The 45,308-nt window shown below is 70.4% G+C and carries 43 protein-coding genes and 3 pseudogenes; 30 read left to right on the top strand and 16 right to left on the bottom strand.

Features of this window, described 5'->3' with window-relative positions:
• Positions 1 to 830: 830 nt before the first annotated feature.
• The 17 genes from ABEB07_RS20210 (at position 831) to ABEB07_RS20130 (ending at position 16,879) form a co-directional block, all read left to right on the top strand.
• Positions 831 to 1,400: a hypothetical protein gene (locus ABEB07_RS20210; RefSeq protein ID WP_345669631.1), complete on the top strand. Its 570-nt coding sequence runs from the start codon at positions 831 to 833 to the stop codon at positions 1,398 to 1,400.
• A gap of 72 nt (positions 1,401 to 1,472) precedes the next feature.
• On the top strand, positions 1,473 to 1,757 hold the full coding sequence (locus tag ABEB07_RS20205; protein WP_345669630.1) for a hypothetical protein: 285 nt from the start codon (positions 1,473 to 1,475) through the stop codon (positions 1,755 to 1,757).
• Between the two features lie 28 nt (positions 1,758 to 1,785).
• The gene (locus ABEB07_RS20200) at positions 1,786 to 2,523 is read left to right on the top strand and encodes a hypothetical protein (protein ID WP_345669628.1); all 738 of its coding nucleotides are present in this window, start codon (positions 1,786 to 1,788) and stop codon (positions 2,521 to 2,523) included.
• 252 nt (positions 2,524 to 2,775) lie between these two features.
• A complete protein-coding gene (locus ABEB07_RS20195) occupies positions 2,776 to 4,779 on the top strand; it encodes a hypothetical protein (protein ID WP_345669627.1) in 2,004 nt (667 codons plus the stop codon).
• Between the two features lie 159 nt (positions 4,780 to 4,938).
• Complete coding sequence (locus tag ABEB07_RS20190; protein WP_345669626.1) at positions 4,939 to 6,111, top strand: hypothetical protein; 1,173 nt, start codon at positions 4,939 to 4,941, stop codon at positions 6,109 to 6,111.
• Positions 6,112 to 6,242: 131 nt separating this feature from the next.
• Positions 6,243 to 7,151 (top strand): class I SAM-dependent methyltransferase, encoded by a 909-nt coding sequence (locus ABEB07_RS20185; RefSeq protein ID WP_345669624.1) that lies wholly within the window; start codon positions 6,243 to 6,245, stop codon positions 7,149 to 7,151.
• A 93-nt stretch (positions 7,152 to 7,244) separates the two neighbouring features.
• Entirely contained in the window at positions 7,245 to 7,856 is a 612-nt protein-coding gene (locus tag ABEB07_RS20180) for a hypothetical protein (RefSeq protein ID WP_345669623.1), read from the top strand.
• A 91-nt stretch (positions 7,857 to 7,947) separates the two neighbouring features.
• Positions 7,948 to 9,168: a DUF6573 family protein gene (locus tag ABEB07_RS20175; RefSeq protein ID WP_345669622.1), complete on the top strand. Its 1,221-nt coding sequence runs from the start codon at positions 7,948 to 7,950 to the stop codon at positions 9,166 to 9,168.
• Positions 9,169 to 9,220: 52 nt separating this feature from the next.
• Complete coding sequence (locus ABEB07_RS20170; RefSeq protein ID WP_345669620.1) at positions 9,221 to 9,508, top strand: hypothetical protein; 288 nt, start codon at positions 9,221 to 9,223, stop codon at positions 9,506 to 9,508.
• A gap of 92 nt (positions 9,509 to 9,600) precedes the next feature.
• Positions 9,601 to 11,148, top strand: coding sequence for a ParB/RepB/Spo0J family partition protein (locus ABEB07_RS20165; RefSeq protein ID WP_345669619.1), 1,548 nt, complete (start codon positions 9,601 to 9,603; stop codon positions 11,146 to 11,148).
• An 86-nt stretch (positions 11,149 to 11,234) separates the two neighbouring features.
• Positions 11,235 to 11,858 (top strand): hypothetical protein, encoded by a 624-nt coding sequence (locus ABEB07_RS20160; protein ID WP_345669618.1) that lies wholly within the window; start codon positions 11,235 to 11,237, stop codon positions 11,856 to 11,858.
• 46 nt (positions 11,859 to 11,904) lie between these two features.
• A complete protein-coding gene (locus ABEB07_RS20155) occupies positions 11,905 to 13,245 on the top strand; it encodes a hypothetical protein (protein WP_345669616.1) in 1,341 nt (446 codons plus the stop codon).
• Positions 13,242 to 13,418, top strand: a complete 177-nt coding sequence (locus tag ABEB07_RS20150) for a hypothetical protein (RefSeq protein WP_345669614.1) — start codon at positions 13,242 to 13,244, stop codon at positions 13,416 to 13,418. The genes ABEB07_RS20155 and ABEB07_RS20150 overlap by 4 nt, the downstream gene beginning before the upstream one ends.
• Positions 13,419 to 13,525: 107 nt before the next feature.
• The gene (locus tag ABEB07_RS20145) at positions 13,526 to 14,518 is read left to right on the top strand and encodes a deazapurine DNA modification protein DpdA family protein (protein WP_345669613.1); all 993 of its coding nucleotides are present in this window, start codon (positions 13,526 to 13,528) and stop codon (positions 14,516 to 14,518) included.
• Positions 14,519 to 14,955: 437 nt separating this feature from the next.
• Positions 14,956 to 16,053 (top strand): tyrosine-type recombinase/integrase, encoded by a 1,098-nt coding sequence (locus ABEB07_RS20140; RefSeq protein WP_345669612.1) that lies wholly within the window; start codon positions 14,956 to 14,958, stop codon positions 16,051 to 16,053.
• Positions 16,050 to 16,202 (top strand): hypothetical protein, encoded by a 153-nt coding sequence (locus ABEB07_RS20135; RefSeq protein WP_345669611.1) that lies wholly within the window; start codon positions 16,050 to 16,052, stop codon positions 16,200 to 16,202. The genes ABEB07_RS20140 and ABEB07_RS20135 overlap by 4 nt, the downstream gene beginning before the upstream one ends.
• Positions 16,203 to 16,246: 44 nt before the next feature.
• Positions 16,247 to 16,879 (top strand): hypothetical protein, encoded by a 633-nt coding sequence (locus ABEB07_RS20130; RefSeq protein WP_345669609.1) that lies wholly within the window; start codon positions 16,247 to 16,249, stop codon positions 16,877 to 16,879.
• 237 nt (positions 16,880 to 17,116) lie between these two features.
• On the opposite strand, the gene ABEB07_RS20125 is transcribed toward ABEB07_RS20130, so the two are convergent.
• The 7 genes from ABEB07_RS20125 to ABEB07_RS20095 form a co-directional block, all read right to left on the bottom strand.
• Positions 17,117 to 17,974, bottom strand: a complete 858-nt coding sequence (locus ABEB07_RS20125) for a hypothetical protein (protein ID WP_345669608.1) — start codon at positions 17,972 to 17,974, stop codon at positions 17,117 to 17,119.
• The gene (locus ABEB07_RS20120) at positions 17,961 to 18,314 is read right to left on the bottom strand and encodes a hypothetical protein (RefSeq protein ID WP_345669607.1); all 354 of its coding nucleotides are present in this window, start codon (positions 18,312 to 18,314) and stop codon (positions 17,961 to 17,963) included. The genes ABEB07_RS20125 and ABEB07_RS20120 overlap by 14 nt, the downstream gene beginning before the upstream one ends.
• Before the next feature lie 75 nt (positions 18,315 to 18,389).
• Entirely contained in the window at positions 18,390 to 19,400 is a 1,011-nt protein-coding gene (locus tag ABEB07_RS20115) for an NAD(P)H-dependent glycerol-3-phosphate dehydrogenase (protein WP_345669606.1), read from the bottom strand.
• Positions 19,397 to 20,290 (bottom strand): class I SAM-dependent methyltransferase, encoded by an 894-nt coding sequence (locus tag ABEB07_RS20110; RefSeq protein WP_345669605.1) that lies wholly within the window; start codon positions 20,288 to 20,290, stop codon positions 19,397 to 19,399. The genes ABEB07_RS20115 and ABEB07_RS20110 overlap by 4 nt, the downstream gene beginning before the upstream one ends.
• On the bottom strand, positions 20,287 to 21,432 hold the full coding sequence (locus tag ABEB07_RS20105) for a YcaO-like family protein (RefSeq protein WP_345669604.1): 1,146 nt from the start codon (positions 21,430 to 21,432) through the stop codon (positions 20,287 to 20,289). Before ABEB07_RS20105 ends, ABEB07_RS20110 begins: the two co-directional genes overlap by 4 nt.
• A complete protein-coding gene (locus tag ABEB07_RS20100) occupies positions 21,422 to 22,672 on the bottom strand; it encodes a TfuA domain-containing protein (protein ID WP_345669603.1) in 1,251 nt (416 codons plus the stop codon). The genes ABEB07_RS20105 and ABEB07_RS20100 overlap by 11 nt, the downstream gene beginning before the upstream one ends.
• A 354-nt stretch (positions 22,673 to 23,026) precedes the next feature.
• A complete protein-coding gene (locus ABEB07_RS20095) occupies positions 23,027 to 23,257 on the bottom strand; it encodes a hypothetical protein (RefSeq protein WP_345669602.1) in 231 nt (76 codons plus the stop codon).
• Between the two features lie 87 nt (positions 23,258 to 23,344).
• Between ABEB07_RS20095 and ABEB07_RS20090 the strand changes: the two genes are divergently transcribed.
• Positions 23,345 to 24,106, top strand: coding sequence for a helix-turn-helix domain-containing protein (locus ABEB07_RS20090; RefSeq protein ID WP_345669601.1), 762 nt, complete (start codon positions 23,345 to 23,347; stop codon positions 24,104 to 24,106).
• On the top strand, positions 24,103 to 24,435 hold the full coding sequence (locus ABEB07_RS20085; RefSeq protein ID WP_345669600.1) for a PCC domain-containing protein: 333 nt from the start codon (positions 24,103 to 24,105) through the stop codon (positions 24,433 to 24,435). The genes ABEB07_RS20090 and ABEB07_RS20085 overlap by 4 nt, the downstream gene beginning before the upstream one ends.
• 105 nt (positions 24,436 to 24,540) lie before the next feature.
• Here the strand turns inward: ABEB07_RS20085 and ABEB07_RS20080 are convergent, their stop codons facing one another.
• The gene (locus tag ABEB07_RS20080; RefSeq protein ID WP_345669598.1) at positions 24,541 to 25,359 is read right to left on the bottom strand and encodes a hypothetical protein; all 819 of its coding nucleotides are present in this window, start codon (positions 25,357 to 25,359) and stop codon (positions 24,541 to 24,543) included.
• A 158-nt stretch (positions 25,360 to 25,517) separates the two neighbouring features.
• Here ABEB07_RS20080 and ABEB07_RS20075 point away from each other — a divergent pair, with 158 nt between their 5' ends.
• The 4 genes from ABEB07_RS20075 to ABEB07_RS20060 all read left to right on the top strand — a co-directional run bounded on the left by ABEB07_RS20075 (position 25,518) and on the right by ABEB07_RS20060 (position 30,172).
• Positions 25,518 to 25,721 (top strand): hypothetical protein, encoded by a 204-nt coding sequence (locus ABEB07_RS20075; protein ID WP_345669597.1) that lies wholly within the window; start codon positions 25,518 to 25,520, stop codon positions 25,719 to 25,721.
• Between the two features lie 121 nt (positions 25,722 to 25,842).
• Positions 25,843 to 26,961: a tyrosine-type recombinase/integrase gene (locus ABEB07_RS20070; RefSeq protein WP_345669596.1), complete on the top strand. Its 1,119-nt coding sequence runs from the start codon at positions 25,843 to 25,845 to the stop codon at positions 26,959 to 26,961.
• Complete coding sequence (locus ABEB07_RS20065) at positions 26,958 to 29,555, top strand: tyrosine-type recombinase/integrase (protein WP_345669594.1); 2,598 nt, start codon at positions 26,958 to 26,960, stop codon at positions 29,553 to 29,555. Before ABEB07_RS20070 ends, ABEB07_RS20065 begins: the two co-directional genes overlap by 4 nt.
• A gap of 134 nt (positions 29,556 to 29,689) precedes the next feature.
• A complete protein-coding gene (locus tag ABEB07_RS20060; RefSeq protein ID WP_345669593.1) occupies positions 29,690 to 30,172 on the top strand; it encodes a hypothetical protein in 483 nt (160 codons plus the stop codon).
• A gap of 247 nt (positions 30,173 to 30,419) precedes the next feature.
• On the opposite strand, the gene ABEB07_RS20055 is transcribed toward ABEB07_RS20060, so the two are convergent.
• On the bottom strand, positions 30,420 to 30,983 hold the full coding sequence (locus ABEB07_RS20055) for a hypothetical protein (RefSeq protein WP_345669592.1): 564 nt from the start codon (positions 30,981 to 30,983) through the stop codon (positions 30,420 to 30,422).
• Positions 30,984 to 31,311: 328 nt separating this feature from the next.
• Between ABEB07_RS20055 and ABEB07_RS20050 the strand changes: the two are divergent.
• A pseudogene (locus ABEB07_RS20050) lies at positions 31,312 to 32,850 on the top strand (Tn3 family transposase); the annotation flags it as partial.
• 74 nt (positions 32,851 to 32,924) lie between these two features.
• Here ABEB07_RS20050 and ABEB07_RS20045 read toward each other — a convergent pair.
• Complete coding sequence (locus tag ABEB07_RS20045) at positions 32,925 to 33,299, bottom strand: nuclear transport factor 2 family protein (protein WP_345669591.1); 375 nt, start codon at positions 33,297 to 33,299, stop codon at positions 32,925 to 32,927.
• A gap of 222 nt (positions 33,300 to 33,521) precedes the next feature.
• On the opposite strand from ABEB07_RS20045, the pseudogene ABEB07_RS39245 reads away from it, so the two are divergent.
• Positions 33,522 to 33,599: pseudogene (locus tag ABEB07_RS39245) on the top strand (DUF4158 domain-containing protein); the annotation flags it as partial.
• A 100-nt stretch (positions 33,600 to 33,699) separates the two neighbouring features.
• Complete coding sequence (locus ABEB07_RS20040; protein ID WP_345669590.1) at positions 33,700 to 34,239, top strand: EF-hand domain-containing protein; 540 nt, start codon at positions 33,700 to 33,702, stop codon at positions 34,237 to 34,239.
• A gap of 74 nt (positions 34,240 to 34,313) precedes the next feature.
• Here the strand turns inward: ABEB07_RS20040 and ABEB07_RS20035 are convergent, their stop codons facing one another.
• Complete coding sequence (locus ABEB07_RS20035; protein ID WP_345669632.1) at positions 34,314 to 34,592, bottom strand: DUF1918 domain-containing protein; 279 nt, start codon at positions 34,590 to 34,592, stop codon at positions 34,314 to 34,316.
• Between the two features lie 381 nt (positions 34,593 to 34,973).
• Positions 34,974 to 35,129, bottom strand: coding sequence for a hypothetical protein (locus ABEB07_RS20030; protein ID WP_345669588.1), 156 nt, complete (start codon positions 35,127 to 35,129; stop codon positions 34,974 to 34,976).
• A 256-nt stretch (positions 35,130 to 35,385) separates the two neighbouring features.
• On the opposite strand from ABEB07_RS20030, the pseudogene ABEB07_RS39240 reads away from it, so the two are divergent.
• Positions 35,386 to 35,454: pseudogene (locus tag ABEB07_RS39240) on the top strand (hypothetical protein); the annotation flags it as partial.
• Between the two features lie 19 nt (positions 35,455 to 35,473).
• Here the strand turns inward: ABEB07_RS39240 and ABEB07_RS20025 are convergent.
• The 3 genes from ABEB07_RS20025 to ABEB07_RS20010 all read right to left on the bottom strand — a co-directional run bounded on the left by ABEB07_RS20025 (position 35,474) and on the right by ABEB07_RS20010 (position 40,332).
• Positions 35,474 to 36,157 carry an HNH endonuclease family protein gene (locus ABEB07_RS20025; protein ID WP_345669587.1) on the bottom strand — a complete coding sequence of 228 codons (684 nt, stop codon included), beginning with the start codon at positions 36,155 to 36,157 and terminating at the stop codon, positions 35,474 to 35,476.
• 304 nt (positions 36,158 to 36,461) lie between these two features.
• Entirely contained in the window at positions 36,462 to 37,697 is a 1,236-nt protein-coding gene (locus tag ABEB07_RS20020; RefSeq protein ID WP_345669586.1) for a glycosyltransferase family 4 protein, read from the bottom strand.
• 1,225 nt (positions 37,698 to 38,922) lie between these two features.
• Positions 38,923 to 40,332, bottom strand: a complete 1,410-nt coding sequence (locus ABEB07_RS20010) for a hypothetical protein (protein WP_345669585.1) — start codon at positions 40,330 to 40,332, stop codon at positions 38,923 to 38,925.
• Positions 40,333 to 41,484: 1,152 nt separating this feature from the next.
• On the opposite strand from ABEB07_RS20010, the gene ABEB07_RS20005 reads away from it, so the two are divergent.
• Positions 41,485 to 43,197 (top strand): hypothetical protein, encoded by a 1,713-nt coding sequence (locus ABEB07_RS20005; RefSeq protein WP_345669584.1) that lies wholly within the window; start codon positions 41,485 to 41,487, stop codon positions 43,195 to 43,197.
• Positions 43,198 to 43,462: 265 nt separating this feature from the next.
• On the opposite strand, the gene ABEB07_RS20000 is transcribed toward ABEB07_RS20005, so the two are convergent.
• Positions 43,463 to 43,699, bottom strand: a complete 237-nt coding sequence (locus ABEB07_RS20000) for a hypothetical protein (protein WP_345669583.1) — start codon at positions 43,697 to 43,699, stop codon at positions 43,463 to 43,465.
• Between the two features lie 220 nt (positions 43,700 to 43,919).
• Between ABEB07_RS20000 and ABEB07_RS19995 the strand changes: the two genes are divergently transcribed.
• Positions 43,920 to 44,189, top strand: a complete 270-nt coding sequence (locus tag ABEB07_RS19995) for an RNA-binding protein (protein ID WP_345669582.1) — start codon at positions 43,920 to 43,922, stop codon at positions 44,187 to 44,189.
• Positions 44,190 to 44,860: 671 nt separating this feature from the next.
• Positions 44,861 to 45,244, top strand: a complete 384-nt coding sequence (gene gcvH, locus ABEB07_RS19990; RefSeq protein ID WP_345669581.1) for a glycine cleavage system protein GcvH — start codon at positions 44,861 to 44,863, stop codon at positions 45,242 to 45,244.
• Positions 45,245 to 45,308 lie beyond the last annotated feature (64 nt).

The raw sequence follows: 45,308 nt of genomic DNA, 5'->3' as shown, positions 1-45,308 counted from the left end.
GCGCGCGGTCTGCTCCGCAGACACGACGCGCCGCCGCTACGCGGCGGCAACTCTTTTGCTCCGCAAAAGAGTTGATGCACCGTCACTCCGTGACGGTGCCTGAATTGCTCCGCAATTCAGCACAGGAATTTGCTCCGCGAATTCCTGGAATGTCGCGGCAGGACGGGTGGGGGTGGCCAGGATCGGAAGGATTTCGAAAGGAACTGATAACCATTCAGCATTTGGGTTGATTGCCGGTCATAATTCCTGAACCCTCCGGGCTGAAATTCTGAAACCGACCGTTCCTCAATTTCCCTATTTCCACTCCCAATAGAGCTGAAAATACCCCCGGGACAACGTTCCCGACAACCCATGCCCACAACCCACGCCGAGCACGGACGGCCTAGCCGCCAGGGCCCCGCCAGCAGCTCCCCCACGCCCCACACGTCCGGGCTCCAGCCCGGACCCTCCCACAGCCCAGCGCGGCGGCGGAGCCGGCGCGCAGCCAACCCACAGGCCGCCCCCGATCCCCGAGGCAGCCGCGCAACCACGCTCCCGCCCCCATTCCTCACTCATCCTTCAACCGGCGCAGAAAAGTGGCAGCAGAGGGGATGTCAGACCCCCGACCATACGCGCAAGCCTTGGTTGACCTGCGGATACGCCGACCTTCCCGAAGAGGCTCGCGCAAGAGATGTCGCAAGAGATGTCGCAGGAGTAGCCGCAAGAGAAGGCGCAAGAGATGTCGCAAGGTTCGGCGTTTCGGGTGTCACCCGAGGCTGAGCAGTGTATTATTGATTTCGTAGTCAGGCGGCAACCTGACTCAGTCTCAATCACCAACGTGAGGAGCCCCCTTGAACACGGAAGCGGAAACCGTTGACGCGGTAAGCCGACTCACGATCCACATTGCGGGGGAGCACGAGACCGACGCCTCTATCGGTCTGACGCTCATCCCCCTTCTGAAGATCCCCACGGCCATCATCGAATTCCGTCACCCTACCGGCGCGCGCGTTTGGTGGGAAGGCTGGTGCGAGGCCGCCGCGATGCTCGACAGGATCTTTCCCGAGCAGGTCGACGCGGGAGAATTGCGCGAACCCGAATTGACCATCAACTCGTTCGTGATCCTGGACGACGCGCTCCGACGCGCCAAGGTCCGGGCCCGCAGCGCGGCAGTGAGCCCCGACGGAATCGGCGCACTGTCGGTCACCGTCGGGGGTCTGACGATCGCGTGCGCGTCCCGCGCGGCTGTCGAGTGCCAGGTGCGCGGGTGGCGTGAGGCGTACGAAGTACTGGCCCTTGACGGGGGGGTCGGACTGCCGTCCGCCGACGAGGTGGCCGCCCGCGTACGGGCCGACCACGCCCGCCACGGGGTCAACGAGCTGTTGACGGCCGCCGAGGAGCAGCGGGCAGCCCGGACGCAGTGACGCGCCCAGGGTGGGGCGGCCACCGGTCGCCCCACCCTTCCGGAGCCACAGCCAAACCAGAGAGAGGACAGCATGACCGCCACAGGACCGATCAGCCGGGGACAGCGGGTACGCATCGAGCGCAACCCCACCCGGAGTCTGGCCGCCCACGCCCGCCCGAGGACCGCGAACCAGCCCGCCCCGTGGCCCGAGGTCTGGGAAGGCACCGTGTTGCAAGTGGCTTATGACGAGGACGAGTTGACCGGCATCGAGATCTACGGCAAGCGCGATAGCACCGGCGAGACCAAGCGCGTCACGTTCAGCCTCAGCCGCAACCCGTTCTTCTGTACGAGCGTGACGCCGGTGGAGTCGCCGTAACTCACCAGGTCCGGGGGGTGATTGAGGGTTGACGATCACCTCCCATGAAAGTGTATTATTGATTCTGATGGTGAGCGGCAACTCACCCACCGCCAACTCAACAACCAAAGGCAGGGGAACGATGAGCGAGTACCAGGACCACGTAGGGCGGAGCCTCGAAGGGCAGAACGTCGACCCGGGCGAGGATCTCGGCATTGACGCCATGCGGTGGACACCCGACCCCGTCAGCGAGGACGTGACGGACGAGGCGACGCAGACCGCCGCCGACACGGCACACGCGTTGCTCGACCGCGCCGCCGACGCGTATCTGTCCCTTCTGAACGCCGTTCTCGGCGACGGGACGCACCACATGGTGGCGAGCGCCAGCACGCCGCACGGTGACCTCATCGAAGGCCAGCAGCTCACCGTCATCGGTGACGCCCTGGTCATCAACGAGGCCGCATCCATGCGTGTCTGCGCAGTGATCGCGGCAGGCCTGGTCGGATGCGGCACCGGTGGTCTGGTCGTGCGCACCTTCGGCCCCAACGGGTCGGAGTTCGTACGCGGCTGGAGGGTGCGGAACTTCTGGCTTCGGCCGCTCACCGCGCAGGAGATCCGGGAGGCGTACACCGTCGACACCGAGACCGGTGCGCCGGTGGCCCCGGAACCGGGCGTTGAGTACCGGCAGGCCGAGCGGGTGCCCCGTCCGGACCAGGCCCCGACGCACGGCGCGGGTGCCAGCCACACCGCGCCCCGGGACAACCGGCCGCCGAACCGTCGCAACTGAGCACCACCCGCCGGGGCCGGTCGCCCGACCGGCCCCGGCGGGAACGCCCCTGCCTCCCCCTGCCCTGCCTCCCGGTGTGAGCGGCAACTCACCCGGCACCAGCCCGACCAGGAGTGACCCGACATGACCGCGATCACGCGCCCCGCCAGCAGCACGAGCGCCCCCGCCCAGGCGCCGGCCCCGCCCCCTGCCGAAGTGCCGGCGCCCACCGCCCCGCCCGCCGAGCGGCCCCACACGGCGGACGCCCGAGGGGTGGCCCTGCCCCGCAACCTGGCCCGCCTCACCGCCCAGGCCGAGGAGGCCGGATGGACGGCCACCGTCCAGACGCAGCCCGGACACTGCGCGCTGCTGCTCACCGCCCGCCAGGAGGCCCGGGAAACCGTCTTGCGCTGCGTGTGGCGGCTCACCGCCCGGGGACACCGCTGGGACGGCGCCACCCTCACCCTCTACGGCCAGACGGCCGCCCAGGGCATCGCATGGCGCGCCGTCGCGGACCTGGTGACCGCCGAGGCGCCCACCGCCCGTACACAGCCGACCGCGCCTGACCGGACGGACGCTCCGGCGCCCGGTCCGGCCGAGACCGCGGCGGAGACTTCGGCCCCCCGGAAGCGTGCCCGTAAGGCGCCGTCCGTGACGGAAGTCGAGCGCGCGCGTAGGGCGGCGGAGGAGTGGCCGGAAGCGATGCAAGCGCGGTCGCTGGACGACCGTTACGAGGGGGAGTTCCGGCGCTCCGACCTGCTGTCGGACCTGTCCGTGTGCGGTGAGCGATTCCCGTTCCGCTTCCATTTCAAGTCGGGCGGCGGACACACCGTGACCCTTCCGACGGGGAACGTGCGCGGTACGTGGGATGAGGTCACGGGGGCCGCTATCGCGTACGTGATCGCGAAGCGTCCGGCAGCGGTGCTGCGCGCGACGGCCGAGACGGCGCGCGTGTACGGCATCCACGCGGAGAGGGCGGCGCAGAAGGCGGAGGAGAACGCGCAGACGGCCGTATCGGTCGGCATGGCGCGCGCTGCCCTGGACACGGTCCGCGCGTTCGCTCAGACCATCGATTGGGACGGTCTGACGGACGAGCAGTACAACAGCGCCCGGGGTGCAGTCCGTGAGGCCGAAGAGTGCGCAGAGGGGGCAGAGTCCGCGTACGGGCTGGGCGACGTCGACACGGCCCGTTGGGCAGCGCGTGACGCTCTCGCCGTCGCGCGCTGGTTCGGTCTTGACGTGCCGTCAGCTCAGGAGTGCGCGGAGCCTGCGCCGGAACCGCGCGCGGTTGCCGGGCGGGTGCGGCCCCAGGCGTCGGCGTTCCTGCTGCGCATCACCCGCCCGGGGTGGGAGGGACCGGCCGAGAAGACCGAGGTTCCGGCCGACGACGCTCCGGCCGGTAGCGGCGTGACACCGGACGTTCCGGCCGAGGAGAACGAGGCCAAGAAGACCCCGGCGGCGTTGCCCGACGTCGTGTCGGACCCCGGCGGGGTGGACGGGTGGGAGACCGACGGGGGCGCGGTTGAGGTGCTGCCGGTGATCTGCCACGGCAACGGGGGTGGGGTGTTCCTGGTGGCGTTCCGTGGCCCGTACGAGGGCACGGTGCGGGTGTCGCGGGCGTGGCTGACGGAGCGTGCGCGCCGTGCGCTGACCGTGGCGCGTGAGCGGCTGACGGTGGCTGAGGAGCACGCGGAGACGTGCGCGGCGTGGCGGCGGGATGCGTACGACCTTCACCAGGAAGTACGCCGGTCGGCGGGTGTGCTGGGGCCGGATGTGTGGGTTGCAGAGGAGATGGCGGGGGCGTGGTCCGCGCGTGCGCGTGAGGTGTCGTGGGCCGCTGACAAGCAGCGCCAGGGCGCGCGGGATGTGGTGCGGTGGCGTGAGCGTGAGGTGTCCGCGCTGGAGTCGGAAGCCAGGGAGGCCGGGCAGCGTGCGGCCGCCGGTCGCAAGTTCCTGGCCCGTGCGGCAGCCGGTGACGTTCCGGCGGGGCGCGGGGCGTGGGCATCGGCCGACGGCGGAGCAGCAGTGATGTTCGAGCTTCCGGCGTGCACTGAGGTGTCGCCGGACATGGAACACACGCCGGGCATGGCGGAGCGTCGCGCGTTCGTGGATCTCCTCGCGGACGCCGTGTCGGCCCGTGACGAGGGGCGCGCGCTGATCGGCCGTGACCTCCCGTCGAAGAAGACGCACGGACGTACGAGCGGGATCGAGAAGGGACAGGCGTCCGCGTCGATCAAGGCCCTGGTCCAGCCATGGAAAGCGCCGAAGATCCCGTGACCAGCAGGCCGACACCGGGTTCATGGACGCGGTCGCCGCCGACCTGCGCGCCGAGAACCTGACCGTCACCACGGCGCAGCCCGAGCCGACCCCCACCGCCTGAACCGACACCCGACCGGCCGGGCGCCCCAGGCGCCCGGCCCACCGAGCGGAGCCCCCATGTCCACGTACCTCCCCTCTCAGCTCACCGGCGATCGCCCGGACCCGGGCGCCGCCGTCACCGACCCGGGCACCGTCGAGGCCTGGGAGACGGACGGCGGAGCCGGCCCCAGGGCCGAGCCGACCGCCGACACCTCCGCGGCCTGTCCCGCCGCACCGTCCGCCGCCGAGGTCGCTGAGCTGCCCAAGCGGGCGCGCACGCTGGCCGAGGCAGCGACGGCGAACGGGTGGGGCGTGACCGTCACCTCCGAGGGCATCGTGGAAGGCACCCACGTACGCACGGTCACCCTGACCGGTGCATTCCCCACGCCGACAACGACCGCGGAGCTCACCGCCCGGTGCGTGTGGTACGGCTCCAGCTACTGGGCGGAGGTGTCCGAGCGCAACGGCCGGTATGCCGGCGGTTTCGGCGAATTCCTCGCGTGGGTGCGTGAGGCTCCCGCCATGTGCCGAGCGGGCAGGGAAGCGGGATGGATCCAGCCCGGCAGTCCGCTGCCGGGTACGGACTTGGAGATTGTGCCGCTGCCGCTGTGGTACGAAGGCGCGCCCCGCGAACGCATCGTCGTCCGCGACGCGCGGATGTACGCGCGCTACACCCAGACCATCCACCACAACGACACCGGCGTCCCCGTGCGGGAGGCCCCCGGATACGGTCAGCCTCACCTCAGCGGCGGCGCGGTACGCGCGTTCCTCGGCGGATCGCTCGGATTCTGGCTGTCCAGCCAGGCCACCATCACCGACGACGAAGCGATCTTCTACCGCCAGACCACCAGGCATTCAGCGATCACCTTTACGCCGGACCGCGACTCCGGCGTCATCATCACCCACCCGGACCGGTACATCACGGCCGACGCGTACCGCGTCACCGGGCACGGCCGCGTCCCGCAGGTCTGGACGCAAGCAGCCGTCCGTGAGGCAGTTTCCGAGGCCACGCGCCCGGGCCCCATCGACTGGCCGGACGGCTGGGCACTGCTCATGCCGGACGAGTCCGTGAGGTTCGCCCCGGGAGGCTTCCCCTGGAAGTCCGGGGACGTGTACATCGCCGAGCCCACCGCCGCGCCCCAGTCATGGGGGCCACGGTGCGGGACGTGCGGTTGGTACGTGACGGAGCACGACCCCGCTCGCGGGTGGGGACGCCGGTGCAGCACCTCCCAGCCGCCGACCGACAGCTGACGAACGCCTCCTGGTGGCGCGCAGCGCGGACGCCGTAGCCATCGCGCCCCGTCGGACACAGGACCGCTCTGGAGCGGTCCGGACAACCCGCGTCAGAACCGCTCCCCCTCACCACCGAAAGGCGGCATGCCATGGCCGGAAAGCTCAGCAAGGAGCAGACCAAGCAGCACAACCGGGCGTGCGAACTGGTCGACATGGAACCGGACTTGACGATCGAGGAGCGGGAATTCGTTCTCGACCACTTCCACGAGTCCGCGAACATGGGCCGCACCCTGGACGGCGCGTTCTTCACACCGGCCGAGCTCGCCGGCGAACTCCACCACGTGGTTCCGGGGGACCGCATCATCGACCTGTGCGCGGGCATCGGACGCCTGGCCTGGCACGCCCGCGACTACTGGAACCGGTGCTGGGAGCGTCTGCCGCCGCGCGAGATCGTGTGCGTGGAGAAGAACCCGGAGTACGTGAAGGTCGGGCGGCGCATCCTGCCGGAGGCCACGTGGATCTGCGCCGATGTGCTCGACGTCCCGGGCATGAAACTCGGTCCCTTCGACTGCGCGATCAGCAACCCGCCGTTCGGGCGGATCAAGCGCAACGGCAACGCCCCCGGCTACCGGGGACCGCTGTTCGAGTTCCACGTGATCGCGGTCGCCGAAACCCTGGCCCGGCGGGGAGCGTTCATCATCCCGAGGGAATCCGCCCCGTTCCGCATCGAGACCGGATTCGTCTCGCAGGACTCGCCCGCGTACGAGCGCTTCCACCGCGAGACCGGGATCAAGCTCCGCCCCAACCCCGGCATCCCCACGGACGAGTACCGCGACCAGTGGCGCGACGCCTCACCGGCCGTTGAAATCGTGGTGCGCAACCGCGACGAGGACGAGTTCGAGGCCCAGGCGGAGCAGGCCGCCCGCGCGGAGCAGGAAGCCGTGACCAGCCGCCCACGCAAGCCGAAGGCCGAGCCCGCCCGTGTTGCGCCCAGGGCCGCGCAGCCCGCCGGGTTCGGCGGCGATGACGGGGACACCTTGTTCCGAAAAGGGGATTGATCAACCCCCGTAATGGTGTATTATTGATTTTACAGGCGAGCGGCAACTCGCCGGCCACCGACCGACCCACACCGAGCAGACAGGGAGCCGCACATGGGCGCCTACGGACACGACATCACCGCCGGAATGCTGGTCTTCGACCGGGAGGACTTCACCGCCTACCGGCCCGGCTCGGAGCCGGTCTGGCTGGTCGAGAAGGTGGCCGGACAGGAGGAGCGCAGCCCGGGCGGCGCCACCGTCGACAGCACGTACGCGCACGTCCGCAACGCCGAGGTTCACGGCAGGGACACCACGCCGTCGAACTCCGGATGGACCGGCACCAAGCCCGTGGGGCGGCTGGTCGAGGCCGCCGACGAGGACGACCACACCAAGCCGGGCACCTTCCGCATGGACCGCGCCATGGTGGCCTTCCTACGCGCGACCCGCTTCCAGGGGTCCACCTCCGACGACTACCCGACCGTGCGCGATCTGGTGAATGCCGCCCCCCACGACCGGCGCGGGTTCCTGGTGGGCGCGCGCACGGTCACCCCGCACGGCCTGCGCTATGCGCTGGGCGCCCTGTCGGTCTGCCTGGGGAACCTGTTCTGCGACCTGGGGGCAGGCCGCATCACGGCCGCCGACCTGGAGGCGGGCGGTATCTCCGTGCCGCTGCTGGAGGCCACCCGCGAGGCCCTGCGCACCGCCGACTCGGCCGTCCGGGCCTGAACTCGTTCCGCCGGGCGCCGACCACGGCGACCGGCCCCCTACCGGATGAGCGGCAACTCATCCGGCACCACTCGACACAGGAGGACGCACCATGACCACCATCCGCCGGAACTGGACCAAGCGCGTTGCGGAAATCCGCGCGGCGGCTCGCACCTGCCGTGCCTACGACTCCGACAGCGGCAACATGGTGCAGGTCGACCCGGCGCGGGCATTCGAGGCGTGGGAGAGCACGCCGCGCGCCCGGCTCACCGAGGACACCCCCAGGCAGAAGTGGACGGTCCACGTTCACTCCAACCGGTTCTACGAACTGACCGCCGAGGCCCCCGCCGCCCCAGCGGACGATGCGCCGGCCGCCGAGGTTCCCGCGGCTCCCACCGCCGGGCCCGGCTCTGGGCACGCGCACCAGGCCGCCGGACCGGCCAGCGCGCAGGACCGCAGCGCGGCTTGCACGCTCGCCCGGCGCACGCGGGCATCCGGTGTGCCGGGGCGTGACCGTCTGCCCGGTCATCTGCCCGCCCTGGCGGTCGATCTCGTGGGAAAGACCGTCCGCGTGAAGCTCGCCCAGGGCTACAGCCACGAGCAGATCCGGGATGAGTTCGAGCAGGAGCGGGCGGAGGCCGTGACCGTCGGCGACGCCGGGAGGGTTGCGGCCCTGGGGACGGTGCTGGAGGTGCACGCGGCGATGGTGGCCGAGGAGGACGCAGCCCAGTCGCCCACGGGCCCCGCACCGGCCGACCACGGCCACAGTTCCCCGCACGAGCAGGAGCCCGCCCGGCACCGCCCCAGCTCGCCGCGTGAAGAGCCGGTGAGCAGCGACAGCGTGCTGTCCCGCATCGATGCGGTTCTGCACGACGCCGCCGTCACCGACGACCCCGACGTCAGCGACGACGCCATGCGGTCGGTCCCGCTGGCCGACCCGGACGACATCATCCACGCCTACACCCGCGCCCGGGCCCTGGCAGACGGCGTCCTGGTCGCCGCCGACGCCGAGCTGGCGAGGGAGGCCGGCTTCCGTGTCCCGGTCGCCCTCACCAGCGCCGTGTGGGAGGGCTGCGTGGCGTGGAACGAGGGCGACAGCGAGCGGCAGACGCCGCAGGACGAGCGCGGTCGTCTGTGGGACGTACTGACCATGGCCCGCCACGCGATCCGGCGCAGCGGCGGAGGTGAGGTCACCGTCGACCTGCGACGGGTGCCGCGCGACGGCCGCACCCCGGCAGGCCCAGCCGGTCCAGCTCGTCTGCGCAATCGGCCCCGGCGACCACGGCGAACCCGTGATCACCATCATGGAACCCCACGAGGACTGATCACCTAGCCAGCCCGGGGGCGCACCGCCCCCGGGCCCGGCCCCGAAAGGACCAGCCCCCATGACGACCCCCGCAGCAGTCGCCGACCGCGTCGCCGAGATCCTCGGCGTCAACTGGACGGCCACCGCCGGCCCATGGAAAGCCTCCGGCCACCTGGACGCCCCAGGAGCCGACCCGTACGCGCTCCACGTCGACGAACACGGCGAGCTCTGCCTGTGGGCAACCCTCAACCCCCTTGGCCCCATCGCCGCGTTCCGCGAAGTCCACACTCCTGAGGACATTGAGGCGGTTGCCAAGGGCATCGCCGAGGAGATCCGCCAGCATCACACCCCAGCCGACCAGGGATAAAAGGCCTTGCCCCAACACTCAATGACGTATAATTGATTTAACGAGCAAGCGGCAACTTGCTCAACACCAACCGATCGCACGAGGAGCAATCCGTGAGCGACACCGCAACAACCACACCGATGCAGCGGGTCACCCTGCAGCTCGGCCAGATCCGCGTCAACGAGAACAACGTCCGCCAGGACCTCAACCTGGATGAGAAGTTCCTCAAGTCCGTCGCGGCCAACGGCGTGAAGGTCCCCGTCGTGGTCCTCCCGCTCGGCGAGGACACCTACGAACTGAAGATGGGCCACCGGCGCTACTTCGCCGCCCGGGCCACCAAGGAGACCGGCGAGGAGCAGGACGCGATCGAGGTCCCCGCGTACGTGCTCGACCCCTCCCTGCGCGAGGCGGGCGAGGACTTCATCGACCAGCTCATCGAGAACGACAACGACTACCGCCGGGGCCTGACCGAGCTGGAGCAGGCCGACGCCCTGTTCGGCGCGGTCGGCGCGGGCATGAAGCAGGCCAGGGTCGCCGAACTCACCGGCCGCTCCCGCAGGGACGTGTCCCAGGCCGTGAGGACCGCGAAGTCGGTGGGCGAGCGGACCCGTTCGGCACTCGCCGAGGCCGGTACGTACGACCTCGACCTCGAAGTCCTCGGGGTGCTGGGCGAGTTCGACGACGACGCCGCCGCCGTCAACCGGCTGCTGGATGCCTACGCCAAGGGCCGCTTCGAGTTCCAGGTGCAGTGGGAGCGCGACGACCGCGCCGAGCAGCGCGCCCGTGAGCAGGTCCGCCCGCAGCTTCAGGCCGCAGGCGTGCGACTGGCCGAGGACGGCGACACGCTTCCGGCCACCGTCGAGCCGCTCAGCGAGCTGGACGGCCCGGACGGCGAGCCCATGAGCGCCGAGGCACACGCCGAGTGCCCCGGACACGTGGCGACCTGGGCCGAGAACCCCCGCGAGCCCGGCGAGGTGGAGTACTTCTGCACCGACCCGGAGCGCTTCGGCCACTACCCGCCCCAGGAGGACGCCTCCGAGACGGACGGCGACCAGGCCGAGGAGCAGCCGCAGGCGACGGGGGCGGCCAAGCCGTCGGAGCCCTCCCGCGAGTACGTCAAGGCGGGCAACAAGGCCTACCGCGCCGCCGAGAAGGCCCGGCAGGCGTGGCTGAAGGACCTGATCGGCCGCAAGACCGCACCGAAGCCGCTCGCCGCGTTCGTCACCGAGCAGCTCCTTTCCTGCCCCAAGCCGGTGGCTCAGTGGGTGGGCGACGCGGGCCGCCGGGACCTGGTCAAGGAGCTGACCGGCTACGACGCCCCCGCCGAGCGCGCCAAGTCGGCGACCCCGGCCAAACTCACGCTGCTGAACTTCGCGGTGCTGGCCGCGACGTTCGAGAAGCGGATGTGCGAGGTCCGGACCTGGCGCACCGACAGCGCCGCCCGCTCTGCCGTGTACGAGCTGCGGGAGATCCGCGAGGACGCCCGCACGTGGCTGGAGTTCCTTGCCGAGATCGGCTACCCGCTCTCCAGCGTCGAACAGGCCATCGTCGACGACGAGCCCTACCAGGAGGGCGAGCCGGACGCGGCCGACGCCGACGGCCAGGCCGACGAGGACACCCCGGACGCCGTGAGCGTCGAGGACTCCGAGGACGCGTCCTGACCTGCTGCCCGGGCCGGACCTGTCCGGTCCGGCCCGGGCACCCTCCCCTTCCACCTCTGCGCGCCGCCCGCCCGGAAGGCCTCGCCATGCTCCGCTCCGAACTCCGCCTGAGCGCCTCGCTGTTCGTCGCCCAGGCCGCCGTCAGCAACCACACGGGCCTGATCGCCCGGTCCGGGATCGCCATGCCGGCCGCGCCGTTCGGCTCCCCCGCCTGGCAGCTGCCCGCCCTGGTCTCCTACCTTCACCGCCTCCGCCAGGACGAGGAGGACCCCGCCCCCGACCTGTGGCGCGCGCGCACCAAGCGCCAGACGGGCCCAGTGCCCCGCCCGCACATCCGCTACCAGGCTGACTGCCTGCACGACGCGGACGCGGTGTACGTGCTCGACATCCAGCTCGGGCCGTGCGACGAGGAGACCGGCTGGCCCGCCGCCGATCTCGCCGTCATCGAGCAGGAGGAAGGCGCCTGCCCCTTCGGGCGTGTCACCCGCCGCCACGGGGTCGAGGCGATCGCCGCGTACACCGCCCAGGAGCTGACCGCCGAGCACGCGGCGCTGATGGACCGCGCCCGTCAGCACCAGGACGCCTACTTCGTGCGCCTCGCAGGACTGGCCCAGCGTGCCGCCGAGTGGGCCGACAAGGTCCGCGCCGCCGCACACGCCGATGCCGTCCGCGTCCAGGCCGGCGGCGCCCGGGCCCGCATCACCCGCTGACCGCCCCGCACACCCGCGCCGACTACCGCCGTTGGAGGCCTGCGCCATGTACGAGTTCGAGCCCGCCTCTCCGACCTACGCGATCTCCGACACCATCGTCGAACACCACCTGCGCGGACGTGACCGCACCCGCGCCGACCTGCCCGGCGGCTACCGGCTGACCCTGCGCACCCGCGAGCGGCACGGCCAGCTTGAGGCCGCTCTGGCCGCGCCGTCGCCCACCGGCCCCGCCCGGATCTGCACCGCGCGCATCAGCGCGCACACCCCGACGCCCGTCACGTCGCGCATTCTCGACGCGGTCACCCGCTACGCCCCGGCCCTGCCCGACGCCCGCGACGCCCACCCGTCCCCCGAGGCCGTTGCCCGCCTACTCACCACCGGTGCCCCCTTCCAGCAGCCTGCCGAGCCGGGCCTGTTCGTCCAGTTCGGGCACGCGCAGGCCTGGCTGGAGGGCCGACGGCTCAGCGTCACCCTGGGCGCCCCCGGCAGCGGGCTGAGCCTCACCCTGGGCGGTCCCTGGGACGCACCGTCCACTTCCCGTCTCACCGCCGCCGTCCTGCGCGACCTAACCGGCGCAGGGGAACTGACCGGCCAGGTCGCCTCTCTGCTGCCGCACGGACCATGGCAGGTCCTGACCGACCAATGGCACCCCGCCGCCGCCCTGGTCCTGCTCTCAGATCCGCACTGGGATCCGGAAGACCCGCTCGGCCGCCGCTCCTCCCGAGCCCTGCGCGAGCTACAGCACCGGCTGTGCACGGACCGGCCGGACTGGGACTTCCAGGAGCTGATCTCCGTCGAGGGCTCGGCCGTCGCCCTGCGCGTCACCCCGCGCGGCCGCACGGTCCCCTACCTGGTCCGCTCGGTAGTGGGCACCGGCCGCTTCGTGCCAGGGGAGTTGGGGAACACCCGCACGACGTTCCTGCCCACCGACCTGCCGGCGTTCCCCTGCCTCGCCCCGCACCTGATGCCGCGCGCCGTCACGGCGCCCCTCGACCTCTACGTCGCCCCGCAGGTCGAACGCGACATCTACGGCGTGAAGCTGGATCTCGGCGGCTGGCGGTACGTCCTGGACGCCCAGGCCGTGTTCTACGGACCCGGCTGGTACCCGTTCCACGAACACGTGACCCGCCGGGAGAAGGACCCCACCGCCCCGCTCTACGACCGCTCGGTGCCCACCGGCCGCACCGTCCTCGCCCGGGTGCGGATCTCCCCCGGGTGCGGATCTCCCCCGACCCCCAACACCGCTCCTGGCGCAACGAGTACGTCGTACTCACCCCCGTCGACCACCGCGTGGAAGCGCGGCTGCAGCTGTACGCCGGGCAGGACCGGGGATGCGCCCTCGTGCACACCGTTACGCTGCAGATCGACCTGGGGACGATACGGGTGACGCTCCCCGACCAGATCCCCGCGGGCCCGCTGCGCCACCAGGCCGCCATCAAGGGCGAACGGATCCTCGCCCTTCTGGCAGCCGCGCGGCACGAACGCGATCACGGGGCCAGCGAGCCGCGGGCCGGCCTCGCTCCGTGGAACCGCGGCGACCTGCCCAGCGCAGACACCTGACGCAGTCGCCGACCGCGTGAGCCACACCCACTCTCCGTTTTGCCCCACCGCCGGTCCGGGGCGGCAACCCCGGACCGGCCCCACTCACCAACTCGAAGGACACGCCCGTGAACGCCGTCCTCACCGCCCCGACCCGCCGGATGCCGGCGCCGCCGGTGTACGCCCCGTATCCCGAGACGTGCACCTGCACAGCTGCCGTCCGCTACGCCTGCGGCCACTGCTACCACGAACAGTGCCTGGACTGCGGGTTCTGCACGATGGGCAGCTGCGTCTGCCACTGCGAGTACGGCCTCGGCTTCCACCCAGGCGACTCGCCGCCCGAGGGACCCATGTTCTGGATCGGCGGACACCACGCCAACTGGCTTTCCACCTGGGGCGTGCCGATGTGCGTCTCACGCTCCGCCCTGACCGGCCGCGCCACGCTGCCCCGCGCCGCCGAGGCCTGGGTGTACGACTCGGGCGCCTTCTCCGAACTCGACAACCACGGCGGATGGACGATCGGCCCGCACGCCTACGTCCGCGAGCTGCGCCAGTTCCGCGACGGGATCGGCCGCCTGGTCTGGGCCGGTCCGCAGGACTGGATGTGCGAGCCCGACATGATCGCCAAAACCGGTCTGTCCGTGCGCGAGCACATCGACCGCACCGTGGGCAACTTCGTCGACCTGATGGCCGAAGACCCCGGCGTCGACATCATCCCGACCGTCCAGGGCTGGCGGCCGGCCGACTACGCAGCCTGCCTGGACCTGTACGACAAGCGCGGCGTCCGGCTGGCGGACTATCCGCTGGTCGGGGTCGGCTCCGTGTGCCGCCGCAAGTCGCTCAAGGACGTTCAGGCCGTCCTCGCCACGGTGGCCACCGCCGGACTGCGCCTGCACGGCTTCGGGCTGAAAACCCAAGCGCTGGAGACGTGCGCCGAGTACCTGGCCTCCGCCGACTCCCTGGCGTGGTCGCGCGATGCCCGCTGGAACGCCCCGCTGCCAAGTTGCGAGGGCAAGCACAAGAGCTGCTCCAACTGCGTGCACTGGGCGATGCGCTGGCGCGAACGCGTCCTGGACGTACTGCACGCCCCCCGTCAGCTGATGCTCCCCATCACGACCTGACCCACCGCCGACCGTGCCGGTCCCGGGGCGACAACCCCGGACCGGCCTTCCTTCACCAACTCACCGCCCCGAGGGGAACACCCTGATGTCTACGTACGAGCAACCCCCGCTCGATCTCGGCGCCGTCCGCCAGCGGTGGAACAACCGCCGGCACAGCTGGAGGCCGAGGAGTGAAGGCGGGTTCGACCCGTCCCGCTACCGCGTCCGCGAGATGCCGAACGATCTGGTCCACACGGCGAAGGCCTTCGTGCGCGCCCACCACTACAGCGGCTCGTGGCCCGTTATCTTCACGGTGATCTTTCCAACAGCCACGTCAGCCACATGCATGCTGAACTGGCCGGATCATCGGTATCCAATGGGTGTTCGACATCACAGGCACGTTTGTGACGTCGTGCCGCGCAGAGCGGGCGACGCTGACCAAGGACAAGACAGGGTGGGTGATCGTCGGAACCGACGACTACGCCCTCCACCGTGAAGGCTCGCTGTTCCTCTCAGGCCTGCGAGACGCCGGCCGGGCCTATAACACGGAGAGGACGTACGCCGGGCGGGCGGCGCTGTACCTGTCGTACTGCACCTTCCATCGCCTGGACTGGGCGCAGATCACCGTGTGGCAGCTCGCTCGCTTCATGCACTGGCTGGTGGAGGGGCCACTGCCATCGCGTGCCCGCAGCGGAGGCGGGCCGGAACGATTCCGCGACGAGAACACCGCCAACGCGATCGTGGGCACAGTCTGCGAATTCCTGAACTTCGGCATACGCATGAACAGGGTGGATCCCGAACTCGCCGGGCAGCTCACCGAGCCCCGCTACCTGCGGTATCTACCCAAGGGCTTCAACCCCGTTGAGAACGGCCAGCACCAGACGGTCCGCTCGCGGCTGCTCAAGCTCCGGGGCGTCGACTCGGGGATCGAGTGGCTGACGGTCGAGCAGATATCCCGCCTGATCGACGTGACCCGGCACGCACGGGACCGCTTCCTGGTGCTCCTGCTGTGGTGCACCGGCATGAGGATCGGCGAGGCGCTCGGACTGCGGCGCGAGGACATGCACCTCCTGGCCGACTCGCAGGCATTCGGATGCCAGGTCAAGGGCCCGCACGTGCACGTACAGCGCCGCTTGAACAGCAACGGCGCGTGGGCGAAGTCGCGGAGGCCGCGCGCCATCCCGGTGACCGCCGACCTCGGCATCTGCTACGCCGACTACCTCCACGAGCGTTCCGAGGTCCCGCAGGCAGACTTCACCGAGCAGGTCTTGGTCAACCTCTTCCGGGAGCCGCTCGGACAGGCGATGACGTACTCCGGGGTCAAGGGCGTGTTCGACCGGCTCGCCCGGCGGGCGGACCTGATCGCCCGGCCGCACATGATCCGTCACAGCGCCGCCACCGAGTGGATCCGCCAGGGCACCGACCGGTCGGTGGTCTCCGACCTCCTCGGGCACATGTCCGAATCGTCCATGGCCCCGTACGTCCACGTTGACGAAGGGAGTCGTCGGGCCGCGGTCGAGCGCGCCGACGCCCGACGCCGGGAGATGGCGCGATGACCGTCGAACTGACAGTCGCCAGGGTTGAGTCCCGCGTCGTCACGCTGCCCGTCGACCGCGCGGGGTGGATGGCTTGGCTGATCGAGAACACCGAACCAGACTGGCGTCGGGGCGAAGTGGTTTCGGAGACATCGCCCAGAGATGGCTGATCATCATCTCGCGCAGCTCGTCGCCGACCCGTCACAGTGGCGCGATGAATGCAGGACTCGCCGCCGTACTCGGTGCCATGGTCGGAGCCCTCGGCACCGGAGCGACCGGCCTGGCCGCGGCTCTCCTGAGCCGCAACACGGCTCGCCACCAGGTCAAGGCCGAGAGCATGCGGGCCCTGCGGGACTCGCGCAGGGCCACCTACCTCGCCTTCGCCGAGACGCACGAGCGCTACCTGGACCTGCTGTCCACCACGCTGTTACCCCTCGGTCGAGTCGAGCGCTTTCCGGACCAGCGTGAAGAGTGGATCGAGAAGGCACACAAGCGCTGGAACCAGGCATTGAAGTACCGGCAGAACGAGGTCCAGAAGATCCGTGTCGTTCTCGCCCTGGACGCCACCCGCCCAGTGGCCGATGCCGCGCTTGAGGTGGCTGAGAGGTTCATCCTTCTCAGCAGCGCGACCGGCCGCGCCATCGAGGCCCTCAAGGGCCAGGCCCTGGATGGCGGCCCCATCACGCCCCCGCTGTCCGGCTACGTCGAGCTCCTGACTGGATACGGACTGGACCCCGAGGCGCCCGACCTCGGTGTTCTCCAAGACCGCGCGCAGGACGCATACAAAGCGTTCCTACGGACCGCGGCCGATGCCGTCGGGGAGAACGGGCTCCTCCCCTCAGGCTGACGGCTTCATCCGCCCGGTGCTACGGCGGCGCCGGCAGTGCCAGCGGCTTGATGCCCGGCTAGGGAACGAGCGGTTCCAGACCGGCTTCCCGCATCGCCTCGACGGCCTGCTCGGCGCTGATACGGGTCCGTCGAGGTTGGGGCTGCTTCATCTAGTCCATCGCGGCGAGACCGTAAACGGGAGGTCTGACACCCCGGGCCTCGACCCCAGGAGTGAGGCACACCGGGGCGGGAACGGTCAGGTGGCCGCGAAAGCGATGTAGGTGCCGACGGTAAGGCCGGAGAAGGTGATGAGCTGGCGGGGCTTGAGGCAGCTGAACGCGGCGTGCATCCCGATCCCGGCGACGACGGCGTACGGCATCGTCTGCTCGATGAGCAGCGCGGGTGGCAGCGCGATCTCCGCCGCGATGACGCCGGCCGCGACCGCGCGCCAGAGACGTACGTCCCGGTCGGTGAGGTTGCCCGCGTGGCGGCGGACGAAGCCGGGAACGGCGAACTGGCGCCGGTAGGGCAGCCGGTCCCTGACCTGGCTGTAGGTGTGCACCCACTGGGCGAGGTAGAGCCCGCTGCGGAACTGGGGCGAGCGGAGCTTCTGCCAGGCGCTGTTCCAGTAGATGTCCGTGGTGATCAGCACGAGGAGGCACTGCGCCCAGGTGTTCGCCGCGCTCGCGCCGTGCTCGACGGCGAGGCCGTGGCCGAGGTCCCCTGCGAGCAGCAGGGCGGTTCCGGTCAGCAGGGTGTAGCGGACGGCGTTGGGGCTCCTGAGGTACAGCAGTTCCATCGCGGCGCCGGCCAGGACCGTCAGCAGCGCGAGCCTGGGCACGAGACCGAGCGCCAGGGCGAGGGCCGCGGCCGTACGGACGATCAGCGCGGGCCGGTACACGCTCGCGAGGAGCCGGGCCTGGCGGGGGCCGAAGCGCTGTTCGGCGAGGTGGAGGCTGAGGGAGCCGGTGGCGAGGCGGTCCCAGCCGCCCTGGCCGAGGGCGAGGGCGAACCGGGCGGTGAGCACGGTGCCGAAGACGATCCGGAACCACTGGAGCCGGCCCGGGTCGGTGGGGTGGGTGAAGCCGGAGGCGAGCGCGTCAAAGAACCACACGGCCGGCCACCACCTTCACGGGCTGCTCGCCGCGGGCGGACAGGACGCGGCCGGTGCCGTCGATCCGGTCGTATCGGCCGCTGGTGGTGAGGTGGTCGAGGATCGCCTGGAGTTGGGGAGGGCCGAGGATGAAGGAGCCGGGCGAGAGGTGGTCGTAGACGTTGACCGGCTCGGCACGGCCGTCCTTGGTGCCGGTGAGCTGGACGATGGTGAAGGTGGCCCGGCAGAACATCTTCCACCGCAGCCAGCGGCCGGGCAGGGGCGTGAAGCCGGTGATCATCCACGCCACGAGGGCGAGGGTGAGCACGATCTGGGCAGAGGACAGCACGGATTCGCGCATGAGTGAAGGACCTCCGTGTCGGGAGGGTGAAGGCGAGGTGCAACAAGCCCCGGTGGTCGGGAGTGTCGCAGGGGGTCAGCGCTCGGGCTTGGGGGGCCGCTGCATCAGCGCGGACGCGGCCTGGTCGAGCGTGACCTTCTCGCGCAGCAGTTCGGAGACGATCTCGGTGATCGGCATCTCGACGTCGTGGGCGGCGGCCAGGGCGAGGATTGCCTCGGCGCTCTTGACGCCCTCGGTGGTCTGCCGAGTCGCCGCGGTCGCCTCGGCCATGGTCATGCCGTGGCCGAGGTGGGTGCCGAAGGTGCGGTTGCGGGACAGAGGCGAGGAGCAGGTGGCGACCAGGTCGCCCAGGCCGGCGAGCCCGGCGAGGGTGGCCGGGTGGGCGCCCATCGCGGTGGCCAGCCGGGTGGTCTCCGCCAGTCCCCGGGTGATGAGCATGGCCTGGGAGTTGTGGCCCATGCCCATCCCGTCGGCGATGCCGACCGCGAGGGCAATGACGTTCTTCACCGCGCCGCCGAGCTCGCATCCGGTGACGTCGGTGGAGGTGTAGGGCCGGAGGTACGGGGTGTGGCACGCGCGCTGGACGCGGTGGGCGGCGTCCTCGTCGGGGCAGGCGATGGTGGCGGCGGCGGGCTGGCCGGCCATGATCTCCCCGGCCAGGTTCGGGCCGGACAGCACCGCGACCCGGTATGCGGGGATGCCGGTCACCTCGGTGATGACCTGGCTCGCCCGCAGCCCGCTGCCGATCTCGATGCCCTTCATCAGCGACACGATCACGGTGTCGGGGCCGATGTGCGGCGCCCAGGCGGCGAGGCTGGTACGCAGGGACTGCGCGGGAATGGACAGCACGAGGAAGTCCGCACCGTCCAGCGCGGCTGCCGGATCGGTGGTGGCCGTCAGCGTGTGGGGCAGCTCGACGTCCGGGAAGTACCCGGGGTTGCGGTGCGTGGTGTTGATCGTGTCGGCGATCTCGCCGCGGCGGGCGTGCATGATCACGCTGGTGCCCGCATCGGCCATGATCTTGCCCACGGCAGTGCCCCAGGACCCGGCCGAAAACACCGCCGCACGGACGTGGTGCTGGTTCACTGCGGGGTCCTCTCGCCGGGCGCGTGCCCGTCGCCGGTCTGGCGGCCGGGCCCGGCCATCCTATCGACCGCCGCCGGGGCTGCCGGGTCTTCCGGCAGGCGGCGCAGAGTCAGCAGGACAGCCCGCCTTCCGCGGAGCTTGGGCAGCATCTGATGTGCCTCGCGGAGCATGTTCTCGGCCGGGGCCTCGCCGAGCTCGTGCCTCAGCTGATCGGCGTGGGCGACCCACAGCCGGTAGACCCGCTCCCACATCGCGGGCTCGCTGGGCCGCTCGTCCACATGCTCCTGCGTCATTCCGGCGGCGGCGACCGCCTCGTGCCACGCCGGGTCCGCACCGCGCCTCAGCGCGCGGGTCACCATCAGTCGGCCGCCCGGGGCCAGGACGCGGCCGAGCTCGTGCAGCGCCGCCCCACGGTCGGCGGCGCGCCCGAAGGCGTCCACGCACACGATGCCGTGGGCGCAGCCGTCGGGGAGGCCGGTGTTCTCCAGCTCCGCAACGCGGAAGACGGCGCGGTCGGCGGCCGGGCCGAGGAAGTGGGCACGCCGGGCGGTGGCCTGGGCGGCGGCAACGGGTGAGAGGTCGAAGCCGTCCAGACGGACGGCGAGGGCGCGGGCCAGCCACAGACCGATGCCGCCGGCTCCGCATCCGGCGTCCACGAGGAGCCGACCGGGACGCATCCGCAGCCGCGCCGCCAGGAGCCCGAGCAGGGGCCAGTCGCAGGAGCTCGAGGCCGCGACCTCTACCGGGTAGTCCTCGCCCATCGCCTCGGCGTACAGGCGGGCGACCAGATCGGTACGGGCGCGGGCAGCGTGGAAGGCGTCGTACTGGGCGGAGCGCACTTCGCTGGGCGCGGGTGCGGCGCCGGGCGGCGCCGTGGTGGTGGCATTCATCGGGGCATTGACCTCCTGATCCGGGAGCGGGTGCCGGGGCAGACAACCTGCACGGCGTGAACGGGGGCGCCCTGGGCGGACAGGTCCATGGCTACCGGATCGTGTCCGGTGACGCGCGCGACCTGCCGGGCCACGGTCCCTACCTGGTCGGCGAAGCCGCGGGCTGCCGGGGCGAAGCGCGCCGTCGCCTCCGTCCACGGCGTGAGACCCGCCCTCTGGGCGGGGCGGAAGGATGTGGTGTCGAAATTGCCGGGGTCGGCGGGGAGGTCGTCGCGGGTCCCGGCGATGGCAGCCAGGCGGGACTGCGCGGCCTCGGTGACCGCCCGCGTGAGCGCGATCCCCGGATGGCTGTGGCAGCCGCCGCCGGCGAAGACGACCGGGTAGTCCTCCGACCACACGTAGGCGACGCACACCGGCAGCCCGTACGGGCCGCCCACCAGGGCGATCTCCAGCGCCATGCCCGCGGCCGCGAGCCGGGCGATCACCTCCCGGCCGAGCGGGTCGTCGACCGTACCGGGGTCGAGCAGCGTGCGCCGCGCTCCGCCGGCCTGCGCGTCCCGGTACAGCACGTCGCGCTCGACCACCTCGAACAGGGCGTGCAGCAGCGCCTCGTCGCGGGTGTTGCCGCAGGCGAGACCGGTGCTGGTCGCCCGCCACACGTCCGGGGTCCAGGCGGGTCGCTGGCCGCGGCGACGGACCAGGTCTACCGGCAGCAGCGCCTTCGCCCCGCTCAGCAGGCCGGTGCCGGGCGTCCACTCGCACAACACCCGGGCGAGGGCGCCTTCGGGGTACGGGGCGGTGGTCGGCAGGGCGGTCACGGGGCAGTCGGGGGCGACCTCGGCGGCCGGGCCCACCGCGGCGATGGGCAGCGGCTGCTCGACGTGCCACAGCTCGATGGCCTCCATCACCGCCGACAGCTTCGCCAGCAGCGCAGTGGCGCCCTTGCCCTGCGACGTGGACAGGGTCTTCGACGCGGGCCGGATCGCCGTCCACACCGGCAGCCCGATCACGTCCAGCCCCGTCAGGTCCGCGACCCGGGTGATGCCGAACTCCTCAAGGCGGCTGGTCACCGCCTCCCACGTCTCCTCGGGCGTCCGGGCCCGTACGGTGCCCGGCAGCGCCACCAGCTCGTCAACGCCCACCGCGGTCCGTCTCCGTCCTCTTCGTCTCTTCAAGGAACCCTGGTACGAACCGCTTGGCCGCCTCGACCGCGCTCGCGGCCCGGACCAGTCCCCGCGCGGACGCCTCCGCGTCGAACTCCCGCTCGCCGCACCGCCACAGCCCGAGCAGGAGGTCACGGGCCACCTCGTCGCGGACCGCCGCCGGGGAGAATCCGGGCCGGCTTCGGCGAGTCCAGGCAAGGGCATCGGCGTACGCGGCGACCGCGCGCCGGTCCTCGGCGGTCTCGCCGGCCAGCAGCAGCGCCACGGTCTGCCCCTCGCGCAGATCGGGCTTGGGGTGGAACACACGGTCGGCGGGCAGCACCCCGCCGCACGCCTGGGCCAGGCGCTCGGCGAGCGGCAGCCCGGGCCCGCCGTCGGCGGGGCGGAGGGAGAGGTGTTCGAGGTAGGCCGCCCACCTCTCGCGGAACGCGGGGTCGAACACCTGCTGGTAGACAAGGCGGTCCTCGGTGGACAGCACCATGCCGTCCACGCGGCTGTGCGCGGAGGTGTTGGACCAGCGGCGGAAGTAGGCCGTCTCCCACACGGGCGGCTCGATGACGACCCGTTCCGCCGAGATGCCGTCGAGCGCGGAGCGTACGGCGGCGATCGCGTCGTCGCGCTTGAGGTCGCCGAAGTGCCGGTCCCGCTCACGTTGTCTGGTCAGCCAGTCAGCGAACGCCCTCTCGCCCTGGCGGCGGCACACGGCGCGTACGGCGGCCCAGGTGCGCTGCGGGTAGTACACCGCGCGCAGCGCTTGAAGGAGCCCGGCCGCCCGCTCACCGTCCAGGACGCCGTCGCCGACCGCGAGCTGAAGGACGTGCCGGAAGTTAACCAGCGGCCAGGTCACCGCACCGAACTCCCCGTCCGGGGCCTGCCCGACCGCGACCTCGTCGTCGCCGTCGATGTCCCCGCGGACGTAGGCAGCGTAGATGCTGCCGACGCCGAGCATCCCGCACGGCGCCAGCTCTGCCGCCCGCAGCGCGCCGATGCTCGCCGCCCCGATCACCCCGACCCCCTGGCCCATCGCGGCCAGGATCTCTTTGTGCCGCAGCGCCGGTGCCTGGTGATACACCCCGTCGACGAGCACCACCGTGTCGCCGCCGCAGATCGCGGTTCCGAGCAGGTCGCCGTGCCGCGCCGGCGGCAGCACCCGCAGGCCCGGCGCGGCGAGTACGGGGTCCGATGCCGACAGCGTCGGCCCGACGTACACGTGAATCACTGCTGCCTCCTTCACGGTGAAGTGCGAGGGGCGCCCCTCCCCAGGGCCACGCAGGGCCCACGAGACGGGAGGGGCGCCCAGGTCAGGACGCGGACAGGCGAGGGAGGACTACTCCTCGTCCTCCACGTCGACGGCGACCACCACGGTGCCGGTGATCTCCTCGGTCCCCTCCACGGACGCCGAGGTGCTGGCGGCGGCGATACCGGACTTGGACTGCTCCACGGTCTTCTCCTCGTTGCCGATCGACGACGGCGCGGGCCGTGTGCCCGCAGCCGGTGGTGCTCCGGGCCCCGGGGCTTCGCGCCCCTCAAGCCCGCCTGCCCACCCCTGGCCGAGGCGGGAAGCTGGTGGTGTTCAGCCCTGAGTGAGGGTGCGGTGGTCGGCGACGATCCACTCTGCGCCGCCGTCCTCGGGGCGCAGGAAGATCGCGCAGTCGGTGACGCGCCGGGTGGCGGGGTCTTCCCACTCGCCGATGAACTGCACGATGCCCCGGCGGCCGTGACCGCCCTCGTCGACGGCCGCAGTGCCCTCGGTAAGCCAGTCGGGCAGCTGCCGGTGGGAGACGGGCCGGTGTGCGGTGTTCATGACGCAACCTCCATCGGTCGGGCTCCAGCAAGGGTGAACTGTGCCGACCCCGTCACGGAGGGGCATCTTGAGGGGCATCATGGGCCCATGCCGATCGGACAGCTGATCCGTGATCTGCGATTACTCAAGCACTGGACTCAGGTCCAGCTCGCCGAGCAGTTAGCCATTTGTGCAGGTGAACCCGCTGGCGCGCCGGACCGGGACGCGGTCAAGCGGTGGGAGACGGGCAAGGTCATCCCCGGCAAGTACTGGATCGGGCACCTGTCTCGCGTACTGGTCGTCCCTGTCGCGCAGTTGGAGGAGGAGGCTAGGCTCGATCGCGTGAACCGACGAGGCTTCCTGGGACTGTCCGCCCTGACCGTCACGCACGGCGCGCTCGCCACCGAGATGGCGGCCAGCATCGCCGGGAGCGACCCGGTCCCCCTGGCCCGCGTCCAGACCACGCACGGCGCGGACATCGTCACCGCCTCCATGGCGGACAAGGCGTCCACCGTGCACCTGCGCCGGTGGATGCTGGACGGCGATGTACCGATCCTGCGGGTCAACGCCGCGGGCATCCTCGCCAAGCTGCCCGGCCAGGGCCAGGCTGACCAGGTCGCCCGCGTCCTCGCCCATGACGAGGAGGTCCGCCACCTCTACATGACGGCCGTCACCTCCCGCGTGTGCGCCGTGGACTGGACGACGGCCGGCCGAATCGCCTCCCAGCCCGCCACGTACGGCCACCGCGCGGACTTCCTCGCCACGCGCTTCGCCAGGGAGGCCCTCAACCCCCGGGACTCTGGCGCCCGATGGTGCTCCTCGGTCATGCTGCGGGAGCTGAGCCCCATGATCGGAGGGAGTCCTGCATGATCGTCTTTGAAGTCCCCGCCGGCGAGCTCATCGACGAGCTGAACCGCCAGGCCGCTGAGGCCGGCATCACCGACGCGGCGATCGTCTCCCTGATCGGGGCGGCGGACTCCTTCACCGTCTCGACCATGCCCGAAGGCGACGCGCTCCAGGACACCATCACCAAGTACGACCTGCCCGGCGAGATGACCGGCACCGGCGAGATCCGCAACGGCTTCGCCCACATCCACGTCGTCATGGGCGTCGAGGGCGACCGGGCCATTGCCGGACACCTCCATGAAGCCCACATCGGCACCCACTTCGCCCGCGCCTACGTCATCCCCGTCGGCTGACCCCGCGTTAGAGTGCCCGCAGTCGGCCCCGGCGGCGCCCTTCCCCCGTGGGGCGCTGCCGGGGCCGACGCAGCGGCCGCTCTCGCCCCCCCCGGAGCGTCCGGCCTACGCGAGCGGGGCGTTGGCGCCGGTGAGGTCTTCGAGCACGCCGGGGTCGAGCTCCACGGCGCGATCCCGCAGGCGCATCTGCTGCGCGGGGGTCAGACCGAGCTCGTCGTCGAAGGCGAGGCGTTCGAGGGCGGCGGCGATGTAGCCGGGCGCGGCTGCCGCCAGGGCCTGGCGCATCGCCTCGCTGGCAACGTCTGCTGCGGGCAGGCCGGCGGAGTAGTGCGCGGAGATGCCGTATGTCTCGGCCGCCCGCGTGTTGATCCGCTCCAGAGCGGCCTGCACGTTGGTGTCACCCGGATCGGCACGCAGGACGAGATCCACTTGGTCGCGGCCGTTTGCCGCAGCAGTCACCGGCCGGAGACCAGACGTAGTCGGCCGCTCGGGGGCAGCCTCCTGCACCACCTCGGCGGCCGGGGTGTCCTTGGGCCTGCGTCGCAGCTTCTCCTTGAAGCGGCGCGCCCCGTCCTTGAGGTACGGGGCGGCGGCCTCCACGGCGGCGGCCGTCACGATTCGAGTGACCTCCACCGCGATGTCGGTGGCGCAGTTGAGGAGGAGGTTCCTTAGGCCGTCTTTGTAGCCCTCGTCGTACCGGTCGTCGGCGTCGAAGAGTTCGGCCTGGGCAACGAGCGAGTTGTCCCGGTCATCGCGGGCGGTACCCCGCATGCCGCCGGAGGAGACACGGGAACGGTCGAGGTGAGTGCCGGCCGGGAACTCGACCAACATGAACTTTCGATTCGGCTGCTGCCGTTGATAGTTGGACATGATGGAACTGTAGGGGTCCGCACCGACAGAGCGACCGTTTTCAGGGATCGCCATCAGTCGTCGCTGAGGAGGTCGTCTACCTCGCCCTCGCTCCGCTCGAGTGCCTCGCCCGTACCCCCTATCGTGCCGGCCCTCCCGCGTTCGGCGGCGAGGAACGTGCCTGATGTGCCTGCACAAGCCATGAGCCTGTGACCAGCAGTAGCACTTGACAGATGCAGATAAACCCCTCCGTCCGCTTCGTCTACGGCCTCATCGACACGGCCGCGTCCCCGGAGAACAGCCTGGTGGGGGTGCTCACCCTGGGCATCCCGACCCAGGTCGCCGTGCTCACTTCGATGTTCGGTCGGCTCACTCCTTCTGCGCACCGCTCTCATATATCGACCCACTCGTACCGCTCCCCGAGATCTTTCCTGTAAGGCATGGCGGGAGAGCCGACATTGATCGACTGGCGACCGATGGCATGACTACGCAAGGTAGTTGCGGTGGTACATTCCGTTTGTGATTCGTGCTGGAGGGCTTGTCACTGAGCTCCTGAGGGTGGAGGTCGCCGACTCGCTGGCCTATTGGACGGTCCTCTCGGGGCCGACCCTCGATGTCGTCGAGGACGTGGACGACTTCCTGCGCCACTTGCGGTTCGGCCGGGCCCGCGAGGAATCGACGACGAAGACGTACGCCGGCCACCTCAGGCGCTTTCACGCCTGGTGCGAGGAGAACACGCTCACGCGTTCAACCGCAGCCGTCGAACTGCCGCAATACGTCATGCAGTTGAGAACCACGCCACGACGGACCAGCGGCCGCAACCAGGGGAAGACGCCACAGGACTCCACCCTCGCCCCCGCGCTGGCGGCCGTGCACGGCCTGTACCTGCACCTCGCCGACATCGGACAGGTCGGCGAGAGGGTGGTCGACGCCCTGTTCGTGACCGTGCCGCGGCCGCAGGGCGATGGGAGGCTCGTCCTCAAGCCGCGTCTGCGCGTGGATGCCCGGCCCAGCCATGGTTCGGGTCGGCCGCTGGCGGCTACTGCTGATGAGTTCGCCGCGCTTCTCCAGGCTGCCACGACGGCCCGGGACCGCTGTATGGTCGCGCTGCTCGGTGCGTGCGCCCTGCGTGTGGGTCAGCTCGTCTCTCTGCGCCGGGAGGATGTCCACCTTGTGCCGCCGGGGACCGTCATGCCCGGCTGCCCGTACGTGCTTGGTCCTCATCTTCACCTGATGAAGCGCGACGGCCACCCGCGGGGCGCGGCGAACAAGAACCGCAGCACCGTCATCGTGCCCGTGCCCGACCCGGTGACGATGCTCTACGCGGACTGGATGCGCGAGCGGGCTACCGTCCCCCATGCGCAGAGCAGTATCTGGGCCTTCGTCTCGTTCCCCGGGCCCACCGGTGAGCCGGGCGGCCAGGCCCTCGGCACTCGGCGCGTCCAGGACCTCCTCGCCGGCCTGGCGAAGGACGCGCGGATCCGGCACGTCCATCCGCACATGGTGCGCCATCTCGTCGGTGAGACTGCCGCCGACCTCGACATCGCCCGGGATGTTCTCCAGCGCCTGCTCGGGCACGACGACCCGCACAGCCAGGACGTCTACCGCAACGCGCCCGCGGCCAAGGTGGCCCAGGCCGCCCAAGCGGTCAACGACAAGCTCTACGGAGTGACATGACAGCCCCCGTCGTCTCCCCACCCAGTCTGCCGCTGGACGTCGGTCCCGGGCCGGACTGGGACTACCTGGCCCTGCACGGCTTGGACCGCGCCGCGCTCCTGCTGCGCTTCCCGCTGGGAGTCGACTGGCACTCCCTGCGCTCCTGCCGGCATCCCGGCTGCGATCGCCCCGCTTCGACTGCGCCGTGGCTGTGTCAGCGCTGCCTGGCCGGCTGGCGCCGGGCAGGCGCACCCGCCGACGTCGACGGCTGGTGCGTCGCCACGCCCGCGCCTCCCGTCCGGCGCACCTACGCCGAGCGCTGGTGCCGGGTGGGCTGCGAGCGCACGGCGGAGGCCAGCGGGCTGTGCAAGAGCTGCGCGCGCGAGCGCCTGGCACGGGGGCTGACCATCGAGCAGTACCTTGCCAGTGGCGTCCGCCCCCGGCCGAGCTTCGGGCCGTGCCTGGTCCGGGTCTGCCCGCGTACCGCGGTGATGCGGCGCACTCAGCTCTGCAATCCCCACCAGCGGCAGTGGTCCAAGGCCGGCCGGCCCGAGCGCGGGGCCTGGGCGCTTGCTGCGGCCGCGGTCTACACCGCCATCGACGAGGTCCCCCTCGGCGACCTTCCGCCGACGGTCGTCGTCCAGGTCCTGCGCGGCTACGAAGCCCAGCTGCGCCAAGGCGGCCGCATCTCGCCCGGGCAGGTCAAGTCGGCGGTGCGCTGGCTGTGCGACCACGCGGTTAAAGACCTGGTCGACGCCGATCTGCCGCCCAAGGGCGGCACTACCACCTACCTGCGGGTCTGGCAGCGGACCCTCCCGCTGCTGGATGCCGACCCGGCAACGGAGCACACCCGGAGCCTGATCAGGCTGTCCGTCCTCAACCCCCGTTACAAGGGCGGCACCGTCGACCTCCGCGACGTCCAGGCGCCCTGGCTCACGCACCTCGCCCAGCAGTACGTGCTCCACCTCGCCGCCGTCGGTGCCTCCCCGGCCCGGCTGAACACGGTCGGCTATGCGGCGCGGTGGTTCGCGATGTTCCTGCGCACCCTGCCCGGCCAGGGACGCCGGCCCGGCGATGTCGGCCGCCCGGGCCTGCACGCCTACCTTCGCTGGCTGGCCCAGCGGGCTCGCGACACCGACGACTACCGCCAGCTCGGCGACGGCGACCCGGCACGGCCCGTGATCGCCGAGCGCCTCCTGCCCGCGCTTCAGGGCAAGGGGCCGTTGCTGGTCTCCCCGCAGCGGCACTGCCAGCTGGTCAGTACGCTGCGGGACATCCTCGAACACGGTCGCTCCTGGCTCGCCGAGAATCAGGCGGCCGACGTGCACCTGCTGGAGCGGGACGTCCCCCCGTGGCCGGAGCGCGACGACACGGACAGCGAGCTGGAAGGCCGATCCCAGGACGCCCTGCCGGAGACGGTCTTCCTCCAGCTGATGGACGAGCGGCATCTCGCACTGCTCCCGGACGGCACCCGCCGCAACTACATCGAGCTGACCATGCGGGTGGGCCGGCGCCCGTGGGAGATCCGGCATCTGGAGTTCGACTGCCTCCAATGGCACGACCTCGACATCGAAGACCCCGACGGGACAGTGCGCCGCCGCTCCTATCCCTTCCTGGTGTACTGGATGCAGAAGGTCCGCCGGCGCCACAAACTCCCGCTCCACCCCAGCGACGCCGAGGTCATCACGCGCCAGCAGGACCACCTGCGCGCCGCGTACCCACACCGGTTCACCGATTTGGGCCGGCCCCGCTTCGAGCGGATGCTGCTGTTCCCGACCCCGCGCCTGTCCCGGGCCAACGCCTCCGGCGAGCGGCCCTACGACAGCAGCTCGGTCGGCTACTGGCTGGCGACCTGGCTCGATCAGGCCGACATCCTCGACGAGCACAACCAGCCCCTGAATCCCGGGCGGGTGTTCGCCTACGCCTTCCGCCACACCTACGCCCAACTACGCGCGGATGCCGGCGTGCCGCTGGAGATCCTGCAGGTCCTCATGGCTCACCAGGACCCCTCCACCACCCAGGTGTACTACCGCGTCTCCCACCCCAGGCGCGTCGAGGCCGTCCGCGCCATCGCAGCCAAGTTCCAGTTCGACCTCACCGGCGGCCGCATCCGCGCCCGCTCCCCGCAGGACGACCTCGCCGACCGCATCCGGGCCGGCGCCGGCTCAGTACCCGTTCCCGCTGGGCAGTGCCACGAGATGAACAACATCCGCGCCGACGGCCGCGGCTGCCCGGTGTACTACCGCTGCTTCTCCTGCGCCTTCTACACTACCGACTTCACCCACCTGCCCGAGCTACGCCAACTGCGCGCCGGCAAGGCAGAACAGCTCGCCACCCTGGAAGCCGCCTACGGCAGCACGCTCACACCCGGCCCCCTGACCGCGACCAACCTCGACCTGCTGCGCCTGGAGATCAAGCAGATCGACGAGCTCATGGCCAAGTGCGAAGCCGACATCGGATCGCTGACCCAGGACGAACGCCGCACCGTGGAGTCCTGGCTCCACAGCAAGGACAAGTACCTCACCGTCATCCCGGTGGCGGCGGTTCTGGCCGGACGCCAACGCCTCCAACAGCCGACCCTTGACCCGATCCTCCTGGGCGGAGCCCCCACATGACGCCCTCCGTTCCGCCCCAGGCCAGCCCCGCCCGCCACACGGCGGCCCTCGACGCCGGCCGAGCCGCCGCCGTGCAACGCCGCCGGGCCGACAGCGAGCAGTGCCGCCAGCGCGTCCTGGACATCCTCACCGCGATGCGCAGGAACCATCAGAGCCTGTCGGACGCGGAGATCACCCGGCGGGCCCGGGTCAACCCGCAGTACCTGCAACGACACCGCGACCTGAAGGCGGACGCAGAGGCCGTTCGCGCCCACCTCGCCGCCGACCGCCCCCGCGCGCAGGCCGCCGCCGCTGCCGGTCGGGAGGCGGCACTGATGATGGAGAACCGGATGTTGCTGGCCCAGATCGCGGACCTGCGCCGCGACCTGGAAACCGCGCGAGCGGAGCTGCGGGCCGTTCGCGCCAGAGACCTCGCCGCGAACGCACGCGGCGACCTCGCCTCCCGCCCGACGCGAGACACCGAGATCGAGGCACTGCGCCGCGGACGGGACGCGGCCTTGGCCGCAGTACGGCGCGCAGAGGCCGACCTTTTGGCACAGCGAAATGTCGTCCAACGCCTGATCGCCGAGAACACCCGGCTGATCGGGTCGGCGGGACCACCAAGCCTCCCCGGCTGAGCCGCCCGCGACGGTGGGGCGCGGCCCGCAGCTGCTCCCGCCGGGCAGCACGCCGACGAGCCGCACCAGGACGAGGGGGACCCACGGATGCGCGCGCACGAGTCGACCACCGCTGCGACACGACCGCCGTGATGAGCAGGCAGCCCAGAGCGTCATGCTTTTCCGTATCGTCTCTACGCGCGCGTGCGAGGAACCGGGTTGCCACCGGCGGCTGTAGCGCCGCTCCGGGCCCCGTGGCGGACGTCGGTCAAGGCCTATACCGCACGCCGAAGAGGACCCCGCCGACGACTGCGTCTGGGAGGAAGTCATTCAAGAACCGGAAGAAGAAGATGCCGAACTGTTCGTCTGTGATGGTGCCGGTGCCGCGGAAGAGCTGCTTCACGTCCTGGGGCTCGATGTCCTTGTTCCAGAGTTGGGCGAAGCGCAGGACCTCGGGCTCGCTCAGCTCCTGATCCTTCTCGGTGTTCATGAAGCGGAACATGGTCCTCTTCAGATTATGGAGCGTTGCGTCGTTCTCTACGACCAGCTTGCGCAGCATCAGGGTGAACTCGTGCTTGGGCAGGCTCTTCTGGTCGGCTTTGAGCATGGACAGGGACACGGCGTTGAACATGCACTCGGCCCAGAAATCCAGATAGGCGGACTTGAGGTCTCCGAACTTTCCCACATCGTCGGGGTTGAACGAGTAGGCCTTGGCGATGCGATCCAACTGGGGCTGGAGGTCGGCGAACCAATCCAGGGCACCGTCCTTGTTGGTGTCGAGAGCGTCGAAGAGCTTCTCGTGCCGGTCGAGCACAGGGTTGTCCATGTCCACGGGCAGTCCTCTCAGCGGGAGGGCGACCCCGGCTGATGCCGGGATTGGTAACACCCGATTCAGACCTATCTGTATGGCTATCAACAAACAAGGACAGTACGGGCTAATTCACCCTTTCGTATGTCCGGTTGACTTGGCCGTCAGCATCAGCTCGAAGGCCCCCGCTCCCCGAGGCGAGTCCGGCAGGAGTGCCGCCGTGGTTGCAGTGGTAGCGGCCCTGGCCCCGGATGTCGGCATCCCGGGAGGTTTCTTCGCGCAGGGGTTCGAGTGAGGGCTCACCGCGGTTGCCGCCCCGATCCCGGCTGTCGAGTACGCACTGGCCACGCCCCCGTGGGGCGACCCGCGGGCGAAGCTGCTGACCGGCGAGGCGTGGGAGCAGGCCCGGCCCACCGTGCTGGCCTCGCTCGGCCTGCCGGCGGACGCCGCCGAGCACCTGGCCGCCCGGGCCGCGCTGCTGGACGGCACCTACCGTGAGGTCGCCGCCCGGCTCCCGGCGAACGCGCGGATCAGCGCCGACGGCGACGGGCGGCTGCACTTCGCGGCGCTGGAGCCGGAGGCCGAGCCTGCCTCGCTGGTGGCGCTGCGGAGCGCGGTGAACGCGATGCTGCCCCGGGTGGACCTGCCGGAGGTGCTGCTGGAGGTGTTCTCCTGGACCGGCGCGGACCAGGCGTTCACCTCGGTGACCGGCGGCGAGGCCCGCCTCAAGGACCTGCCGGTGACGATCGCGGCGCTGCTGGTCGCGCACGGCTGCAACGTCGGCTTCACCCCGGTGGTCGGCGGCGCGGACGCCCTCAAGTACGGGCGGCTCTCGCACGTCGACCAGACCTACCTGAGGTTGGAGACCTACCGGGCCGCGAACGCGGCGCTGATCGACGCCCAGGCGTCGATCCCGCTCGCCCGTGCCTGGGGTGGCGGCCTGGTCGCCTTTGTGGACGGGATGCGCTTCGTCGTGCCGGTGCCCTCGGTGTACGCCAGGCCGAACCCGAAATTCTTCGGCAGGCGGGGCGGGGCGACGTGGCTGAACCTGATCAACGACCAGGCCGCGGGGCTCGGCGGGAAGGTCGTGGCCGGCACCCCGCGCGACTCCCTGTACGTGCTGGACGTCCTCTACGACCGCGACGGCGGCCGGCGCCCGGAGATGGTCGTCACCGACACCGCCTCGTACTCCGACATCGTCTTCGGCCTGCTCACCCTGGCCGGGTTCGCCTACGCGCCGCAGCTGGCGGACCTGCCCGACCAGAAGCTGTGGCGCATCGACCGGAGTGCCGACTACGGCGCCTTCAACGACGCCGCCCGCGGCCGGGTCGACCTGGAGCGCATCGAGCGGAACTGAAAGGATGTCCTGCGGATCATCGGCTCGATCCACACCGGCGCGGTGCGGGCCTACGACGTGATCCGCATGCTGTCGCGCGACGGCCGCCCCACCGTGCTGGGCGACGCCATCGCGCACTACGGCCGGATCGCCAAGACCCTGCACATCCTGCGCCTGGCCGACGAACCGTCCTACCGCCGCCAGATCAAGGCCCAGGCCAACCTCCAGGAGGGCCGCCACGCGCTCGCCCGGAAGATCTTCCACGGCCGTGCCGGGCAGCTCTACCAGCACTACCAGGAGGGCATGGAGGACCAGCTCGGTGCGCTCGGCCTGGTCCTCAACGCCCTGGTGCTGTTCAACACCCGCTACATGGACGAGGCCCTCAACCGGCTCCGCACGGAGGGCTTCGAGGTGCGTGACGAGGACGTCGCCCGCCTCTCGCCGTTCGTACGGCACCACGTCAACATGCTCGGCCGGTACAGCTTCCTGCTGCCCGAGATGCCCGGAGGGCTGCGGCCGCTGCGCGACCCCGACCGGGCCGACCACGAGGTGTGAGGAGTACGGAGGGCGAACGGTGCCCCACGCCGCACCCGTCATGCCGGAGTCATGCCCTCAACGGGCTGGGGCCGTCAGGAGGCTTCGGCGGTGCGCCGGATGTGGTTGTGGATGTAGTACGAGCTGCCGTCGGGAAGGAGCTGGAACGCCTCGGTGAACTTGCGCGCGGTGCCAGCGTTGGTGAACGACCCGGTGACCTGGACGAGGATGGCGGCTGCGTTCTGGGACGCGGGCTGGGCGTCGATGGCATCCACCTGATGGGTCACCCCTCCCTTGAACGCCGCCGGCAGAACCTTCATGATCTCGACACTGCCCAGGCTTGGGCTCCCGTCCCAGGTGAGCATCGAGGCCTCCCTGTACAGGGGTTCCAGTCCCACGCTTGCGGTGTCGAAGGTGGAGTAGAAGTGGTCGGCGAACTGCTTTGCGATGTTGTCAACGTCAGCACTCATGACACAAAGAGTAGCCGGTTTTCAACTTAAAGTGACGCGCATGGGCTGGGTGTCGGGCTGGGACCCCAGAACCGCAAGAGCGCACGGGAAGACGCGAGTTCACCGATCGCGAAGGGGTGAAGCGCCGCCGGGGCGCAGGCGGTGCCCCAATCCTACGGCGGTGCTGCCGGGTGGGCACGGCCGGGGACGGGAAGACCACGATCCTCGCCCGGCACGAAGCCGCGGCGCTCCGCACACCAACAGCTCGGCTTCGCGCTCCAGATGTGCACGGTGCGCTACATCGGCCGGTTCCTCCCGGACGGCCGTCCGCCGTAGCCCCCGAGCAGCCGGAACCACCCAACTCTAGACACTGTAAGTAGCTATATGATGACAGGAAGTAGTCCGCGTGAATGGAGGCCCCATGCCCACCGACGTTCAGCTCGACCGCGTCCAGGAGCGCTTCACCCTCTGGGACGTCAACGGAGACGGCCGGATCGACCGCGCTGACCTGGACGCCGAGGCCTGGCGCATCCTCCAGGCGTTTGGCGAGAGCCACGGCACCCCGGCCGCCCGTACGCTGACCGACGCCTATGTCGGACTGTGGGGTTTCTTCGCCGGCAAGGCCGGCGTCGATGAGCAGACCGGTTCCCTGACCCTCGAGCAGTTCAGCCTCGTCGCCCAGGAGTACGTCCTGAACAACGGCGACGCGGGCTTCGCCCGGTACGTCCAGCCGGTCATCCAGGCCATCGTGGAGCTGGTGGACGTGGACGGTGATGGGCAGGTCAGCCCCCACGAGTTCACGTCCTGGCTCGACGCCGCCAACGTCCAGGACATCGCTCCTGAGAAGGCGTTCGCCCAGATCGACGCCAACGGCGACGGGCAGCTCTCCGTCGACGAACTGGTCCAGGCCGTCCGCGCCTACCACCTGGGCGACATCGACGTCCCTCTGCTCGGACGCTGACCCCTGCCGCCAGGGCCCCGCACGGCAGGTGCCTGGGCGGCCGGGCCTCACATCCGGGGCGGGGAGGGGCGTCGCTACTCTTCGAACCTGCCTGACCTTTCGGGCCTGTCTGCTCGTTCGAAAACACAGTCGGGTCCGGGCGAGAGGATCGCCTCCACCCCGTCTTCTCCCCGGACGCGGTACGGCGGCTGTCCATTCGCCCCGAGCACCCCAAGGATTTCCACCATGCGCCCCTCCTTGCCGCTGCCATCATGGGACACCCAGTAGCGGTCCCCTACAGACGCGTTCACCCGCGTCTCCTTCCTGGTGTGACGAGCTGGCGAGCCGACCTCGCCGACACAAGCCGTTCCCATGTGGGGAGTGCGCCAGTCCGGCGGCCCCCCGATTGGGGGAAGCTCGACGAGACCGACCGGGGCCATCCGTCCTGGTACCCCTCCTTGGGGTGTCCACGTCGCGGAAGGGCCGCAGGCCCTGGCCGGGGCCGCTGCCGGTGATGTCGAAGAGGCAGCAGCCCAAAAGATTCACGTGCCGGTTCTTGAGGAGGAGAGGCGGGCGACGTCCTCGTCCTTGCCCAGGGCCGAGATCGAGTGCACCGCCTAGCCGCAAACAGCGCGAACGCGTCTCGCCCTCGTCGTCCTCGTCGTTCTCGTCCAGCTCTGGCCCGTCCGGGTCGCGCAGCGGTCGCAGGGAGCCGACGGCCGGGACGCCGGCGGTGAAGCTGTCGTCTTCTCGAACTACACCAGTTTGCTGGTGGGATTCACCAGCCGGGCGTACTCCACCGCGAACTGGCCGTCGTCGACTTCGTGCTTCAGGACCTCGGCACGACGAGCACCGACCTCCTGCTGCAGCCGCGCCAGCTGTTCTTCGATCTGCTGCTCGATGCTGCCCACCGACTCGCTCCCCGCAGTACGACGACGCGCCGACCGGGCAGTTCCCCGCCGACGGCGACCGCCAGCCGTCAGACCGGTCGACCGCACCCGCAGCTGCCCTTGGAAAGCCGTGCGGCGCGGCGGCGGACGCCGGAGACGACGGCGCGGGCGTGGCCGGTGAACTGAAGAGGCGATCTGCCCCAGTCGCGTTCGGCAAGTGCCTTGGCTTTCCAGGAAACGCTCGCCTGACCGTGGGCGGCCACTGCGGTGACGCACCGTCCGGGACGCCGGCCATCCCGGCGTGGGACTGCGCGTCTGCCTGGACATGCGCCAGTCGCCCAGCTGAACCGTTCGCCGGAGTCCGGCTATCGGGCGAGGATCACGGTAATGGGGCTGTCGGGGCACCGGCCGAGCTGGTCGGCCAGGGCGTCGCGCTCGGCGGAGTCGACGGTCAGGCCCCAGCGGGTCTTGTCGGCCACCCAGTCGGTGACGTACTGGCAGCGGTATCCGGCGGCCGGGGGAAGCCACGTGGTCGGGTCCTGGTCGGCTTTCGACCGGTTGGAGGCCGCCGACACCGCGATCAGCGCCCGCGCGTCCCCCAGATCATTCGCGTAGGCCTCCCGCTCGGCTGCGGTCCAGTCGTAGGCGCCGGAGTCCCATGCCTCGGCCAGCGGGACCAGGTGGTCGATGTCCAGACCACGCGGGCCGTTGAGGTAGCGGTCGTCGTAGGGCGAGTACCACTCCCCTCCGGACAAGGCGCAGCGCGGCCCCTGTTCAGGCGCGATGACGGCTTCGTCCTTCAGGACCTCGGCGCGGGTGTTGCAGCCGTCCTTGTCCGCGTCGACCCAGTGCTTGAACTTCGAGCGCTCGTAGCCGGTGCGGTCTTCCACCCGCACCGGCAACTCGTCGAGGGCGTCACGCACGGGCAACGTCACCGTCTCCCCCGCCGCGGGCACCCGTGGTGGTTCGGCGGCCGCGGTCGCGGTGTGGGCGGTGACGGGCAGGAGCAGGGCGGCAAGTGCGGTGGCCGCAGCGTAGGCGAAGCGCATGGGGTCAGGGGTCCTTTCGAAGATCCCGAGTGTCGAGTTCTTCGTAGTGGGCCGCCCTGGCAACACGCCCGGGAACCGGAGGCGTTGTCACCCGCGCGAACGGTAAGTCACACCACCGCGCCTCGCACCGATCTGCCGCCCCTGAGGTCAGGAGACGGCATGGGCGTGCGCGGTCCGGTCACCCACGCGGTGACCGGACCGCCTCGTTCACGCCGCGCCGATCCTGTCCGAACGGGTGCCAAGTCGACGCGACTTACCATTACTTGGCCCACGCTGTAGTTGAGGTTGATGGTGCGCTATCGCCCTACGGGGCCCCTTTGTCCACCGGGCACACCGTGCCCGAGGCCTGGTCGGCGGTCAGCGGCGGCGTGCTCGTCTGTCCGGCGCGTAGCAGTCCGCGGCGGGCATCGAACGCCCGCCTCATCCACTTCATGGCGGGAGGCCCAGGTCGGCCGGGGGCGGGCGTACCACCACGGGGCGCACCGTCACTGGCAGGGGCCGTTCCGCCCGTGCCGGTGACGGCGGTGGTGGGCGGGGTGGCGGGGCGCCTGTCCGCACCGTTCCCGGCTGGGAGCTCGCCCAGTTCTTCGACGGCGTCGCACCACAGTCCCAGGTCGCCGGCGGCGCTCAGCTCGGCGGAGCGGGCCAGGGCGCGGCGGGAGGCGCGTTTCCAGGTGTCCGGGTCGCGCAGGGAGTTCAGGGCGTCGATCCAGGCGGTCGGGTCGTCGCGGTAGGCGAAGATGCCGGCCGAGCCGAGGGCTTCCACGAGGCCGGGGGTGGGGTGGGCGATCACCGGGATCCCGGAGGCGAAGGCCTCCACCGCCACCCGTCCCCACGACTCGTACAGGCTCGGCATCAGCACCACCCGTGAGCGGGCGTAGACGTGCTCGCGCATCCGGTGCCCGGGCACCGAGTCGACCACCTCGCAGTTCGGCAGCCGTGGCGGCGGCATGACCTGCTGGCCGTAGGCGCCGCGCACCCCGCGGAAGTGCCAGTCGGGGCTCCAGGCGGCGATCTGCCAGAACAGCTCCCCGCCCTTGTCCGCGTTCAGGTTGACCAGCGTCACGCAGTCGCCGGGCCGGGTGCGGTACTCCTCGGCGAGCACCGGCGGGCGCACCACGATGCTGCGGCGGGGCAGGAACTCCTTGGGGTAGCGGGCGTAGTAGATCTCCCCGTCGCGGCGGATCCACTGGCTGTTGTAGACGACGAGGTCGGCGCCGGCCGCGTTGTGGAAGCTTCCCTCGAAGTTGTCGTGGCAGATCACCACGATGGGGATGCGGCCGTCGCGGCCCAGGCCGGCGACCAGGGGGACGTTCTCGTAGTGGGAGACCAGCACATCCGCTGTGCGGGCGTGGGTGGCGAACTCCAGGCCCTGCTGGAAGGGGACGACCCGCACGCCGTCGATGTCGTAGCTCTCGTGGGTCTTGCCGGGGTGGGACAGCCACACCTCCACCCGGTGGCCTCGTTCGGCCAGCGGGCGCAGCATGGAGTGGAGCATCCACTCCGAGCCCGCGTTGTGGTCCGGCGGATACCCGTACACCCGCGCCACGATCAGCAGGCGCCGGGAAGCCGCTGCTCCCGCAGCTGGCCGACAGGGGCTTGGCGCTGTCGGCCGGCCCAGTGGCAGGAAGTCCCCCAGCAGGGAGCGGGAGGCCGCGACCAGGCGCAGCAGCGGCGCACCCGACCGGGCCGGTTCCCGCGGCTGGGGCTGCGGCTGCGGGGCGGCGGCCGTGGTGAGCGAGGATGTGGCCGGCCAGGGTGGCGGTCCCGTGCCTGAGGACGGCCAGGGGGCGGGCAGGCGCCCGGCGTCCCTGCTGTAGAGCATCGCGGCACGTCGGCCCGCCGGTGCCAGGGCCTGCCCACCGGATTTCCTGCCGTCAGTCACACGGTCCCCTCGTTGAAGATCGAAACGACGGCACGAGGCACACGGCAGCACCGCGATCCGGGTCGCGGCGATCCCGCCCTTCTCGGCAGCTCTTTCCTGCGCCGCACCCACACCAGCGGCCTGCCGGAGATCTGCCGTGAGCAGGTGATGCGCACACCCGTACGCACCGGAACTCACCGGGACGGCAGGTGGTACCGGCGCGTTCACCGGCGCACTCGTGAACGGACACGCTCCGGCGCACGACTCCGGGACCGGACGGGGTCGGCCAACCCGCCAGCCAGGTGTGGTCGGACCGCGCCGCACAGGCTCTTGCACGCCTGCCCGTCTGGCTCTGTACATGAGAACGGGTTCTGGCACAACTTCTGTGGTGTGGACGGTCGCACCTCGTCCAGGATGTTGCCGTGCTCGCATCCTCGCAGTTCAGGCAGATGGACGGGGTGCTGAAGGAGGTGCTCGCAGGCGAAGTACTCGACCGTGCGTTGAGGCCGGTCACCTCAGGCAGGCGCCGCTCGGAGCCCTCGTATGCTCATCGAACGCTCGCTGAGTGTCCGTCTGAGATCCCGGCTCGTTGGTGGTCCGTGGGTGTGCGGGGCATGCTTTTGCGTGGTGGAGCCGCCTTCGGCGGCTCCACCACGCCGGGATGAAGCTCAGGGTGAGGACTGCCGAGGGCCCGAGGTGGGGTGAGGGTGGCCGGTCAGGCCCTCCTTGACCAGCTGGCGTGAGGGCCTTTGCACGTAAGCCGGCGGGTCATCAGGGTGATGAGTGCCCAGGTCAGGTGGGCTTCTGAGTACTGCGGGAGGCGTTCGTAGTCGCGGACGTTGCGGCGGGCTTTCTCATGGCGCCGCTGTCGTTTCACACAGACCTCGGCATGCGGACAGGGTCACACGCGGTTGAGGGTGCTGATGACCGGGCCAAACATGCCGGTGAGGTAGATGCCGGGGAGGCTGATGCCGCCCGTATTGGGGGCCTTGGTCGGCGCCTTGTAGGGGGCGATGGTCCACTTCTGGCCGGAACCGCCTTTTTCCTTTCCGACCAGCCGGCCGTCGTCGTCGGTCCAGTAGGTCTGTTCCGACGGCACGGTCTTGCTGTCCGAGGCAGTGATGTAGGTGCCGTCGTAGTCCCAGCGGTAGGTGCTGCCCCGGTGGCGGAGGGCGCCGCAGCCGTACATCCGCGTGCGCGCACCGACGCGGCTGACCGGCTTGGTGATGCCCTCCGTGGCAGCCAGGGCGAGGTAGGCGCGCATCTCCTCGGCGTGGCTCCTGTCGGTACCGCCGAGCCTGCTGGTGTCGTCGAACGCCAGGGACGCGCACCGGTCGTTCCACCTCGCCACGCCCTTGAGCGGGGCCCATCGCTGCCACGCCCGCACCGGCGTTTCCGCCTTGAGTGCCTTGACCAGGTCTTTTTCGTCGTCTTCCATGGCTTTCAGCGGTTCTTCGAAGTCTCCCACCGCGTCGATGCCCTTGAGCCACCTCAATACCTGGTCCCCACCGGAAAACTGAAGCGACCTGAGCTGCCTCTCCAGCATGGCGGCCTGCTGCTGCGGCTCGGCGTCTTCCATCTTCTCCTCCAACCGCTGCACGGCCCACACACCTCTCAGCAGTCTGCGCTCCACAGAGCTCACCAGCTCGTCCTTGGTCAGCGCCCTGAATGGTCCCCCGCCGACCGAGACTTTCCAGCTGTCGGCGTCCCTGTTCGCTTTCGTCAGGTCCTCCGCCTTGTCCCTGACCCCCTCCATCACCTTCCCGGCCTGGGATCGCATCTGCTCCAGCAGCTTCGCCTGCCGGCCGTTGAGCTGCTCGATCGTCCCCTCGAACTGCGCGCCCTCCAGCTTCCAGTACCTCAGCTCTTCTTCGTAGTCCTGCGCGGCCCGGGTCTTCCATGCCTCGGGGATCAGCGCGTCGAGCCGCTCGGCGGTGCCACCGGTCGCGTCGTTGAGCCTGCTGGCATACCCCTCGCGCAGGGACTCCTTCTCCCGCTCCACGGCGAGCGAGTCGCTGTACATCCACACGCTGTACTCGCCGATGTTCTGGTGCTTGTCGACCGCGGTACTGGCGATCTGGTTGAACGGCCGACGCTCCAGTGCGTCTTCGTGGTACCGGTAGTACCAGGCGGTCGCCTCGCTGCCGTCGTTTTCCCCCAGCTCCACGCTCGGGGGCACGGTCCGGCTCAGCAAGTACTTGGTTCCTTCCTTGTAGTCGCTCAGGTCCACCGACTCCCCGAGACGTACCCGCAGGCAGCGACCGGTGTCCTGGTTGACGATGGTGAAAGGGCCCTCAGGAAATTTCGACATGATCCCAGTCTCTTGCCGCACCCCCGCCCACCAGTACGGGCTTGCCGCGAGACATCCGAAAGAGCCAAGTTTTACGATCATCAGTTCAGGCCCGCGAGAGCGTCGTCGAAGACCTGCACCGCCCCCGCCGCGGCAACTCCTACCGATGCCCAGCCGGCCTACCGAGGTGCTCACACCAGGCGACCTGCGCATGACAGGCGCGAACGAGGAGCGTGCGCAGCGCATCGAAAGCCGTCCGCACCCCTCTGAGAAAGCCCTGTGACATACAGTCCACCTGCGGCGTTCGTCATGGCGTCACCATGACGGAATCCAGTGACACCTTCGCCCGCCACGCCCGCGTCCGACACCGCGACGAGCACAACACCGCCGAACGGCGCAGCTCGACCCCGACCGTCCGCCCACGCCCGCACACCGGACAGAGCGCTCTTTGGCCCCGCTGCATCTCGGTCACCCGCCAGCGGGCGTACTGCAAGGCTCGCCAACGACTTGACCTGCACCTACCCGAACAGAACACCGTTGCCGCCGACTTCGTCGTCGGCAACGGCACCCCGCACTCCGGGCAATACCGCCGCACCACCCGCCCGAGCCCATACAGCCAGCATCACGGCCCTCAAGCCCTACGACCAGGGGTTCCAATCAGTACTGAGCAGATGAGGCTCTCCCGAGATGCGGTCAGAGATGACAGAAGGTCAGATGGGGACGAAGAGAGGAGCTCTGCCGATGTCTACCCCGAGGACGTGCCCGCTGACGTTGTGTGAGCGTGTGGTGCCGTGGAGGCCGATGGCGGTGGAGACGTTTGCCTCGGGCATCCCGGTTGTCGGCCCATCCCATTCCCGGGCTTGTCGAGTCCCTGGGGGAAGCCGGGGTCTTCGCCCGCCAGGACGACCTCGACGCATGGGTCCATGCCCTGGTGTCTCAGCGCAACCCGGACGACTGGTCCGGGCCTCCCACCAGGCCGGGCCCCGCTCCATCGAACGGGGTGCAGCCCGCGACCTCGACCTTTGGTGTGACGCCACGGAAACGCCGGCGATACGGCAGATCCCCCGGCATCGCGGCCTGGGCGTCAAACCGTGCCTGTGCCTCTCACGCCGCCACAGGACATTCGCGAGCCACGAAGACCCTGACGATCAGCAACGGAAAGGACGGTCCGTCATGGCCCAGGAAGCCCTTCTTCCCACCACCAAAGTCGATCTCCTCATTGAGCCCGCCGGGGTCGAGCCCCGCGCGGCCATTGCCCACTCCACGAGCGCACCCCTCGCCCCCTACAGCCACATCCGGCGCTTCGACTACACCGGCGGCGTCGTGAACTTCACCGTTCCCCCCGGCGTCACCCGGATCAACGCCCGCTGCTGGGGTGGCGGGGGCGCCGGAGCCGGCCGCGGGGGCGGGGGCGGCTTCGCCACCGGGGACATCGCCGTCGAGCCCGGAGAGACCCTGCGGGTCGTTGTCGACCTGGGAGGATCCCCGGACGGCGGAGGCGGAATGAGCGGCCTCTACAGCCAGCGGCTGGGGCAGCCCCTTCTGATCGCCGGAGGAGGCGGCGGGAGCGGAAGCCCCAGAACTCCGGCGGGTGGTCACGGCGGCGGCACGAGCGGGTCCAACGGGCAGACCAGATCGGTCGGCGGGTTGGCGGGGACGGCGGCGCGTGGGGCATCGGGTTCGACCGGTGGTGCCGGTTCGTCGATTACGGGCTACCACGGCGGGGGTGGCGGCAGCACCGGCCAGAAAGGCGGCCCCGCCATCGGGCTGATCGGACACCATGGCGGTCAGGTGCCGATCCCGGGCATGGGGGGCGGCGGGGGCGCATGCTACGGCGGCATGACAGGCGGAGGCGCCGGCTATGCGGGGGGCGGCGGAGGAGCCGACTGCGGCACCACGAAAGCCGCCTGGTACGCCGGTGGTGGGGGCGGCAGCAGTTTCGTGGCCGGCCCGGGTGTCACCGACGGGTCCACCCTGGCCGGCAACGGCTCCCGGGCAGGCGGCAAGGACGACCCCCTGTACCAGTCGCCTGTCGGCGACGCAGCCCAGCACGGTCAAGTGGTGCTGCAGTGGACGGGGTTCACACTCACGGCCGGCGGACCGCCGGACGTGGAGCTGGTGCAGGGCGGACCGGCCGGATATCCGGGAGTGCACGTGGAATCCTCCACCGCGTTGGAACCGGTGTCGGTGACCGTGGCTCTCCCGCCCGAGCGCGGCTTGCTCTTCGGTTCCCAGACGCTCGCCGACTACCAGCTGACCGTGCAGAACGCCGACGCAGACCAGACTCCGTATGCGGGGCAGCTCTCCGGGGACGGCTCGGCGCTCGTCTTCGCGGACGTGGACCTTCAGCTGCCCGGCACGTCGGTGATGTGGGTCGCTGTCAGCGCCGGCCACGACGCCCCGCAGGGTGCCAGCAGCCTGACCTTCACCGTCGGCGGAAAGCCGTCCCCCTCCACAACGGTCGTCGTCGCCCCAGCCATCACCGTGTCCCCGGGCGGCGACCCGGTGACCGCGGAACGCGGAGGATCCCCCCGCTACCCGGGCGTGGAAGTACGCAACAACGGAACCCAGGACATCCCCCTGCACACCGTCACCGCGACTCTTCCGGCCGACACCGGCCTGCGATTCGGCACACCGGACAACCCCGACCACCAGCTGACCGTCATGAACGCCGACGGGAACACCACCCCCTACATGGGAAGCATCTCCCAGGACGGCCAGACGCTGACCTTCACCGACGTCGACCTGGACATCCTCAACGACGGGACACTCTCGGTCCTGTGGATCTGCGTAAGCGCCTCCCCAGACACACCTCCCGGCCCCACCACCGTCGAGTTCACCGTCGGCGGCCGCACCTCTGCCTCCACCGCAATCGAAGTCATCTGAAGAACACGCAGCCGCCCCCGGGATCGCCCGCACCGACGGACGATCCCGGGGCCCCGTACGCCCGCATCAGTGCCCGGCTTCCTCCGCAATACCCGTGCCCCACCTGCCCGCATGGCGCAGAAGAAGCAGAAAACGCTGCCGCCGACGGTGCCGCTGCCGCACACCAAAGCCCTGCACGACCTGCGGCCTGCGACCCCAGCCAGCCCTCTGACGCAGCAAGCGCTGCAGGCAGACCCGCACAGGTGGGCTCACCAAGCGGGTGCGGTCAGTCGTCGTGCTTCGCTGGCCGACTGCGCTTCTTTGACGGCACGTCCTGGGCACCTTCCCGCGTCTCGGGCGCCGAACGCGTGCGCCCGCGCCCCTGTTCCGCGGCCGGCCGCACGTCCTCGTGCTCGCTCTCCTCGCCCTCGCCCTCGCCCTCGCCCTCGAGCTCGAGCTCGAGCTCGAGCTCGAGCTCGAGCTCGAGCTCGAGCTCGGGCTCATCGTCGCGCGTATCGGACACGACCCTTGCCTGCCTTCCCGCGGTCGGGGCCGCGCTGGTCGCGACCCTCCGGGAGGCCCAACGACGTGGCGCGCGCGGTGTCACGCGCCGCGTCGTCGCCCCTTCCTGCGGGTAGCGCCATACGAGGCACAGGCGGGGCGGCGCGCTAGGAAGGTGTCACCATCTGTCGCCAATCAGGGCGATGCTGCGACGGAGCGCTACTACAAGAAGGGGCAAGTCCATGTCCGTCCTGCGAGTAAGCAACCTCCCCTCGGACACGACCGAAGAGGCACTGACGACCGTCTTCGCGGCAGAGGGCATCACCGTCCTGCGCTGCGACATCACGAGGAGCGGCAAGGACGCGTTCGTGACTCTCAACTCTGGGCAGGACGCAGAAACGGCGATTCACCAAATCAACGGCATCCAGCTCGGTGGCCAGACTCTCCGAGTGGCGCACGCCCCAAAGCAGCAGGCAGATTCCCCCTATGGCGCCGGCCGCTACGGCGAGTAGCCGGACCAGACCCAGGGAACCTCTGGCTGGGGTGGTCTTGCCCGGGCAGAGGTAACCATGCCCCGACCCATCCCGCCCATCTCCGAACCTCTGGTGATTGGCGGCGTCGGTGGCTCCGGGGACGCACCCGAAACGGGCAGTGGCCTCTCCCCATCCCGTATGGCACGGCACAGCCGCCGCCTACAGCTTTTCCGCCCGTACTCGGCGAATGCGGCCTGCGTCACCGAGCGTGGCTGGGTGGCCCCCGCGCCGAGCATCCGCACATCCGCAGCGGGTCGTAGCCGCCGCGCCCGTGTGCTAACCACCGAGATCGTTCTCAGCGCCAACCGCTGTACCGGGGGGCGACCGTACGGCGCGGCCAGGGCTACATCCTGCGCGTCACCGCCGTCCCCGCCGTACACCGCCAGCTCCCACTGCCAGCCGCTCGACGACGCCACGGGAGTCCCAGCGGTCCCGGCCCAGCGCAAGGCCCGCCGTGAGCAGGAGAACCGGGTCAGTACCCTCACACCCTGACCGTGATCGTTCTCACCGAGAAACCGCTGTACCGATGTTCCCCGAGGCCGTTGTCGAGATGGCCCAGGCCGTTCCTCTCGGGTCAAGTGACTCGTTGTACGGAGGAGGCGGCCCGACAGCGGGACACGCCAGCAGGGGTTCTAACAGAAGGAGAGGCCATGGTTCCCGACGAATTGAGGTACACGGAACAGCACACGTGGGCGGCCAGGACCGGTGACGGCACCGTCAGGGTCGGGATCACGGACTACGCCCAAGTCCAGTTCGGAGAAATCGTCTTCGTACAGCTTCCTGAAATCGGCAGGAAGGTAACGGCTGGTGACACGTTGAGCATGGTGGAATCCACGAAGGCGGCCACGGACATCTATGGCCCGCTGTCAGGTGAGGTCGTGGCAGTGAACTACGCCCTCCGTACCGCTCCCGAGACCATCAACACAGAGCCGTACGGCGACGGCTGGCTGGTCGAGATCAAGCTGGATGATCCAGAGTCCTTCACGGGACTACTGGACGCGCCTTCCTATCGCGAGAAGCTCGCCGAGGGCTAGGCAGTTTCGTTTGGATCACCGGGCGGACCAGAGGAAGATGCCCGCGATGTGGAGTCCGGCCAGG

This window comes from Streptomyces similanensis, from assembly GCF_039543625.1.
GTDB classification, from domain to species: domain Bacteria; phylum Actinomycetota; class Actinomycetes; order Streptomycetales; family Streptomycetaceae; genus Streptomyces; species Streptomyces similanensis.
Note: the sequence above shows the minus strand (reverse complement) of the source record. Positions and strands in the feature narration are given on the sequence as shown.

Bases quoted from the DNA above. Each gene is read 5' to 3' on its own strand.
- ABEB07_RS20205 (WP_345669630.1), top strand. From the start codon at position 1,473: ATGACCGCCACAGGACCGATCAGCCGGGGACAGCGGGTACGCATCGAG.
- ABEB07_RS20190 (WP_345669626.1), top strand. From the start codon at position 4,939: ATGTCCACGTACCTCCCCTCTCAGCTCACCGGCGATCGCCCGGACCCG.
- ABEB07_RS20185 (WP_345669624.1), top strand. From the start codon at position 6,243: ATGGCCGGAAAGCTCAGCAAGGAGCAGACCAAGCAGCACAACCGGGCG.
- ABEB07_RS20180 (WP_345669623.1), top strand. From the start codon at position 7,245: ATGGGCGCCTACGGACACGACATCACCGCCGGAATGCTGGTCTTCGAC.
- ABEB07_RS20175 (WP_345669622.1), top strand. From the start codon at position 7,948: ATGACCACCATCCGCCGGAACTGGACCAAGCGCGTTGCGGAAATCCGC.
- ABEB07_RS20170 (WP_345669620.1), top strand. From the start codon at position 9,221: ATGACGACCCCCGCAGCAGTCGCCGACCGCGTCGCCGAGATCCTCGGC.
- ABEB07_RS20160 (WP_345669618.1), top strand. From the start codon at position 11,235: ATGCTCCGCTCCGAACTCCGCCTGAGCGCCTCGCTGTTCGTCGCCCAG.
- ABEB07_RS20155 (WP_345669616.1), top strand. From the start codon at position 11,905: ATGTACGAGTTCGAGCCCGCCTCTCCGACCTACGCGATCTCCGACACC.
- ABEB07_RS20135 (WP_345669611.1), top strand. From the start codon at position 16,050: ATGACCGTCGAACTGACAGTCGCCAGGGTTGAGTCCCGCGTCGTCACG.
- ABEB07_RS20130 (WP_345669609.1), top strand. From the start codon at position 16,247: ATGAATGCAGGACTCGCCGCCGTACTCGGTGCCATGGTCGGAGCCCTC.
- ABEB07_RS20120 (WP_345669607.1), bottom strand. From the start codon at position 18,314: ATGCGCGAATCCGTGCTGTCCTCTGCCCAGATCGTGCTCACCCTCGCC.
- ABEB07_RS20110 (WP_345669605.1), bottom strand. From the start codon at position 20,290: ATGAATGCCACCACCACGGCGCCGCCCGGCGCCGCACCCGCGCCCAGC.
- ABEB07_RS20095 (WP_345669602.1), bottom strand. From the start codon at position 23,257: ATGAACACCGCACACCGGCCCGTCTCCCACCGGCAGCTGCCCGACTGG.
- ABEB07_RS20090 (WP_345669601.1), top strand. From the start codon at position 23,345: ATGCCGATCGGACAGCTGATCCGTGATCTGCGATTACTCAAGCACTGG.
- ABEB07_RS20085 (WP_345669600.1), top strand. From the start codon at position 24,103: ATGATCGTCTTTGAAGTCCCCGCCGGCGAGCTCATCGACGAGCTGAAC.
- ABEB07_RS20080 (WP_345669598.1), bottom strand. From the start codon at position 25,359: ATGGCGATCCCTGAAAACGGTCGCTCTGTCGGTGCGGACCCCTACAGT.
- ABEB07_RS20075 (WP_345669597.1), top strand. From the start codon at position 25,518: ATGCAGATAAACCCCTCCGTCCGCTTCGTCTACGGCCTCATCGACACG.
- ABEB07_RS20065 (WP_345669594.1), top strand. From the start codon at position 26,958: ATGACAGCCCCCGTCGTCTCCCCACCCAGTCTGCCGCTGGACGTCGGT.
- ABEB07_RS20060 (WP_345669593.1), top strand. From the start codon at position 29,690: ATGCGCAGGAACCATCAGAGCCTGTCGGACGCGGAGATCACCCGGCGG.
- ABEB07_RS20045 (WP_345669591.1), bottom strand. From the start codon at position 33,299: ATGAGTGCTGACGTTGACAACATCGCAAAGCAGTTCGCCGACCACTTC.
- ABEB07_RS20040 (WP_345669590.1), top strand. From the start codon at position 33,700: ATGCCCACCGACGTTCAGCTCGACCGCGTCCAGGAGCGCTTCACCCTC.
- ABEB07_RS20035 (WP_345669632.1), bottom strand. From the start codon at position 34,592: ATGGGAACGGCTTGTGTCGGCGAGGTCGGCTCGCCAGCTCGTCACACC.
- ABEB07_RS20025 (WP_345669587.1), bottom strand. From the start codon at position 36,157: ATGCGCTTCGCCTACGCTGCGGCCACCGCACTTGCCGCCCTGCTCCTG.
- ABEB07_RS20010 (WP_345669585.1), bottom strand. From the start codon at position 40,332: ATGTCGAAATTTCCTGAGGGCCCTTTCACCATCGTCAACCAGGACACC.
- ABEB07_RS20005 (WP_345669584.1), top strand. From the start codon at position 41,485: ATGGCCCAGGAAGCCCTTCTTCCCACCACCAAAGTCGATCTCCTCATT.
- ABEB07_RS19995 (WP_345669582.1), top strand. From the start codon at position 43,920: ATGTCCGTCCTGCGAGTAAGCAACCTCCCCTCGGACACGACCGAAGAG.
- gcvH (WP_345669581.1), top strand. From the start codon at position 44,861: ATGGTTCCCGACGAATTGAGGTACACGGAACAGCACACGTGGGCGGCC.